The following is a 54,769-nucleotide window of genomic DNA, read 5'->3' as shown; positions in this document are numbered from 1 at the left end:
ATCGGCTTCTACTACCGCAAGCCTTCGGCCAACGCCGCCGCGATCAAGGCCTTCGTGGTCAACCGCGTCGGCGATTTCGGCTTTGCGCTGGGGATCTTCGCGCTGTTCTTCCTGGCTGACTCGGTCCGCTTCGACGACATCTTTGCCGCCGCGCCGCAGATCTCGCGCATGAATATCGAGTTCATCGGGCTCAACTGGGATGCCGCCGAGGTCGTGGCGCTGCTGCTCTTCATTGGTGCGATGGGCAAGTCGGCGCAAATCCCGCTGCACACCTGGCTGCCTGACGCGATGGAGGGGCCGACGCCCGTGTCGGCGCTGATCCATGCCGCGACGATGGTGACGGCGGGCGTCTTCCTCGTCTGCCGCATGTCGCCGATCATCGAGTTCGCCCCCGACGCCAAGACGATCATCGTCTTCATCGGCGCGACCACGGCTTTCTTCGCAGCGACGATCGGCCTGGTGCAGAACGACATCAAGCGCGTCATCGCCTATTCGACCTGTTCGCAGCTGGGCTACATGTTCGTGGCCGCGGGCGTCGGCGTCTACTCGGCGGCGATGTTCCACCTGCTGACGCACGCCTTCTTCAAGGCGATGCTGTTCCTGGGCGCCGGGTCGGTGATCCACGGGATGCATCACGAACAGGACATGCGAAACTACGGCGGTTTGCGCCACAAGATGCCGGTGACCTTCTGGGCGATGATGATCGGCACGCTGGCCATCACCGGCGTCGGCATCCCGCTGACCCATATCGGTTTTGCCGGCTTCCTGTCCAAGGACGCGATCATCGAAAGCGCCTGGGGCGCGCAGAGCGGCATGGGAACCTACGCCTTCTGGATGCTGGTCATCGCCGCGGCCTTCACCAGCTTCTACTCCTGGCGGCTGATGTTCCTGACGTTCTTCGGTACGCCGCGCGGCGACAAGCATACGCATGACCACGCGCACGAAAGCGGCAAGGTGATGACCGTGCCGCTGGGCGTTCTGGCCGTGGGCGCCGTGCTGGCCGGGATGGTCTGGTTCGGGCCCTTCTTCGGGGACCATGCCCGCGTCGCGCAGTACTTCGGCATTCCCGCCCACGCCACGGCGTCCGAGACGGGCGACCACGGTGAAGGCGCGGGCGAAGCGATCGCCGAGCTGGCCGAGGGCGATGCCGAAGGTGCGGGCGAGGCTATCGTCGAGGGCGGCGAGGAGCTTGAAGATCACGGCGGCGGCGGTCATGCCGTCGCGCTGGCGCAGCCCGGCGAGGGCGCGATCTACATGCACCCCGACAACCACGTGATGGACAACGCCCACCACGCCCCGGTCTGGGTCAAGGTGTCGCCCTTCGTCGCCATGCTCGCAGGCTTCCTTCTGGCCTTCGCGATGTACATCTTCCGTCCGGGCCTGCCCGCGCGGGTGGCGGCCAGCCAGAGGCCGCTGCACAGTTTCCTCTACAACAAGTGGTATTTCGACGAGCTTTACGACCACATCTTCGTGCGCCCGGTGCGCCGCCTCGGGTCGGTGCTGTGGCGGCGCGGCGATGGCGGCGTGATCGACGGGACGATCAACGGGATCGCCATGGGCTTCGTGCCCTGGCTCACCCGTCTCGCCGGTCGGGGTCAGTCGGGGTACCTCTTCCACTATGCCTTTGCCATGGTGCTCGGGATCGCGGTCCTGATCACGTGGATGACGCTTACGGGCGGAGCCGAGTAAATGGACAGCCTGATCTCAATCGTTACCTTTCTGCCGCTTGTCGCGGCGATCATCCTCGCCCTCTTCCTGCGGGGCGACGACGACGCGGCACGGGCCAATGCCAAGTGGCTGGCGCTGATCGCCACGACGGCCAGCTTCCTTCTGTCGCTGTTCCTGCTCGCAGGCTTTGACCCCTCCGCCCCCGGCTTCCAGTTCGTGGAAGAGCGGGACTGGATCCTGGGCATGTCCTACCGCGTCGGCGTCGACGGGATATCGATCCTCTTCGTGATGCTGACGACCTTCCTGATGCCGCTCGTCATCCTCGCCTGCTGGGACGTGACCGTGCGGGTGAAGGAATACATGATCGCCTTCCTGGTGCTGGAAAGCCTGATGCTGGGCGTCTTCGTCGCGCTCGACATGGTGCTGTTCTACCTGTTCTTCGAGGCGGGCCTGATCCCGATGTTCCTGATCATCGGCATCTGGGGCGGACAAAACCGGATCTACGCGGCGTTCAAGTTCTTCCTCTACACCTTCCTCGGCTCGGTCCTGATGCTGGTGGCGATGATCGCCATGTATGCCGAGGCCGGCACGACCTGCATCGGCGCCTGTGGGGCGGACAATGTCGCGCTGCTCAGCCATGCTTTCCCGTCGCTGCCGATCTCGGTTCTGGGCGTCGACGTGCCCGGGGGCATGCAGACGTTGCTGTGGCTGGCCTTCTTCGCCAGCTTCGCGGTCAAGATGCCGATGTGGCCGGTGCATACCTGGCTGCCCGACGCACACGTGCAGGCGCCCACCGCCGGGTCGGTGGTTCTGGCCGCGATCCTGCTGAAGATGGGCGGCTACGGGTTCCTGCGGTTCAGCCTACCGATGTTCCCCGTCGCCTCTGACCTGCTGGCGCCTCTGGTGCTATGGATGTCGGCCATCGCCATCGTCTATGCCAGCCTCGTCGCGCTGGCGCAGAGCGACATGAAGAAGCTTATCGCTTATTCCTCGGTCGCGCACATGGGCTACGTCACCGCCGGGATCTTTTCCGCCAACCAGCAGGGGCTGGACGGCGCGATCTTTCAGATGATCAGCCACGGCTTCATCTCGGGCGCGCTCTTTCTCTGCGTCGGCGTGGTCTACGACCGGATGCACACGCGCGAAATCAACGCCTACGGCGGTCTGGTGAACCGGATGCCGGCCTACGCAATGATTTTCCTGCTCTTCACCATGGCCAATGTCGGGCTGCCGGGCACCAGCGGGTTCGTGGGTGAATTCCTGACGCTCATGGGCATCTTCCAGGCCAATACCTGGGTCGCCTTCGTGGCGACGACCGGGGTGATCCTGTCCGCCGCCTATGGGCTGTGGCTGTATCGTCGGGTCGTCATGGGCGACCTGATCAAGGAAAGCCTCAAGTCGATCACGGACATGTCGCGGCGTGAGAAGTGGATCTTTGCCCCGCTCGTCGCGATGACCCTCCTGCTGGGTGTCTACCCCGCCCTTGTCACCGATATCATCGGCCCGTCGGTCGAAACGCTGGTCTCCGACTACGAGACCGCGCAGGCCGACGCCGAAGCCGCCACCCGCCTGGCCCAGAACTGAGAGGCGCCGCCACATGATGACCTCTGCCGATTTTTCGATCCTGCTGCCGGAGATCAGCCTCGCCGTCTACGCGATGCTGGCGCTTCTGGTCGGCGTCTATACCGGCAAGGACAAGCTGGCGCCGACGCTCGTCTGGCTGACGGCGGCGGTGTTCGTGATCCTCGCAGGCTGGATCGGGCTGGCGCCCGGCGGCACCCGCCCGGCATTCGATGGTCTGTTCATCTCCGACGCCTTCGCGCGCTTCGCCAAGGTGACGATCCTGCTCTCGGCGGCCTCGGTCCTAGTGATGAGCGAGGGGTACATGGCCCGCCGCGATCTGCTGCGGTTCGAATATCCCGTGCTGGTATCGCTGGGTGTCGTGGGCATGCTGGTCATGGTCTCGGCCGGCGACCTGATGACGCTGTACATGGGGCTCGAACTTCAGTCGCTCGCGCTTTACGTCGTGGCCTCGCTGCGTCGCGACAGCGTCAAGTCGACCGAGGCGGGGCTGAAGTACTTCGTGCTCGGCGCGCTGTCCTCGGGTCTGCTCCTGTACGGCGCATCGCTGACCTACGGCTTTTCGGGCACGACGCTGTTCTCGGGCATCATCGTCGCTGTCGGCAACGACGCCCCGCTGGGCCTGATTTTCGGCCTGGTCTTCATTGCCTCGGGTCTGGCGTTCAAGGTCTCTGCCGCGCCCTTCCACATGTGGACGCCTGACGTCTACGAAGGCTCGCCCACGCCGGTCACCGCCTTCTTCGCCACCGCGCCCAAGGTTGCGGCGATGGCGCTTTTCGCCCGCGTCGTCCATGACGCTTTCGGCGGTGTGGTCGGCGACTGGCAACAGATCATCGCGCTGATCTCGGTCGCGTCCATGTTCCTCGGCGCTGTGGCGGCGATTGGGCAGACCAACATCAAGCGGCTGATGGCCTATTCCTCGATCAACCACATGGGCTTTGCCCTGATGGGGCTCGCCTCGGGCACGGCGTTCGGCGTTCAGGCTATGCTGGTCTACATGGCGATCTACGTCGTGATGAACATTGGCACCTTCGCCTTCATCCTGACGATGGAGCGGGACGGCAAGCCGGTGGTCGATATCCGGTCGCTCAACATGTACTCACGCCGGGAACCGCTGCGGGCGCTGGCGATGCTGGTGCTGATGTTCTCCATGGCCGGCGTGCCGCCGCTCGTCGGCTTCTTCGGGAAGTTCTACGTGCTGTCCGCGGCCGTGCAGTCGGGTCTCGGCTGGCTGGCGATCCTGGGCGTCATCGCCTCGGTCATCGCGGCCTATTACTACCTGCGGATCGTGTTCTACATGTATTTCGGCGAAGAGGGCGAAACGCTCGATACGGCGCAATCGCCCCTTTTGTGGACGTTCCTGATGGCGTCGGCCGCGATCATGGTGCTGGGCGTCGTCAATCTCTTCGGGATCGAAGGGGCCGCAGCCGCCGCGGCGGCGACCCTTGTCAACTGAACCGCCCTGGCCTGAACGCTACGGTCGCGTCGTTCTCGACAGCGTCGACAGCACCAATGCCGAGGCGGCGCGGATGGCGCCCGAGCTCGATTATCCGACCTGGATCCTCGCGCATGAACAGGCCGCGCCGCGTGGCCGCCGGGGCAACCGCTGGTCCATGCCGCCGGGCAACTTCGCCGCGACGCTGGTGATGCGCCCGGGCGGGGTGCCCGGCTGGGCGGCCCTGCGCGGGTTCATGGCGGGCGTCGCGCTGTTCGAGGCGCTGGCGTTGTATGTCGACCGCACCCGGCTGTCGCTGAAATGGCCCAACGACGTGCTGCTGGATCAGGGCAAGGTCGCCGGCATCCTTCTGGAAAGCGCGGGGAAGGGCGGGCAGGTCGACTGGCTGGCCATCGGCATCGGCGTCAACCTGACGGCCGCGCCGACCGAGATCCGCGATGCCGCCTTTCCGCCCGTGTCGGTGGCCGAGCAGACGGATATCCGGATCGACCCCGAGCAGCTTCTGGTCCGCCTCGCGGGGTTCTATGCCACGCAGGAGGATATCCTGACCCAACTGGGGTTCGAGCCGATCCGTGAAAGCTGGCTGCGCCACGCAGCTCGGCTGGGCGAGATCATCACGGCGCGCACCTCGCAGGGCGAGGTCATCGGCCGGTTCGAAACGATCGACGATGCCGGTCAGCTGGTGCTTGAAACCGAAGACGGGCCGAAGCTGATCCCCGCAGCCGAGATCTACTTCTAGCCCGGAGCGCGCGCATGCTTCTTGCCATCGATTGCGGCAACACCAACACCGTATTCTCGATCTGGGACGGCACCCGGTTCCTGGCCGTCTGGCGCACCTCGACCGAGTGGCAGCGCACGGCGGACCAGTATTTCGTCTGGCTGACGTCGCTGATGACGTTTCGCAAGATCGACGTCGAAATCGACGAGGTCATCATCTCGTCCACCGTCCCGCGCGTGGTATTCAACCTGCGTGTTCTGGCCGACCGCTATTTCAACTGCCGCCCGCTGGTTGTGGGCAAGCCCGACTGCGCGCTTCCCGTGGCGCCGCGTGTGGATGCCGGCACGCAGGTCGGGCCCGACCGGCTGGTCAACACGGCAGGCGCCTATGACAGGCACGGCGGCGATCTGGTGGTGGTCGATTTCGGCACGGCGACGACCTTCGACGTCGTGGCCGAGGACGGGGCCTATGTCGGCGGCGTCATCGCGCCGGGCGTCAACCTCAGCCTCGAGGCGCTGCACCAGTCGGCCGCGGCCCTTCCGCACGTGGATGTGACCAAGCCGCAGGCGGTGATCGGAACCAACACCGTCGCCTGCATGCAATCGGGTGTTTTCTGGGGGTATGTCGGCCTGGTCCGCGGGATCTGTGACCGGATTCGCGCCGAATACGACCGCAAGATGACGATTATCGGGACTGGGGGGCTTGCGCCTCTCTTCGCACAGGGCGATGTGCTCTTTGACCGGATCGAGGACGACCTGACGATCCATGGCCTTACGGTCATCCACGCCCATAACAAGGACGCTCCATGACGCCCGAACGGCTGATCTATCTTCCCCTTGGCGGCGCCGGCGAGATCGGCATGAACGCCTATGTCTACGGCTACGGTGCACCCGGTGCCGAACGCTATATCCTCGTCGATATCGGCGTCACGTTTCCGGACATGGACACGACGCCCGGCGTCGACCTGATATTCCCCGACATCGCGTGGCTGGCCGAGCGGGCCGACCGCCTGGATGCCATCTTCATCACCCATGCGCACGAAGACCACGTGGGCGCCCTGGGCCACCTCTGGGACCGCCTGCGCGCGCCTGTTTATGCGCGGGCCTTCACCGCCAACATCGCCGCGCGGAAACTGACCGAGCACGGCCATTCGACCGAAATCCTGAAGGTCGCCAACGCCTGGCCCGCAACCCAGACGGTGGGGCCCTTCACCGTGGGCTTTCTGCCGATCTCGCACTCGATCCCCGAAAGCTCGGCCCTGGTCATCGACAGCCCGGCGGGCCGGGTGATCCATACCGGTGATTTCAAGATCGACGAAAGCCCGGTGGTGGGCGAGGCGTTCGACCGCGCGCTCTGGTCCGAGGTCGCGCGCGACGGCGTGCATGCGCTGGTCTGCGATTCGACCAACGTCTTCAGCCACCATGCCGGACGGTCGGAGAGCACCGTGGGACCCGAGATCGAGCGTCTGGTCGCCGCGCAGCCCGGCATGGTGGTGGCGACGACCTTCGCCAGCAACATCGCGCGGGTGAAGACGCTGGCCGAGGCCGCGACCCGCGCGGGCCGGTCTGTCTGTCTTCTGGGGCGCGCCATGCGCCGGATGGTCGAGGCGGCGCTGGAAACCGGCATCCTGTCCGATTTTCCCGGCACCGTGACGCCCGAGGATGCCCGCGACATCCCGCGCGAGAACCTGATGCTGATCGTCACCGGCAGCCAGGGCGAACGCCGCGCGGCCTCGGCCCAGCTGGCCCGGGGCAAGTACCTTGGCCTCAAGATGCAGGAGGGCGACACCTTCCTGTTCTCGTCCAAGACGATCCCGGGCAATGAACGCGAAGTCGCCCGGATCATGAACGCGTTTTCCGAGATGGGCGTCGATGTCGTCGACGACACGGGCGGGCTTTATCACGTGTCGGGCCACGCCAACCGCCCCGACCTCGAGGCGATGCACCAGATCACCCAGCCGCAGCTGGTGATTCCCATGCACGGCGAACACCGCCACCTGCGCGAACACGTTAAGCTGGCTCAGGCTGCGGACCGCAAGGGACTCCTGGCCCCCAACGGCACCTGCTGGTCGCTGTCGGGCAACCAGCCCGAGATCGTCGAATACGTCGATACGGGCCGCACCTACCTTGACGGGTCGGTGCAGATCGGCGCGCTGGACGGGATCGTCCGCGACCGGATCCGCATGGCGCTGAACGGCCACGTCATCGTGACGCTGATCATGGACGAAGACGACACGCCCCTGGGCGAACCCTGGGTCGAGCTGATGGGCCTGCCGGAAACCGGCCGGTCGGGCACCGCGCTGGCCGAGGTGCTCGAGGCCGATCTGACCCAGTTCCTGGGCCGCGCGGACGACAAGACGTTGCTGGACGATGCAAAGCTCGAGGACGGGCTGAAACGGATCGCCCGCACCGGCGCCAACGACGAGATCGGGCGCAAGCCCGAGGTCACGGTCGTGGTCTCTCGCCTGTCGTAGGGAAATCTCGCCTTCAGGGGGTGACGCCGCCCCGCGGACCGCTAGGTCGCGGGGCGAGTAACGATTTCCGATGAAGGAGAGAGAACATGATCAAGAAGAACGGATCCGCGAAGTGGACGGGCAGCCTCAAGGAAGGCAAAGGGCACGTCTCGACCGAAACCGGCGTGCTGAGCGATCAGCCCTATGGGTTCAACACCCGGTTCGAGGGTGAGCGCGGCACCAACCCCGAAGAGCTGATCGGCGCGGCCCATGCGAGCTGTTTCTCGATGGCCTTTTCGATGGTGCTGGGGCAAAGCGACCTGACGCCGGACAACATCGAGACGACCGCGACCGTGTCGCTTGAACAGCAGGGCGAAGGCTTCGCGATCACCAAGGTGCACCTGGACGTGACCGCCAGCGTGCCCGGCGCGACCGAAGAACAGGTGCGCGAAGCGGCCGAAGGCGCCAAGGCCAACTGCCCGGTGTCCAAGCTTCTTACCGCCGAGATCACGATGGACCTCAAGGTCGCCTGAGGCCTGTCCCCGGGCCGTCTGTCCACGACGGGCGGTCCCGTGACAGGGACATCGCAGACATGAAAAAGGCGGGCCCCCGGGCCCGCCTTTTTTTGTGTTGCGAAGCGCGCGCGCGGTTTAGCCGGTGCGGCGTTCGTCAAAGCTCATGGCGATGAACTGGGGCAGGTGATCGCCCAGGCCGACGACGGCGTCGTCCCGATCCTTGCCGCGGCGCGACCGGTTCGAGCTTTTGCCACGTCCGCCGCCTTCGGATTTGCCCTCGGGCTTGGCCGTGGCCGTTTCGGCGCGGGCCGGTTTTTCGGGCGCGGTCGGGGCAGTTTCTGCCGGCGTGTCCGCGGCTGCCGCGTCCTCGACAGGCGCATCCTTGGCAGGTTTGTCGGTGGCAGGTTTTTCGGCAGCAGGTTTTTCGGCGGCGGGCGTCTCGGTCGCCTGGCCCTCGGCCTGTGCCGCCGCGGGCTTTTCGGACTTGCGGCGCGACCGGCTGCGGCGGGCGGGCTTCGCCTCAGCAGCGGTATCTGCGGGCGCTTCCTCGGCGGTCGGGGCAGGGGCGGCGGCGCCCAGCGGGTTCTCCATCCGCGGCACCGGCTTGTCGATCAGCCGCTCGATATCTTCGAGGTTCTTTTCGTCCGACGGCGCGCAGATCATCATCGCCTTGCCATCACGTCCTGCCCGGCCGGTGCGACCGATCCGGTGCACGTAATCCTCGGCATGGGAGGGCACGTCGAAGTTGAACACATGGCTGACCGCCGGCACGTCCAGCCCGCGCGCCGCGACGTCGGAGGCGACGAGGAACCGCAGCCGCCCCTCGCGGAAGCCCTCAAGCGTCCGCGTCCGCTGCGACTGTTCGAGGTCGCCGTGGATCGGCGCGGCGTCGTAGCCGTATTTCGACAGGCTTTTCGCGACGATGTCGACGTCGGACTTGCGGTTGCAGAAGATGATCGCGTTCGAGCATTTGTCGCCTTCGTCGTCGATCATCCGGCGCAGCAAGGCGCGTTTCTCGGATGCGGCGCGGTCACGGCGCGACCCGCGGAACATCACCACCTTCTGCTCGATCGTCTCCGAGGCGGTGGCCTGGCGCGCGACCTCGACCCGTTCGGGCGCGGACAGGAAGGTGTTGGTGATGCGCTCGATCTCGGGCGCCATGGTGGCCGAGAAGAATAGCGTCTGCCGGGTGAAGGGCGTCAGCGAAAAGATGCGTTCGATGTCGGGAATGAACCCCATGTCGAGCATCCGGTCGGCTTCGTCCACGACCATGACCTGCACGCCGGTCAGCAGAAGCTTGCCGCGCTCGAAGTGGTCGAGCAGCCGGCCCGGCGTCGCGATCAGGACGTCGACGCCCTTGTCGATCAGCTGATCCTGCTCCTTGAAGCTGACGCCGCCGATCAGCAGCGCCTTGGTCAGCTTGGTATACTTGGCATAGGTGTCAAAGTTCTCGGCCACCTGTGCCGCCAGTTCCCGCGTCGGCGCCAGGACCAGGCTGCGCGGCATCCGCGCCCGGGCCCGGCCCTTGCCTAGAAGGGTGATCATCGGCAGCGTGAAGCTGGCGGTCTTGCCGGTGCCGGTCTGGGCGATGCCCAGCACGTCCTGCCCACGCAGGGCGGCGGGAATGGCGCCGGACTGGATCGGGGTGGGCGTGGTATAGCCCGCCTCGTCGATCGCCTTGAGCACCTTGGGGTCGAGATTGAGGTCGCTGAATTGGGTCATGTGATGTCCGTTCGTTTTACGGACCTCACCATCGGCCCGTGCGTCTGTTCGGGGCGCGGCCCGGATGGCCGCATCCGCCAGTGTTTGGCGGCCCGTGCGCGGCTTGACTACTGCAAACCGGCCCTTCGGTCAACGCGACTCGACCATGGGGTCAGTGCGCGCCGGTCCGGAGGGGGTGTCAGACCATCATTTCCTTGGTCGCGGTCAGCGTCAGCTCGGGGTGGTCGCGTTCGATCCGGTCGATGTCCCATTGCAGGCGGGTCAGGAACACGACGTCGCCGTCGTTGTCCTGCGCGATGTGACCCTTGTTGGCCTGCACGAAGCGGTCGACCTTGTCCTTCGGGCCCGACACCCAGCGGGCCGAGGTGAACTGCGACGGTTCGAACCGAACGGGCAGGCCGTATTCCATCTCGATCCGGCTGGCCAGAACCTCGAACTGCAGCTGCCCAACGACACCCACGATGAAGCCCGAGCCGAGCATCGGCTTGAACACCTTGGCCGCACCCTCTTCGGCGAATTGCATCAGCGCCTTGTCGAGGTGCTTGGCCTTCATCGGGTCGCCCGCACGGCAGTTCTGCAGCAGTTCCGGCGCGAATGAGGGGATGCCGGTGACGCGAAGCGCCTCGCCTTCGGTCAGCGTGTCGCCGATGCGCAGCTGGCCGTGGTTCGGGATGCCGATGATGTCGCCGGCCCAGGCCTCTTCCGCCAGTTCGCGGTCGGCGGCCAGGAACAGCACGGGGTTCGAGATCGCCATCGGCTTCTTCGACCGCACGTGCGTCAGCTTCATCCCGCGTTCGAAATGGCCCGAGGCCAGGCGCACGAAGGCCACGCGGTCGCGGTGCTTGGGGTCCATGTTGGCCTGCACCTTGAACACGAAGCCCGACACCTTCTTTTCGTCCGGCGAGATCTGCCGCGGCTGGGCCGACTGCACCTGCGGTTCGGGACCGAATTCGCCGATGCCGTCCATCAGTTCCTTCACCCCGAAGGAGTTGATCGCCGAGCCGAACCAGATCGGCGTCAGCGTCCCGTCCAGGAACGCCTGCCGGTCGAAGGGTGGCAACAATTCGCGCGCCATCTCAAGCTCTTCGCGCAGCTGCTCCAGAAGGTTGGCCGGCACGTGCTCGGCCAGCTTGGGGTCGTCGAGCCCGGCGATCTTGATCGATTCGGCAACGCGGTTGCGGTCGGACCGGTCCATCAGCTCGAGCCGGTCGTGCAGCATGTCGTAGCAGCCCACGAATTCACGCCCGCGGCCGATGGGCCAGGAGGCGGGGGTGACGTCGATGGCCAGGTTTTCCTGGATCTCGTCGACGATGTCGAAAGTGTCCCGGCTTTCGCGGTCCATCTTGTTGCAGAAGGTCAGGATCGGCAGGTCGCGCAGGCGGCAGACCTCGAACAGCTTGCGGGTCTGGCTTTCCACGCCCTTGGCCCCGTCGATCACCATGATCGCGGCATCGACCGCGGTCAGCGTGCGATACGTATCCTCGGAAAAATCCGAGTGGCCGGGCGTGTCGACCAGGTTGTACCGGAAGTTGCGGTAATCGAAGGACATGGCCGATGCCGAGACCGAGATGCCGCGGTCCTTTTCCATCGCCATGAAGTCCGAGCGCGTGCGCCGCGCCTCGCCCTTGGCGCGGACCTGTCCGGCCATCTGGATCGCGCCGCCGAACAGCAGGAACTTCTCGGTCAGCGTGGTCTTGCCCGCATCGGGGTGCGAGATGATCGCAAAGGTGCGACGCCGCGCGATTTCGGGCGGAAGTTCGGGGGCGTTGGAAAGACGGTCTAGCATGCACGGCATATAGCGGTGCGCCCGGCCCCGCGCAATTGGCTGAGCGCGCGGTGGGGCCGGGGTGCCGTTAATCCTTGCTTAACCACAGCAGGCAATCCTCGGGGCCGACGCCATGACCCGGAAAGGCATCCCCATGCGACGATTGCTTCTGCTCTTCGGCCTGCTCGTGTCCCTTGCGGCCTGTGGTGGTGGCGGCGGTCAGACTGACACGCCGCCCGGCCCGGACGGTCCGGGCGATGGCGGGACTGGCGGCGATGGTGACGATGGCGGTGGCGACGTGTTCGACCCCGATCTCAGCTATGATGCGCGGGCGGACCGGATCGCCGCGCTGCGCGCTGACCTGCAACGGGACACAGGGGGTGTCGCCCTGGCGCCGTCGGACCTGCCCTCGGGCGGGCAGGGGGTCTACGCGGGGTTCGCCGAAATGCAGCTGTCTGGCCCGGTCGAGGCCGAGGGCCGGTTGAACGCGGACATGCAGCTGGTGGTTGATTTCGGCGCCGGGGACGTGCGCGGCCGGATGGAAAATTTCCGCCGCAGCGACGATGTGCCGGTGGCTGGCGATCTTGAGATCCGCAACGGCGAGGTCATCGCCGGGGCAGATCCGGCCGCCGGCCCGGTCTTCGTCGCCGATGTGGAGGGCACGCTGACCGATCGGGTGGGCGCGCTGGACTTTGATCTTGATGCCGGCGGGGCGTTCTACGGGACCGGGGCGGGGTACGCGGGCGGTGCGCTCGAAGGCACGGCCGGGTCCCGCTTCGGCGATCTCGCCGTGATCGGAGAGTTCGGCGGCAGACGGTGAGGGCGGTGGCCCGGCCCTGTCCGGGCGCCACGACGGCCACCGGGCATCGGGATCACGCGGCACCTGTGATGTGCGGAGGGCGATCCGTTGCGCCCCCCACGCGTGGCGCCTCAGCGCCGGACGGCGAGGCCGTTGCGCGCGGCGGCGACGTTGATCTCGCTGACACCGGCCAGCGTCTGGTTGCTGAGGAACAGCCCGACCACGACCTCGCGCGAGGCCTGCGTCGACACCCGCGTCGGTTCGGGCGGCGGCGCGGCGCGGAAGGTGTAGGACAGCACGCCCGGTTCCGCCGTCTCGACAGGGATCAGCGCGCCTTCCCAGTACCCTTGTGTCGGCGGCACGCCGGTGGCGCGCAGGATGGCCCCACCGGGGGTGCGGTCGATCGTAAGCGACGAAATCTGGTCCATCACGGGGCGCGGATCGGCCTCGGGCGCCGCCGTGCTGGCGGGGACCGCGCTGGCCGTGCTGCTGCCGCCGAACCACGTAAAGGGGTTGAGGCGCGACTCGGCCACGCGACCGCAGCCGATCAAGAGGCCCGCGATGCTTGCCGCCAGGATCACGTTACGCATGCGCCGTTCCTTCTTTTCCACCCCTGGATCGCGCCATGGGGTTAGCCGAATCCGCGCGGCTTGAAAAGCCTGCGCAGGGGACGAGGGCGCTCTGCCGCGGTCGCCCGGTGGGTGGGGGCCATTGCAGTCGTCCGGGGCAGGCAACGCGATCCCTGCCGCTGCTCGGCTTTGCCTCTGCCCTCTCCCTTGCCCGGGTTAGGCGCCTGAGCGCGTTCGACCGGTGGGCCGTGCCTCAAGCTCCAGCCACATGTGTGCAACCGGTGGCGGGCCTTGCCCTGCGAGACCGCTCCGCCTAGGTCAGGGGCCAGACACGGATCCAAGATCCCGGACCCCGATGCGGGAGCGCGCTGCCATGGCCACCGAAGCCTTTGAAGAGATTGCCGACACCTTCGAGTTCCTCGACGACTGGGAGGACCGCTATCGCTACGTGATCGAGCTGGGCCGCGACATGCCCGGGCTCGACCCCGCGTTCCAGGTGCCCGCGACCAAGGTCGACGGCTGCGCCAGCCAGGTCTGGATCCTGCCCGAGATCGAGGGCGAGGGTCCCTCCGCCCGCTTCGGGTTCCAGGGCGACAGTGACGCGATGATCGTCAAGGGGCTGATCGCAGTGCTCAAGGCGCTTTATTCCGGCGTGCCGGTGGGCGAGGTCGGGGCGATCGACGCGCAGGCGGAACTGGCCCGCCTGGGCCTGGACGAGCACCTGTCGTCGCAAAGGTCGAACGGGGTGCGCGCGATGATCGCCCGCATCCGCGATGTCGCCGCCCGCACCGCGGCCTGAGACCGGGGCCTTTCGCCGCCGCTGCTTCGGTATCGCCCAATAATCCGGCCGGGCGCGTGTCAGACCTGCCGGGCCAAGGCAGGCGCCAAGTCTCCGTACCCGGTGAACCGCCGCTCATGCGCCAGCCCAAGCCGCGCGGCGGCATCGCGGGCGCGGGCGTCGAGCGTCGCATCCTCGGCCTGCGCCAGATGCACCAGCTTTTCGTAATGCCCGAAATAGGCGTCCCGCAGCTCGGGGTGCCGATCCAGCCCGAGGGGGCGGATCACGAAGGCGTCGAACTGGCGGACCAGAAAATCGGTCAGGTAGAAGGCGGTGAACTCTTCTTCCGCGCGGGCGGCAAAGGCGGCGTCGCCCGAAAAGAAGCTGTAGCAATGCGGGCCTGCCAGCATCTCGACCCCCATCCCCTCGCAGACCCGCGCCAGCGCGCCGCCCGTCCCGCAATCGGCATATACGACGAAGATCCGCGCATAGTGCTCGCGGTGCCGTTGCACTGCGTCTGCAACCGCGGGGGCGATGCGGTCGGGGTGATTGTGCAGGATCGCGGGCAGGCAGGCCAGATCTGCGTGATCCCAGCCGTTCAGCTCGATCAGCGCGAGGATCTCGCGCGCCAGGGCTCCGCAGGCCAGGAACAGCACCCGGCCCGGCCGGTCCGGCGCGGCCAGCCCGTTGCGCAGAAGATCGGCATCGTCCACGCCGCTACCGCTCCAGCCGGACGGCGGTGCCGTAAGCCAGAACCTCGGACGCCGCCTGTGTGATGGTCGAGGTTTCCAGCCGCACGCCGACAACGGCATCGGCACCCAGCCGCCGCGCATCCTCGGCCATGCGGTCGAGCGCCTGTTCGCGGGCGGCAGTCAGAAGCTGGGCGTATTCCCGCACCTCGCCACCGACGAGGTTGCGCAGGCTGGCGACGATATCGCTGCCCACATGCTTGGCCCGCACTGTCGATCCACGCACGAGGCCAAGCGCCTCGGCTATGTCGCGGTTCGGAATGGTCTCGGTGGTCACCAGGATCATGCGGGGCCCCTACCGGTCGATCCGGTCGTAGTGATCATCCTCCGAATTGCGCAGACGGTCCGAAAGGACACGCCATAGCAGGTAGAGGATCAGCAAAGCCGGAATCAGGGCCAGCGCCGCGACGGGCGTGGCGACGAAGGAGGCCGAGACGACGGCGCCAAGCCAGATCGTGGCACCTGCGGCCGCGATCGCGATCACGAGGATCAGCACGAACCTGTCCAATGGCATGCCAGCCGTCCTTCTCCGATTATCCCTTGCACGGGAAATATGGAGGCGCGGACCCGCGGTGGGAAGGGGCGATCATGTCGGATTGGAGCGGGTAGCGGGAATCGAACCCGCGCGTTCAGCTTGGGAAGCTGACAGGCTACCATTACATCATACCCGCGCGAGGGGCTGGGTACTCTTCTGCCGCGCCGCGGTCAAGCGTTCCGGGGCGCGTGGCCGCTCCGGGGGCCGGAGACCGGGATAGACGCCCGCGCCGCCTGCCGTTCGGGCAGGGCGCCCCCGGTCTTGCCATCGGGGCACCGGGGCGGCTATGGGACAGGCGGGGGCGATTAGCTCAGTTGGTAGAGCGTCTCGTTTACACCGAGAATGTCGGCGGTTCGAGCCCGTCATCGCCCACCATGATCCAACCGGTTCGGACCGCGATCCTTGCGCGGCCGCCTGCGGGCGGGGGATGGCTTGTCCCCAGACGCCAGGCCTGCCGGTTTCAGGGCAGGATCGTCAGCCACAGCCAGACCGACAGGATCGACGCGCCGGTGCCGACCAGCACGCCCGAGGCCGCGACGCGGCGGGCCGTCCCGTAGAGGTTGGCAAAGATGTAGGTGTTCACCCCCGGCGCCATCGCCGCGGTGATGACCGCGGCGCGCATCGGGTCCACGCCCAGCCCAAAGGCCCGGCCCAGTCCGTAGGTGACCATGGGATGGACGATCAGCGAACACAGGCAGACCCACAGGATCGCGCGCAGATCGCCCTCGGGCCGGTAGCGATAGAGCACCCCGCCAAGACCGAAGAGCGCCGCGGGGATCGCCGCGCGGACCATCAGGTCGATGGCGTCGGTGACGATTCCGGGCATGTCCAGCCCCGAGAGGTTGACCACGAACCCCAGGCCGATGCCGATCACCAGCGCGTTGTGCAGCATCGATCCGACGATCCGCCGCGCGGTGTCGCGCAGCCGCCCCCCGCGGTTGCGCACCATCTCCATCACCGTGACGCCCACGCCGTAGCAGACGGGCGAGTGGATCGCGATGATGGCATAGTTGTAGCGCAGCGCGTCAGTCCCGAAGGCGCGTTCGGCGATGGGGAGCCCCAGAAGCGCCGAGTTGGAGAACATGCCGCAAAAGCCGAAAGCGACCGCGTCCTCCCAGCTGCGGTGAAAGAGGAACCGCCCGCCGACAAGCCCCGCGACGAACCCCGCCGCCGCCCCGGCATAGAACGACGCCAGCAGGTTCGGCGCGAATTCCTGCCCCAGGTCGAGCGTCGAGATGGCACGAAACAGCAGGCAGGGGATCGCGAAGTTCTGGGTGAACCGCATCAGCCCCGCGACGGCGCTGTCGTCGAAGAGACGGCGCCACACCGCGACGTAGCCGAAGCCGATGACCAGAAAGACGGGCAGGATGACTTCGATCAGCGCCTGCATCAGAGCGGGTAGGCGATCACCATCCCGTCGAAAGCGGGGGTGACGTGGTCGGGCGTCTCGGCCGCGACCGTCGCGTAATCCATGTCGATATGCATGTTCGTCAGCACCGCACGGGCCGGCGCCACCCGGTCGATCCAGTCGAGCGTCTGGGCGAGGTGCGAATGCGTCGGGTGCGGCGTCCGGCGCAGCGCGTCCACAACCCAGCAGTCAAGCCCCTGCAGCGCGGGCCATGCCGCGTCGGGGATCTGCGCCACGTCGGGCAGGTAGGCAAGCCCCGCGACCCGGAACCCCAGCGCGTCGATCGCGCCGTGAGACACGCGGAAGGGCGTCAGCGCGATATCGCCGCCCGCCCCGGTCACGGTCACGTCGCCGTCGATCAGGTTCATGTCGAGGATCGGCGGATAGCTCGACCCTTCGGGTTGCACGAAGGCATAGCCGAAGCGGCCCAGCAGGCTGTCGCGGGTGTCGGCGTCGGCCCAGACCGACAGCCGCTGCCGGGTGTTGAAGACGACCATGCGCAGGTCGTCCAGCCCGTGGACGTGGTCGGCGTGGGAATGGGTGTAGACCACGGCATCGAGCTCGCCCACGCCGGCATCCAGAAGCTGGGCGCGCAGGTCGGGCGAGGTGTCGATCAGGACCCGCGTGGTGCCCTGCGCGGTTTCGCGTTCGACCAGCATGGAGCAGCGGCGGCGCGCGTTGCGGGGGTCCGCGGGATCGCACTCGCCCCAGTGGCCGCCCAGCCGGGGCACGCCGCCCGAGGACCCGCAGCCCAGGATGGTAAAGCGAAGCTCACCGCTCACGCCGCATGCTCCCACGCGGCGACCTTGGTGAAGAGACGGTCGAAATTGGCCTCGGTCGCGGCGGCGAACTCGGCGTAGTCCAGCCCGAAGACCTCGGCCCCCACCCGCGCGGTGTGCGCGGTGTAGGCGGGTTCGTTGCGCTTGCCGCGATGCGGCGGGGGGGCAAGGTAGGGGCTGTCGGTTTCGACCAGGATCCGGTCGAGCGGGGCTGCCGCGAAGATGTCGCGCAGCTCGCCGCTTTTGGGAAAGGCCGAGATGCCGGACATCGACAGGTAGAACCCCAGGCCCAGCGCAGCCTCGGCCAGCGCGCGCGACGACGAAAAGCAGTGCATGACGCAGGAATAGGCGCCGGCGCGGTGTTCCTCGGTCAGGATGCGGGCCATGTCGTCATCCGCCGCGCGGGCGTGGATGATCAGCGGCAGGCCGGTGCGGCGCGCGGCCTCGATATGGATGCGCAGGGACTCCTGCTGCACCGAAGCCGTCTCGGCGGTATAGTGATAGTCGAGCCCGGTTTCGCCGATGCCCACCATCTTGGGGTGCCGGGCGATCTGCGTCAATTCGTCCGCCGTAGCCATCGGCTCTTCCGCGGCGCTCATCGGGTGGGTGCCCGCGGCGTAGAAGACGGTGGGGTTGGCCTCGGCGATGGCGCGGACCTGCGGTTCGGTGCGCAGGCGGGTGCAGATCGTCACCATGCGGGCGACGCCGGCCTCGTGGGCGCGGGCGATCACCTGCGGCCGCTCATCGTCGAAATCGGGGAAATCGAGGTGGCAGTGGCTGTCGGTGATCCGGGGTTCGGGCATGTGACCTCAGCGCGGGGCGGCTCTGGCCGCCGTGTCGTTGATGCTGAGCACCATATCGAGGAGAAGGGCGGAAGGGTCAAGGTTGACCGCCCGCCCGTGCCGACCCCGCGCGCCCAGGCTTTGGCTGAGATCCGCCCAGATGCGCCCCGCCGCATGGTCGGGCGCAAGGCGGGCCAGAAGCTCGGCCTCGCCCGGCACGGCCTCGACCGGCGGTGGCAGTCCCGCGCCGGTGCGGGCGAGGCGGGCCAGCAGCGTGTCGATCAGGTGAAGCGCCAGTTCGAAGCGCGGCGCGGCATCGCGGCCCACCATGCTGTCGGCAAGCTTCAGCGCCCGGGGACGGTCCATCCGCGGCGCTTCGTGCAGGGTCGCGGCAAGGTCGGCGTAAAGGTCGGGGCCGTCCAGCTGCTGCAGCCGCAGCGCCTCGCCCACCGACCCCTGGCTGAGCGCGGCAAGGCGCGCGGCGTCACCGTCCTCGGGCGTGAAGCCCGCGGCGGCCAGAGCGGCCTCGACATCCGGGACGGGCAGGGGAGACAGCCGCAGGGTGCGGCAGCGCGAGCGGATCGTGGGCAGCAGACGGTCGGGCGCGTGCGACACCAGCAGGAAAGTCGCGCGGGCGGGCGGTTCCTCCAGCACCTTCAGAAGGGCATTGGCCGCCGAGGGGTTCATTTCGTCCGCCGGGTCGACGATCACAACGCGCCGCCCGCCATCGGCCGAGGACATGGAGAAGAAGCCGCGCAGGCGCCGCGCCTCGTCCACGGTGATGACCTGTTTCAGCCGCTTGGCCTTGTCGTCCCAGGCGCGTCGCAGGAGGAACAGACCCGGTTCGGACAGTGCCGCCACCCGCCGCGCGACCGGGTGGTCGGCTGGCACGTCCAATGTCGCGGGCGGTTCGGGCGCGACCGGAAGGCCGGGACCCGCATCGGGCTGGGCCAGGAGGAACCGCGCGATGCGCCAGGCCAGCGTCGCCTTGCCCACGCCGCGCGGGCCGGTCAGCAGCCACGCGTGATGCAGCCGTCCGCTGGCATAGGCGCGCAGGAATTCGGCTTCGGCGGCGTCCTGACCGTAAAGCGCCCGCGTCTCGCGCGGGTGCGGCGCGCCGGGAACGCGGTCGGGTTCGGGGATGTCCTCGTCGCTCATGCCCGGTCCGGGGTGCTGGGGGTGTCGGAGGGGGAGCCCGAAGCCCGGCCGAGGCGGGGCAGGACGAGGTCGCCGATCTGCTTGGCCAGGTCCCCGGGCGCGGTGTCGCCGTCGAAGACCACGAAGCGGCCGGGCGCCGTCTCGGCCAGGTCGAGGAACCCGGCGCGCATGGTGCGCTGCAGCTCGGCGCCGAAGCTTTCGAAACGCATCTCGCCGCCGTGACGCGCCACGGCGCGGGCGAGGCCGGTTTCGGGGGCGACGTCGATCAGGACGGTCAGGTCGGGTTCGACCCCGATCATCAGCGCGTGCAGCGCATCGACCTTGTCGCGCAGGTCGTCGCCGCGCGCGCCCTGGTAAAGCCGGGTGGAATCGGCGAAGCGGTCGCAGATCACCACCGCACCGCGGTCCAGCGCGGGCCGGATCGTCCGTTCCAGGTGATCGCGCCGGGCGGCGGTGAAAAGCAGGATCTCGGTCTCGGCCGACCAGCGGTCTGGATCGCCTTCAAGCAGCAGGCGCCGAACCTCCTCGGCCCCCGGCGATCCGCCGGGTTCGCGCGTCAGCACGACCTCGTGTCCGGCCGCGCGCAGGGTTTCGGCCAGCCGCCGCGCCTGCGTCGACTTGCCCGAGCCGTCGATGCCTTCGAAAGAGATGAAGCGCGGAGCGGGTGCCCCGGCCCGGCTGATCGCCTGACGCGTCACCGGATCACCAGAGGTCGGGCGTTTCGCCGACCCAATCGCGCATCAGCACGCCTGCGGCGGTCTTCAGCCGGGGGACGAACCCGCCCTTGGGCACCGCGCGGGCGGCGACCAGCGGCACCCGGGTTTCGGGCAGGCCGTCCAGCGGGATCACCAGCTCGCCCAGTTCCTGCCCCTCGGCGATCGGCGCCTCGAAGGGGGTGGTATAGGTCACCTGCGCGGTGATCGCCTCTTGCTGCAGGGCGGGCAGCAGCAGCGAAATCTGCTCGGGTACCACCAGGTCGACGGTGCGATGTTCGCCCATCCACACATCGGCGGTGGTGATCCGGGTACCCTCTTTGACCACGGTCTTCTCGACGAACTGGCGGAAGGCCCAGGATACGATGCGCTCGGCCTCTTCGGCGCGCGCGGTCTCGTTCGGCAGGCCCGAGATCACGAAGACGATGCGCCGCGTGCCCTGACTGGCCGAACCGACAAGCCCGTATCCCGCCTCCTGCGTGTGGCCGGTCTTGAGCCCGTCCGCCCCGATGCCCAGGCCCAGTAGCGGGTTGCGGTTGTTGTGGTTGGTCGGCACGCGGCCGTCGAATTCAAAGCTCTTCTGCGCGAAATAGCCGTAATATTCCGGGAACCCCTCGATCAGGCGGACGGCGAGGATGCCGAGGTCGTGCATGCTCATCCGCTGGTTCGGGTTCGGCCAGCCGCTGGCGTTGGCGAAGGTGGAATTGTCCATCCCCAGATCCTCGGCCCGCTGGTTCATCAGCCGGGCAAAGGCGTCCTCGGACCCGGCGAGGCCCTCTGCCACCACCACGCAGGCGTCGTTGCCCGATTGCACGATGATGCCCTGGACGAGCTGCTCGACCGTGGGGCGGTCGTTTTCGTTCAGGAACATCGACGAGCCGCCCATCGCCCGCGCCTTGGACGACACGGCAAAGCGCGTCTCCATCGTCACCCGACCGTCGCGCAGGGCCTCGAACAGCATGTTGAGCGTCATCAGCTTCGACATCGAGGCCGGCGGCAGCGGCACGTCTGCCTCTTTCGACATCAGCACGGTGCCGGTGGTCAGGTCGTAGACCCAGGCCGCGCCGGCGCGGGTGTCGAAGGCGGCCCGGGCGGGCAGGGCCAGCATGGCCATCACCGTGGCAAGGGAAAGAAGGCGGGCGAGCGCGATCATCTGGAGGCGTCTCCTGCTGTTGTCTGGCGGCACGCGGAGGCTCCGCGGCGGATCTGGTCACGTCGGGTCGGGCCGTGGCGAAGAGCCGTGGCCCGACCTCTTGCGGCCGGGATACGTGCTGCGGGCACCCTAGTCTGCCACGAAATAGGCATCGTTGTAGCCCAGCCCCTTCACTTTCGCGAGAAGCGCGTCACGCTCGGTCGCGGTCGTCGCCGGTCCGGCGACCACGCGCCAATAGGACTTGCCCTGAAGCTGCTGGGTGCGCACCGTCGGTGTCACGCCGATGTTGCGCAGCGAGGCCGCCGCGTTCTGTGCGTTCTGCTCGACCGAGAAGATGCCGATCTGGATGAACGGCCGCGACAGTGACGACGTTGCTCCGGCCGCGGGTGCGGCAGAGGGCGTCGGCGCGGGCATCGGGGCACTGCCCGCGCTGTCGAGCGGGGTGGTCGAGATCGTGTCGGCCGCCGCCAGCGCGGTTTCGGGCGCCGGCGCGTCGGGGTCGTCGGGATCCACCGCCTGCGGCGCGGTGCCGGGGGTGGGCACCGGGGCCTCGGTCTCTTCGCGGCGCAGGGCGGTGACGTTCAGCTTCTGCGGCTGGCCCGCGATCATTCCCAGCGCCTCGGCGGCGTCCGAGGAGACTTGCAGCACCGGCCCCGGGTTGTTGCGCTCGCGCCGGAACAGGGCCCCGATGACAAAGCTGTCGTTGGCCGGATTGCGGATGATCACGCGCTCGGGTTCGTCGACCTCCGGATGCGCGACCCAGACGCCGCCCAGCGACGGGCGCCCGTCCCAGAGCCCGCTGTCGGTCACCTGGAACACCTCGGGCGCTTCGACGTCACGCTCGACCGAGGCTCGGGTGGCGGGTGCAGTGGCCACGGCGTCGTCGTCGCCGCTGCCTCCGAGGCCCAGCTTCAGTCCGCCGCCGTCTTCGCACGCCGCGAGGGTCACGAGCCCCGCCAGCAGCACGGCCCGTCCCAGCGCGCCAGTCTTGATCATGATCCCCACTCCCCGCGCGGATCATTGCCGCGCCATGCCTCGGTCTTTTCGTTGCGGCGAAGTCTAACGGCGCGGGCGCGTCATGAAAAGCGCCCTGCTGGCGGTCGGACCGCGACGGGCGCTGGAACGCCGCCGGCTTTCGTGTCACAAGACGCCCGCGGCACCCCGGGTTCGGTCCGGCCGCCGCGGAGGAGTGGCAGAGTGGTCGATTGCAGCGGTCTTGAAAACCGCCGTGCGTGAAAGCGTACCGTGGGTTCGAATCCCACCTCCTCCGCCATTTTCCGACGAGAAAAGGTAGGACACTCGGGACTGTTTCCTGACCCCGCCGTCCTGCCCTTTGCCTGAGGCGGCCATTCTTCGTCTCGGGTGACGGTCGGGTGCGATGAAACCTCCAGCGCCGGTTGCCAGGGGGTGATACGCCCTTGCGGTACTGGTCTGCATTGGGACGGGCCCGGCACGGGAAATGCCTGGGCTCAGATCGCGGCAAACGTCAGAGAGGCATGATCTGCGCTGGCAGGCAGGACGTGCTGAGGCTGCCTTTCCGGTCGGCGCGGAACGAGGCGTCCACGAAGACCGGGTTGCACAGGAAGGGTGACCGGTGATTCCGACGCTCCGAACTTCCCGCGCTTCCTGTCCCGGCCAGAGTTGGGCCCTGCACTGGGCCCGTCGTTTTGGAGCTTGGCTTCGACGAAACGACCGATTGTGCGACTCCTATCTGTCCAACCGAACGACCAGTGCCGGTGTCTTGGTCGCAAGATTACCGCGCGGGACGAGCGGGACGACCGGAACAAGCGGCGCGCGTTCGATATCGAGGTCATAGCTGCCATCGTCTCTGCCTGAGGCTGCAGATTCCTCTGCCGTCCTCCGGTGACGCAGAGGATCATGGTCGGCGAATCGCGCTAAGTTTACCGAAGTTAACGCGCGCCCCGCCGGAACTGCCGCCCGAGGCAAGACACCGCTGGGCCGACGGGAGGGTCGCGGTGTAGGCATTTCTACACGTCCGGATCCGCCGGATGGGTGAGCCGGGAAACGTCCCGGCCTCTTCAGCGCGAATACTTTGAAATACGAGCCCTGCAGTTTTTGCATGGCCGCTATTCGTCTGATCAGCCCTGTAGCGACATAGGCGCGCATGCTGCGCAGCTCAGTCGATAGTGGAGGAGACTACATGAACACGCACGTTTCTATCCTGGCCACCTGCGGGCTCGCGCTGGGGCTGGCCGTTCCGGCCGCGGCGCAGGACGTGGATCGCACGGACTGGCCGTCCAGCTTTACCGTCGGCACCGCCAGCCAGGGTGGCACCTACTTCGCCTACGGGTCTGGCTGGGCCAACCTCGTCGCCGACGAGCTGGGAATTTCGGGCGGCGCCGAGGTGACCGGCGGCCCCATGCAGAACATGGCGCTCGTCCACACCGGGGACCTGGCATTCGGGATGACGACCCTGGGCCCCGCACGCGAAAGCATGGAGGGCTCCAACCCGATCGCGCCCGGTCTCGAGATGACCAACGCCTGCGCGATGTTCCCGATGTACCAGACGCCCTTCTCGGTCACCGCCCTCAGCTCGTCCGGCATCGAAAGCATCTCGGACATTCCCGACGGTGCGCGGATCGGCTTCGGTCCGGCAGGCTCGACCTCGGACACCTACTTCCCGCGGATGATGGACACGCTCGGCGTCAACTACGAACGCCGCAACGGCGGCTGGACCGACCTTGGCGGACAGCTTCAGGATGGGCTTCTGGACGTGATCGCCTTTGCCGCGGGCATTCCGGTGCCGGCTGTGAGCCAGCTCGAGGTGCAGACCGACGTCAACATCATCGCCTACACCGAGGAAGAGCAGCAGCAGCTGATGGACGCGTTCCCGGTCTCGGAGTTCGAGATCCCGGCCGATACGTATTCCACCCTGTCCGAGCCCGCGCGGTCGGTGTCGATGTGGAACTTCGCGATCGCAAGCTGCGACCTGCCCGAAAGCTTCGTGAAAGAGGTGGTCGGCGTGGTCATGTCCGACAACGAGCGCATGGTGAACATCCACCGTGCCGCCCAGTCGACGCTGGCCGAGAACGCCGAGAAGAACACCGTGCTGCCGTGGCACCCCGGTGCCGCGGCCTGGTTCCGCGAAAACACCGATGTCGAGATTTCCGACGACATGGTCTTCGGCGGCTGACGCCCCCGAGCATCCGGATCCGGGCCCGGGCAACCAGGCCCGGATCCATCACCATCTTGGGAGGGGGAGCGAGATGTCCCAGACGACAGCGGATGAAGAACGCAACATCGCCGAGGGCGTCGACGAAGAGGTCGTCGAGGGCAACCGGCGCATCTTCGAGGGGTGGAGGTTCGCGGCCATCGCCATCGCCGCGGGCCTTTACGCGGCGTTTCACATGGCGGCTCTGACGGGCCTGTCGATCTCGTCCATGACGGGGGTCAGGCTGCCCCTGCTGCCCACGTTCCCGATGGAGACCTGGAACTTCCGCATCGTCCACGTCGCCGGCGCGCTGATCCTGGGCTTTCTTCTCTACGCACCGAACGGCTTTCCGAAGGATAGGGCCGACGAGACCAGGCCGATCGGCGTCATCGCCCTGGTGCTGGGGATACCGGCCATCCTGTCGCTGATCGTCGCCATCTGGTTCGCCCTGCAGATCAATTCCGGCGTCCAGTGGACGGGCATGGACCCGACCATCAAGTTCCGCGAGACGTGGCTATTCGGCGCGCCTCTCTGGCTTGCCACCTTCGGGGGCATCGGGCTGAGCTGGTGGCACCGGCGCGTCCGTTCGGGCTTTGCCATCCCCGACATGGTCCTGTCGATCTGCGCGGTGTCGGTCGCGGTCTACCTGATCGCCATCTACGGCACGCTGATGCGCAACTCGACCGGCACACCCTTCGCGCCCATCGGCATCTCGATGGCGGCGGTGGCGGGCAGCGCGCTGATCCTGGAGATGACGCGCCGCGTCGCGGGGCTTGCGCTGGTCGTCATCTCGGCGATCTTCCTGCTCTACGTCTTCACCGGGCAATACCTTCCCGGGTTCCTGAATTCGCCGCGGATCGAATGGGGGCGCTTCTTCAGCCAGCTCTATACCGATGCCGGCATCCTGGGGCCGACCACGGCGGTCAGCTCGACCTACATCATCCTCTTCATCATCTTTGCCGCGTTCCTGCAGGCCTCGAAGGTCGGCGACTACTTCGTCAACTTCGCCTTCTCGCTGGCGGGCCGCGCGCGGGGCGGTCCGGCCAAGGTGGCGATCTTCGCGAGCGGCCTCATGGGGATGATCAACGGCACCTCGGCGGGGAACGTGGTCGCGACCGGGTCGCTGACGATCCCGTTGATGAAGCAGGTGGGCTACAAGAAGAAGACCGCCGGCGCGATCGAGGCCGCGGCCTCGACCGGCGGGCAGATCGTGCCGCCGATCATGGGCGCGGGCGCCTTCATCATGGCCGAGATCACCGGCATTCCCTATACTGACATCGCCATCGCTGCGATCATTCCGGCGGTTCTCTACTTCGTGTCGGTCTATTTCATGGTCGATTTCGAGGCCGCGAAGCTTGGCATGGAGGGCATGAGCGAGGACGAGATCCCCTCGACCCGGGCCCTGATGAAGAAGATCTTCCTGTTCATCCCGATCCTGATCCTGATCTTCGCACTCTTCATGGGATACTCGGTCATCCGGGCGGGCGTCTACGCCACGCTGGCCGCTGTCGCGGTCAGTTGGCTGACGGTCAATCGCATGGGCCCGCGAAAGATCGCCAAGGCGTTCGAGATGGGCGGCGTCATGTCGATCCAGATCATCGCGGTCTGCGCCTGCGCGGGCATCATCGTGGGCGTCATCAGCCTGACCGGCGTCGGCGCGCGCTTTTCCTCGGTGTTGCTCGACCTTGCATCGACATCGCAGCTTCTGGCGCTGTTCTTCGCGATGTGCATCTCGATCCTGCTGGGCATGGGCATGCCGACGACGGCCGCCTACGCGGTTGCCGCCTCGGTGGTGGCGCCCGGTCTGGTGCAGCTGGGCATCCCGGCACTGACGGCGCATTTCTTCGTGTTCTATTTCGCCGTTCTGTCGGCGATCACGCCCCCGGTGGCACTGGCCAGCTACGCCGCGGCGGGAATTTCGGGCGCCAACGCGATGGAGACGTCGGTCGCGTCCTTCAAGATCGGGATCGCCGCATTCATCGTGCCCTTCATGTTCTTCTACAACGGGGCGATCCTGATGGACGGCACGTGGTTCGAGATCATCCGGGCCGGCATCACCTCGATCATCGGGGTCTACCTGCTGTCGGCGGGCGTCCAGGGGTGGTTCGTCCTGGGCCGGGCCAGCTATGTCACGCGGGGGCTTCTGGTCCTCGCCGCGCTGTCCCTGATCGAGGGCGGGGTGCTGAGCGACCTTCTCGGCGTGGCTCTGGTGGCTGCCGCCTACGCGATTCACCGTCTCTCTGACGCGACCATCTCGGCGACCGAGCTGCTTCGCGGTCGCGACAAGACAAGCACGAGCTGATCGTGCCGCGGCGCGCGCCCGCCCTGGGTCGGGGCGCGCGCCATCGCCGTCAGGCGACGGAATGACCGTGCTCCGTCAGCGTCGCTCTACGTTGCGTGGATGGAAAATCCGCTCAAGAATGTCTCGATGGTAGAGCGACGACAGGTCATGACCGACGAAACCGCCACGGGCGCAGTCGCGCCGCACCGCAGCTCCAGGGCCGGGTTCGGCACCCCCGCGAAGCCGCGGCGGGGCCGCCGCCGGCCCGTCTGGCGGACGCTGACCCTTTACGCGGTCGTCGCCGCGGCATTCGGTCTTTTGGTTCTGACGCTACTGATCGGCTTCTTCCAGGATCGCGCGACCGAGCAGGCCCGGACCGCCACGACCGGCATGGCCGAGATGGTCGATAGCTGGTTTTCGCACTACTCGCCGCTGCCGCATCTTCTGGCCCGCGATCCGCGTGTCATCGATGCCATGGCGAACAACGTCGCCGCCGAAGACCTTGGCTGGCTGAACCGCGAGCTTGCGATCTGGAAGGACCGGACGCAGACTTCGGATATCTACCTGATCGCGCCCGACGGAACCACCGTCGCCGCGTCCAACGCGGATACCGGCGTCAGTTTCGTCGGCCAGAACTTCTCGTTCCGCCCCTATTTCCAGGACGCGATGGAGGGCGAGACGGGGCACCTCTTCGCGCTGGGCACGACCTCGGGTCTGCGGGGGTCCTACGTCTCGGCGCCGGTGCAGGACGGGGCCGATGTCGTCGGGGTCGCGGTGGTCAAGATCTCGATCGAGCCGCTCGAACTGGCCCTCTCCAATACGCCGCACGGTGCCTTCGTGACCGATGAAACCGGTGTGATCATCATCTCGAACCTCGAAGAGCTGCGGCTGTCGTCGCTAGAGCCGCTGACACCGGAAAACGTGGCCAAGATCACCCGGACCCGGCGCTTCGACCTTGCCAGCATGGCGTTGGCCCCGATTGCGTCTTCGGGCAACTGGGGCCCGGACAGGCCGCTTGTCCGCGGTCCGGCGCAAGACGGCTCGGGGACGCTGCGCACCTATCTGCACCTGACCCAGGCGCTCAGCCAGAACCCGTGGACCCTGCACCTGCTCTACGACACGTCACCGGCCCGCGGTGCGATCCTGACATGGAGCTTTCTGGCGTTCTCCCTGGGCCTTGCCGCACTGGCCATGGGCGCGCTTGCGCTGGGACGGCGCCGGCGCCTGATCGAGCGGTTGAACGAGCGCGAGCGCGCGGAGCGCGAACTGGAGCGCCGCGTCGCGGTTCGCACCATTGCCCTTGAAACCGAGGTGAAGGAGCGGCGCGCGGCCGAAACGACGCTGCGCCAGACCCAGCGCGAACTTGTCCAGGCCGGCAAGCTCGCGGCGCTGGGGCAGATGTCGGCGGCGCTCAGCCACGAGTTCAACCAGCCGCTGACGGCCATTCGCACCTATGTCGAGAATGCGGTGGCCTTTCACGAGGCCGGCAAGAACGAGCGGGCGTCCGACAACCTTGAGCGGGTTCTGAGGCTGACGGAACGCATGGCGCAACTGTCGAAGCATCTCAACCGTTTCGCCCGCAAGTCCGACAATGACATGCACGCGGTCAAGATCGACGCCGTGATCGACGAGGCGCTCGCCCTCCTGTCCGGTCGGATCGAGCGTTCCGAGGCCCTGATCGTGCGGGAGGGCACGCAGGGCCTTGTCGTCATGGGCGGCGAGACCCGGCTTCAGCACGTGGCGATGAACCTTGTCGGGAACGCGATAGACGCCGTGCCCGAGGACCGCTTGCCGCGCATCACCATCCGCACGACCTCCCGGGGCGATCACGCGCAGATGGTTGTCGAAGACAACGGAACCGGTATTCCGGACACCGTCGCGGACCGGATCTTCGACCCGTTCTTCACGACCAAGGAGGTCGGGCGCGGGCTGGGCCTGGGCCTGTCGATATGCTTCAACATCGTCCGCGACTTCGGCGGCACGATGGTCGCCGAAACACGTGCCGAGGGCGGCGCCCGCGTGACGGTCACGCTGCGTCTGGCCAAACCGCAGCGGAACAGCACATGAGCGAGCCTGACATCATCCTTGTGGACGACGACGAGGACATCCGCCTTTCGCTCAGCCAGACGCTCGAACTGGCGGGGCACGACGTTCTGGCCTTTGCCCGCGCCGACCGCGCGATCGAACGGATCGGCCCGGATTTCGGCGGCGTCGTGGTGTCCGACATCAAGATGCCCGGTATGGATGGCCTGCAGTTCCTGGACGCCATTCTCGACATAGACATGGCGATACCGGTCGTCATGATAACCGGCCACGGCGACATCCCGCTCGCCGTCGAGGCGCTTGGCAAGGGCGCCTTCGATTTCATCGAAAAGCCCTTCGCCAAGGATCGGCTGACGAGCACCATCGAGCGCGGCATCGATCACCGCCGGATGACGCTGGAGCTGCGGGACCTGCGTGAAACCACGACGGTCGACAGCCCGCTCGACAGCCTGATCCTCGGGAACTCGGCCCCGATCGCAGAGCTGCGCCGCAAGGTCGCGACGATCGCCGAAAGCACGATCGACGTCCTGATCGTCGGGGCGACGGGGACGGGCAAGGAACATGTCGCGCGGGCGATCCACCATATGAGCGGCCAGGGGAGGGAGGGCCCCTTCGTCACCGTCAACCTGACCGCCTTGCCGGAATCGCAGATCGAGATCGAGCTTTTCGGCTATGTCGCCGGTGCCTTCCCCGGGGCCGCGCGGTCCCGCATCGGCCGGCTGGAGCACGGGCGGGGGGGCACGATATTCCTAGACGAGATCGGATCGGTTCCCCTGTCCCTGCAGGCAAAGTTGCTGCGTGTCATAGAGGACCGCGCGATCGTGCCGCTGGGCGCCTCAGATCCGGTGCCGCTCGAGGCGCGCTTTGTCGCGTCCAGCCGATCCCCGCTTGAGCCGCTGGTCGCGGCGGGCGAGTTCCGGGACGATCTGCTTTACAGGATCAACCCCGTCACGATCCATCTTCCGGCGCTGGCCGACCGGCCCGAGGATCTGCCCCGACTGTTCCAGAGGTTCGTCACCGACGCGGCCCGGCGGTTCAAAAAGCCCGAACCCGCGATCACGCCCGAGCGGCTGATCGAGCTGGGTCACCGGACCTGGGCGGGGAACATGCGGGAACTTCGCAACGCCGCGGAGCTCTTCGTTCTGGGGTTGGAGAGCGAGATGCCGATCGAGACGGCGGCCGGGCAGACGCTTCCCGAACGCATGGACCGCATCGAGCGCGGTATCATCGCCGCGACGCTGGCCGCGCAGAACGGAAGCCTGAAGGCGACATACGAGGTGCTGGGCCTGTCTCGCAAGACGCTCTACGACAAGATGCAGAAACATGGTCTGCGCCGCGAGGAGTTCTCGAGCTGAGCGATCAGCTTCGTGGGCCCCGTCGCCGATCTCGCAGAAGGCTCGAAGGCTCGAAGGGTCGGGGCCTGGGGGCCGCATAATCACTGCAAAAGACATGCCCGGCGCGGGTAGACCCCGATCTCGGACCTGGCGGCGCTGGTCTGCCGTGCGGCGTGGCAGGGGCGTCAGTCTGGGCCCGCGGCCGCCAAACACCTTCGGCACGGGGGAGGGCTGGCCATACCGCCCTTGATTGACAGAATCCGCCGATCACGGAGATAAATCCGGCAGGAGGAGAAGACCCAATGACCCATCGCATCGCTCTCGCAGCGTTACCGTTCCTGACCCTGACGGCGCCCGCCATCGCCCAGACGTCCTGTGCCGACATGGCCGGGGCGGCGCCGGAGGGCGTCGAAATCACCGAGGCGACAGAGACTGCGGCCACGGACGAGATCCCCGTCGATCACTGCCTGATCCGGGGGACGATGGCCGAGCGGACCGGCGCCGACGGCCGACCTTACGCGCTTCGCTTCGAACTGCGGCTGCCGGACGACTGGTCTGGCCGCTTCATGCACCAGTTCAACGGCGGCAACGACGGCAAGGTCGTGCCGGCGCTGGGCGCGGGCGCCGGCGTCCCCACGAACGACTCGGCCTTGCAGCGCGGGTTTGCCGTCGTCTCCAGCGATGCCGGCCACGACGGCGAGGCCAACCCCGAGGCGGGACTGGCCGGATCGAATGCCTTCGGCCTGGAGTTCGAGGCGCGGCGCATGTACGGATACGGTGCCGTGGCCGCCCTGCATCCCGTGGCGCTGACCCTGACCGAGGCGCATTACGGTCGCGCGCCGGACTATGTCTACGGGTACGGGCGATCCAACGGCGGCCGGCACGGGATGGTCGCCGCCAGCCGAATGCCCGACGCGTTCGACGGGATCCTCGCCGGGTATCCCGGGTTCAACCTTCCCCGTGCCTCATTGCAGCATGCCTGGGATGTTCAGACGTTCCTGTCTGTCGGTGAAACCCTGCCCGAGGCGTTCAGCCGCGACGAGATGCGCATCGTGGCCGATGGGATCGTCGCGGCCTGCGACGATCTGGACGGACTTGAGGATGGCATCGTCTCGGCCCCCATGCAGTGCCAGACGGTCTTCGATCCCGCCGCGCTGATCTGCGACGGCAACAGCCGTGATGACAGCGTCTCCTGCCTGCCGGAAGAGAAGATCGCCGCCCTGCAGCGGATCCATGCCGGGCCGACCAACGCGGCGGGCGATGTCCTTTACAGCGACTGGCCATGGGATACAGGCCTTGCGTCCGAGGACTGGCGCTTCTGGAAGCTGGAAAGCCATATCCCGCCTTGGGACCACCAGCCCCTGATCGCGGTGATGGGCGCGGGATCGCTGTCGCAGGTCTTCACCACCCCGCCGACCGAGATGGCGGGCGATCCCGAGGCGCTGCAACAGTTCCTGGTAGAGTTCGACTTCGACACCGACGCGCCGAAGATCGATGCCACGTCCGAAGCGTTTCCCGAAAGCGCGATGGAGATCATGACGCCGCCAGGCTCGGACGACCCGAAGCTGGCCGAGTTCCAGGCCGCCGACGGGCGCATGATCATCTTCCACGGCACGTCCGATCCGGTGTTTTCGTTCAACGACACCGTCGACTGGGTCGAACGGCTGGGCGAGAATGTCCCCGAGGCCGACAGCTTCGTGCGGTTCTACCCGGTTCCGGGCATGCCGCACGGCCAGGGCGGGGCCTCGGCCGATGAATTCGACCTGCTTGCGGCGCTCACGGACTGGGTCGAGGATGACGTGGCCCCCGACCGCGTGACCGCCACGATCCGCGACGACAACGAAGCCGCGCCCGAGGCGGTGCGTGGCACGACGCGTCCGCTCTGCCCCTATCCGGCCGAGCCGAAGTACCAGGGCGGCGACACGGTGACGGCGGACAACTTCGCCTGCGAGTGAGCGGTCCGCCTCACGTCGGGCCGGAGCAAATCGGGCGGGGCAACTCGGGCCGGTGCACGTCGGGCCGGTTAAAGCTGGGCGGGCGTGGGTCCGCCTTGCCTGGGGCGGGCCGGTGCGGCGACGGATGGCGGGGCCACGCTGGGGGGCGGTACGGCGCGCTGACGTGGCCTTGCCCTTCGGGGCGTACCCCCGGTGTCGGCCGTTTGCCTGAAAGGGGCGCTCGGGGTCCCTTGGTCAGGCGGGCGGCGCTCAGCCCACCTGTTGCGCGGGCATGGCCTGCGCCACGCGGAAGTTCCAGCCGATGATCGCGTTCAGCACCATTGCCCCGATGCAGGAGTAGAGAACGCCGTCCAGCGGCAACACCAGCAGCGCCAGCGCAAAGATCACCGCGTCGAAACACATCTGGAACCAGCCGGTGCGAAAACCCGTCCGCTCTTCGACGATCAGCGCGAGTATCCCCAGGCCACCGGCCGAGGCGCCATGCCGGAACAGCGCGATCAGCCCGACGCCGCTGCAGGCCCCGGCCAGTATCGCGGCCAGGAAGGGTGGCAGCGTCTCGAACCGGATGAAGGCGCCCAGAAGGGGCGAGACCACCGAGATGCCCACAACGGCGGTGATGGTCCGCAAGGTGAAACTGGCGCTGCGGCGCACCCAGGACAGCCAGAAGAACGGCAGGCTGATCAGCACGAAGAAGACGCCGAAATCGAGCGGCAGCAGGTAGGACAGAAGCACCGCGGCCCCTGCCGTCTGCCCGGTCACCAGCGCCGCGGCCTTGAGGAACGTCACCCCGAGCGATGCCATCAGGATGCCGAAGGCAAGGCCCTGGGCGTCGTAGATCGAGATCGGCGATTTCAGGGTCATTCTCTCATCTCTCCGGTTCGGTGTCGGTCCGCGGGGCAGGCACGGGGGCCGCGCAGGCATTGGGTGCTGCGCGCAAGGCCGCACCTCTTTCCCACTCCGTCCTCGCCCACCCAACCTTGTCCGGCGGACGGGGCAGGGCGACAGGTCCCCGCGCTGCAAAACGGTGCCCCCGCTCCATCATGCGGAAATGCCGCGGGTGCAAGGGTATGTGACGGATGTCGTGGTCCCGGCCATGGGCGGAACCCGCGGTGTTCAGGGCCCCTCCCGGGCCGCCGACGCGCCCATCGGCGGCAGTGTGGGCGCCCAGTCCCCCGGGTGGACATGGCGCGGCTGGGGCGGACGGGCCGGGCGGATCCGTGAGGTGTCATCGCCCCACGCGCTGCGCGGGGGAAAGGGCCTCAAGGCCCTCCGGTGTCTGGCCGGCGACCATCTGCGCCAGTATCGCCGCCGTGGTCGGCCCGAGGGTAAAGCCCTGGTGCCCGTGGCCGAAGTTCATCCACAGGCCCGGATGCCGCGGCGCGGCCCCGACCAGGGGCAGCATGTCGGGCAGGCAGGGCCGGGTGCCGGACCACTGCGGCTCGTCCACGCGGGGGCCCAGTTCGATCAGGTCGGAGACCCCCACACGCCCCCGCTCAAGCTGGCGCGGATCGGCGGGGCTGTCCCGGGCCACCAGCGCGGCGCCGGTTGACAGGCGCAGCCCCCCGGCCATCGGTGCCGCGACGATCCCGTGCGACACGTCGAGAAAGGGGCGAAGCGGCGGGCGCGGCGCGGTGAAATGGCCGTGGTAGCCGCGCTTGCAGACCATCGGGATGCGGTAGCCGAACTTGGCCAGCAGCCGCGGCGACCAGGGGCCCAGGGCGATGACCGCATGCTCTGCAGCGACGGGCCCCTCTGCCGTGTCCACCCGCCAGCCCGCGCCCTCCTGCCGCAGGCTGGCGGCATCGCCGGTCAGCAGGCGGCCGCCGCGCCGGGCAAAGAGCGTGGCATAGCCTTGGGTCAGATCGCCGGGCGCGGCACAGCTCCAGCTGTCCAGCCAGTGGATCACCCCGGCGGGCGGCCTCAGGAAGGCGGGATCCTCCCGCGCATAGTCCTGCCCCGTCACGGCGCGGAACCGGGTGCCATAGGCGTCGCGCACGCGCTGCGCGTCGGCCACGGCGGCGGCATAGGCGGCCGGGTCGCGAAAGAGGATGCCCATCCCCTCCCGGGTAATGAGGTTGCCAAGGCCCGCCGCCGCGATCAGCGGCGCGTGATCCCGGGTGGACCGCGCGGTCAGCCGGGCATAGGTGCGCGAAATCGCGGCGTGCCGGGCCGGGGCGGAGTTGCGGAAATAGCGCCAGAGGGCGGGCAACATCCCCGCCACGCCGCCCGCCGTCCAGGTAACGTCGTTGCCCCGGCCAAGGGCAAAGCGCATCAGCGTCAGCGGATCGCGCGGCAGGGCATAGGGTTCGGCCGCCTCGGCCTGGATGATGCCGGCGTTGCCGAAGGAGGTTTCGCGTCCCGGCGCCCCGCGATCGACAAGCGTGACCGCGTGTCCCGCCGCCTGCAACGCCAGCGCGCTGGACACACCGACCATGCCGGCACCGAGAACGAGGAAATCTGCCATGCGACGGGTCCGGAGCTAGCGTTGGTGGTCAAGCGGCGCGGTGCTCTGCGACGCCCCGACCCCTAGGCGCCGCGCTTCGCGTCGTATCCAGGCCCGGCCGGTGACGGGGGACGCGACCATGGCGACGATCATCGGGCGGCCCTGCGCGGTGGGTCGCATCGGCGGCGGGTCTTGGACATCGGGTGCAGCGATGCGGTCGTCCCTGGCCGGATCCGCTGCGTCCCTTGGCGGGCAGGCGGTCGGGACAATGCCGACCCGCGCCTGTCCCGAGACGGTGGCGGCATGCCTTCGGGCCGTGTGGGGGGAAGTGCGATCTGTCCGCGGTGTCATTGGCCCCTGGTTTCCGATCGAAGACCGCGCAGCCCGCTATCCGCAGGACCGGGCAGTGAAGTGCTTTGGGAGCTATAGAACGCGGTTGCGTCCAGTGAAATGCCTGCCCGTCGCTGACGTGGTTCCGGGCGGAACGAAGGTGACCCGGGCGGGTCACGGCACCCGACGCAAGCGCGTCCCCCGTTTCCCGTGAAACCGTGTGCCAGCCTGCGGGACCGACGCCTGAGCCGCAGCAATCCGGCAGCAGGCAAGCGGGCGCGGCGCCAGTTACGCCGCGGGTGCCCGTGGCCGGTGTCGCGCAGGCCGGTTTCGGCCCAGCCAGCCCGGTCAGAGACACTCCTTCTGACGACCGGGCCTGCTGACGAACCAGAACCATGTCCGGCCAACCCGTGGGCAACGCGGTCTCTGTGCGCCGGGGTTTCCCGGCCCAGGGTCCAGGGCGCCGGGCCCGGAATGGTTTTCGGGCCCCGGATGCCGCCTGTCGTTCTGGACGGCTTGGGGCAGGCGCGGCCTCCGCCGTCAGGCGGCGTCGGCCAACGCCGGGTCGAAGATCAGCGACCGGTGCGCGGCGACCCCCGCCATCACGCCCGCCGCTGCCGAAAGGGTCGCGTTCGCCATCGGGGTGGCAAGGTCGCCCGCGGCGAAGACGCCCGGCACCGTCGTTGCCTGCTGGCCATCGACGGCAAGATAGGCGCCGGTCGGCCCCTCCTGCGTGGCGCAGCCCAGCACCGGACCTATATTGCTGGACAGCTCCGTTTGGGGGGCCACGAACAGCGCCGCGAGGGGGATCCGCCGCCCGTCGGCCAGCGCGACCGCCTGGATCCGCGGGGCAGGACCGACCAGACCGGTGACCGGCACCTCCTCGATATGCGCGCCGCGCGCGGCCAACGCCTGTCGCTGCTCCGGCGTCGGGGTGACGATCCCTTGGGTGAACAGCGTCGTCGGGCCCCAGTCGGGCAGCAACATCGCCTGATGGATCGCCATGTCGTTCCGGGCCAGCGCCCCGATCGGCTGCTGGTTCACCTCGTAGCCGTGGCAATACGGACAGTGCAGGACGCTTGCCCCCCATCGTTCCTCCAGCCCCGGGAGGTCGGGAAGCGTGTCGCGGACGCCATGGGCCAGGATCAGGCGGCGCGCCGCGATATCCGTGCCCGTGTCCAGCGTCACCCGAAAGCCCTGCGGCGCGCGCCGTGCGCTTTCGGCGTGGGCCTCGCGCACCATCACGGTGGGGTAGGCGGCCAGTTCCTGTCGCAGCGCGGCTGCGATGTCCGCCGGGCGCCGCCCGTCCTGCCCGGGAAACCCGTGCGAGGTCGCGGCAAAGCGGTTTCGGGGCGCCCCGTGGTCCAGCACCAGAACGGCCCGCCGCGCGCGGGCAAGCTGCATGGCCGCCGAAAGGCCCGCGAAGCTGCCCCCGATGATGATGACGTCGAATTCCATGCTCTCACCCGTCCTGTCAGTTGATGAAACACCGAAAGTTACTTGATTCGCGGACGCGGGGCAAGGCGCGAAACTTTAACTGTTGCGAAAGGTGTGCTAGGCGAGGGCGGCCCAGCCAGAGGACCCACCCATGCCCCGCGATCTACGTATGTCCCGCATTCTGCACGTCCTCATCCACATGGACCGGCATGTTGCACGGGCGACCTCGGACCAGATCGCGGGCATGATCTCGACGAACCCGGTGGTGGTGCGCCGGATGATGGCGGGGCTGCGGGACAGGGGGATCGTCACGTCGGAAAAGGGGCATGGCGGCGGCTGGCGGCTGGCACGCCCGCTGACCGAGGTGACGCTGCGCGATGTCTACGAGGCCGTCGGCGCGCCGGTCCTGTTCAACGTCGGCCCCACCGCCGAGCCATCGGACTGCCTGGTCGAAAAGGCGGTGGATGCCCGGCTGGACTCGGCGCTGCGCGAGGCAGAGGCGCGGTTGCTGACACAGTTCGCCGCCATCAGGGTCGAAGACGTCGTGCAGGATTTCGAGCGCGATTTCGCGGACCACGTGAAGACGCAGGGCGAGCGGCGCGTCTGCGGGGGCCATACGCCGGACGGGGACGCGGGATAGCGCAGGCGCTTCGGCCCCTGCCGGCGGACGCCGCGCGCGGTGCTGTCCCGGGGTTCAGGTCGCAGGGAGTGGCGAAACCTCCCCGCGCAAGGACCGTCGCCGGATCGCCTGTCGTGGCGACCCGGCGACTGTCCGGTGATCAGCGTCGCGTCGCCCCCGGGGGGAACACAGGCCATCGGATCCGTCCCTGCCGCTGCACATCAGGCGCCGGGCGCGCGCGGGCACCTCGTTGCTCGCCGTCTCGACCCCGGGGTTACCCCTCGCCCCGCCAATGGCCGGCGACCGGAGGCTGTCCTGAAGACGCCTTTAGAGGCTCAGCCGTGGTAATCCGCGTCGCTGACTTTCTCCATCCAGGTGACGGGGGTGCCGTCGATGCTTTCCTGGATCGCGATGTGGGACATGGCCGTGTCGGGGGCGGCGCCGTGCCAGTGCTTTTCGTCGGCCGGAAAGAAGACCACGTCGCCCGTCGTGACCTCCTCGACAGGGCCGCCGTCGCGCTGGACGCGGCCACGGCCGAAGGTGACGATCAGGGTCTGACCCGCCGGATGGGTGTGCCAGGCCGTGCGCGCGCCGGGGTCGAAGGTGACATGCGCGCTGCTGGTGCGCCCGGGCGGATCGGCCTGGAACATCGGGTCTAGCCGGACCTTGCCGGTGAAATAGGTGTCAGGCCCGGGGGAGGAGGGCGTGCTGCCCGCACGGGTGATCTTCATGGAATTCATCCCTTTCTCGATCGTATGGCTCGGGCCGGCGATAGATGGCCCGGGTGGGGTCGGGGCGGGGGCGCCAGACGAGCCGCCGACGAGCCGCCGACGAGCGGGAAACGCACCCCGGGTCGGAATGGCTCCGCCCCGGGGTACCCGGCCGGGGCCGGTTCACGTGAAACTATGCCGTTACGCGGGGCGTCGCTTTCAGCTCGGGTGAGGCCCGTCTGCACGTCGTGGCTGGCCCCGCACAACGTCGAGGGAGCGCTTCGTTCGCCTGCATCTGGACCGCCCCTGCAGGCGCTGTCTCTGGGATGAGGGCGGGTAGGGGGCCACGTCACGGCCCCTCTGCCAACCGTCCCGCTGCTTCCTGTGCTCCGGGGCTGGAGCTGGGCCCGCGGTCGGGCCCGTGAGGGGCCGCGGCGACGGTATCCCTCAGTATCAGCTGGTGTTCGAGGTGCTCGATACCGTCGGGGGTGCGCTTGCCCGCGATCAGCCGCAATTGACCCTTCATGCTGCGCTCGCCCAGTTCCGCGGCCAACTGCGACACCGTGGTCAGCGGGGGAATTGCCAGTGGGGCCTACATCGTGTCGGTCGAGCCGACGATTGCCGTGGGGCTTGTCTTGGCCACGATCAGCGCGGGAACTGCCTGCCGGGCCTCGGAGGCCTTGAAATGCGCGTTGATCATCAGGCCTTGGTCGACGGGCAGCCCCGCCTCGGCCAGCGCGTCGAGGTCGCCGTTCGCCCGGCCGCGCTTCTCGGTCAGCGGTGTCGTCGTCTTGAGCAACGCGATTCGGCGGTGGCCCATCTGGATCAGGTAACTCAACATCTCGCGCGGCGCGGCCGTCGACCTCGATCTTCGGGAACGGGTCCAGAGCGGGGTCCGAGGTTTCGCCGCAGACCACGATGGGCAGGCCGGCCCGGGGATTTTCCCGCGTGCGGGTGCCCAGCTGCCCCGCGTGCCCGATCACCACGATCCCGTCCCCCTGCCGTGAATTGGAGATGTCGACGAGACCGCCATCGCCGGGGCGGTCGCTGTTGGTGCCCTGTACCCGCATGGCATAGCCCGCCTTGGGCGCCACGCGGGTAATCCCCTCGATCACCTCGGCATAGACCGTGTCAACGACCGAGGGGGACGGCACCAGGATGATTCCGGTGTTGCACATGCGTAAATTCCGGTCGGGAAGTTCGGCGCACAGCCCGGATCGTTGATCACTCATGGATCCGCTTGCGGGTCTTCTGGCTGACGCGTTCGGGGTCGTTGAAGAACCGCGACACGGTGGCCACGGACCTGTCCCCGCGCTCTGCGACGTCCGACCATTCCAGCTCACACCCTTTCCGAAGGGTCCTTTGCATGCCCGACACTGCCCCGCTGATCGTTCTTGAAACCGGTTGGACCGTTTCCGAAGGCACCCGAACCATGCCCCTGAGCGTGCCGGGCGACGTGCATTCCGCGCTGATCGCGGCGGGCGAGATCGGAGATCCCTGCCGGCGCGACACCGAGGTGTCGCTGGACTGGGTGCGCGCGGCCACGTGGTGCGTCGCGACCAGCTTCGACTTCGATGGCGAGACCGGGGGACGACGTCGACGGCTGGCCCCTGACCTTCGACAGCATCGACTGCGTGGCCGAGGTGGTTCTGAACAGCCAGAGCCCGGGCCATATCCACACCCAGGGCCTGCGCCACGATTTCCCCATGGGCCCCTGCTGGCAGGGGGCGAAACCGGCTTGAGGTGCGCTTTGCCTCGGCTTCACGGACCGCGGCCGAGCGGGCGGCGCGCAGGGCCTTCCCCGTGCCCTACCAGGCGCAGGACTCGTGGCTGGGGCGCAACGACTTCCTGCGCAAGACCCAGTGCGACGCCGGGCGGGACTGGAAGATTGCCCTGTCGGCGCTGAGGTTCCGGGGCGGCATCCGCCTGCGCCGCACCGGCGCCTGCCGGCTGGACGACGTGATGTTCCGAAAGCACCACCATCCCGCTGGCAGGGTGACGCTGGAGGCCAACCTGCACTGGCACGCAACGACCCGGTCGAGGGCCCGGCCCGGCTGACCTAAGCCGGAGAAGGCTACGAGGCGACGCCTCGCTGCCTGCCGGGGCAAGACGCCACGCGCCTTTCGGTCGACATCGTCACGCCGACGCTCTGGTGGCCGGCGGGCAAGGGGCGCAGCACCGCTACGCCGTGACGGCGGCGTTCGGCGGCAAGACGCGGCGCTATCGGATCGGCCTGCGCCGGATCGATCTGGAGACCGGTCGTAACGACACGGGGCAGAGCTTTGCCTTCTGCCTCAACGGGCGCGACGTCTCCATGCAGCGGGCGAACTGGATCCCGGTCCACACGCTGCCCGAACGGGCCACGCCCGATGTCGGGCGCGACCTTCTGACCTCGGCCCGCGAGGCGGCATGAACATTATCCGCGTCCGGGGGCGGCCAGGATGAAGTGGACTGGTCCTCCGACATCCGCTCCGAGCTCGGTCTGCTGGTCTGGCAGGATTTCCTGTTCGCCTGTGCTCTCTCCCCCGCGCAGGATCACGGCTGACTGACCTCGGTCCGGACCGAGGCGGATCAGCAGATCAAGCGGCTGTCGGCGCCTGCCTGGCTGGCGCCCGGTGTCGCCCTCTGGTCCTCCTCGCTCTCGGTCGGGCGGATCTATGTCGGCGACGGCCGGCACGATGATCGCTAGGGCGACATGCACGTCTCGGACGTGTGGCAGGCGTCGAAGGATTTCGAGCGCGCCCGCACAGTGCGCCCGCGCTTCTGCTCAGCGTTCGGGGTCCAGTCCTATCCGTCGAACCGCGCGACCGAGACCTTCGCCGAGCCGCGCGAAAGCTACGTGTCGTCCCCGGTTATGGACGTTCACCAGCGCAATGTCGGCGGCAGCAGCCGCATCGTCGATACCATCTCGCGCTCTTTCCGGATTGCCGACAGTTTTGCCGACATGAGGTGGCTGAGCCGGGTGTCGGAGGGGCCGGCGAGGAACGCGGCGATCGAGTCCTGGCGCGCGAGCAAGCCGAGCAGGACGGGCAGGCTGCACTGGCAGCTGAACGACACGTGGCCGGCTGGGCCGGTCTCGACCATGGCGGGCCCTGGAAACGGGTGCGCTACATGGCGCCCCGGTTCTATGCGCCGGTTCCGACTACCGCGCCGCCCGATGACGCCACGGGCGAGCTCGGGCTGATCGCCGTGAACGACAGCCCCTGCCGGTCGAGCCGGGCATCGGCGCCCGGCGACTGGGCCGTCCGCGTGTCGACGGACCGCAGCAGCGAGATCGCGCTTCGCGACCGGCGATTTCAGCGGGATGCGTTCCTGCACCTCGACTGGGCCGGCCCCGAGGGGCTGCAGGTTAGGGAGAACGGCTCCCTGCCGTTGCGGCCCCGGGCCCGCGACGTTCCCGATCCCAGCCTGCGGGTCGAGATGTTGGGCGATACGGCCCGGCTGACGGCCCTGCGGCTGGCGTTCTTCGTCACCCACGACCACGGCGGCGGCACGTCTGCTCGGAAAACCGCGTCCCCCTGCTGCCGGGGTGCGAAAAGCCGATCACCGTGTCGCGGAGCCGCTGCGCAACGCCCGGCGACCCGGGTTTGCGTTGGATGGCGGGCTAAGCCGCACCTGGGGCGCCGCGCCGTCGCGATTCCGCGTCGGCCACACCCGGCCCACCCGCCGGTCACGCAGGCCCGATCACGGCAAAGCCTCAGAACCGCCATATTCAGTCCCCGCCGACATGGTCGGTAGAACCCGTAACAAGTATGGTGTTGGTGCATGCCTGCCGAACAGATGTCGCGGATCCAGGTCCGCGGAAGGAGCATGATTGCGGGCTATACCCTGTTCGGTATTGTCTTCGGACTGGTATTCCCCGTTGCGGGCCTGACGGCGGACTACCTTGTCCTGCGGCCGGACGTGGGATCGGTAGGCGACCGCATAAAGAGCAACCCGATCCACGGGATCGTTGCGCTGGCGCCCTTTGTCCTGGGAGTGGTGTTCCATGTCATCGGCCGCATCCAGTGCGCGCTGCGTGAAAAGAACGACGACCTGAAGCACGCGCTTTTGCTGGCGCTACACGCCGATACGGCCAAGGAGACGGTGCTGGCCGCCACCGCGGACGCGATCATCTGCGTCGATGAACGGGGTCTCATCGTTACCTTCAACACCTCGGCCGAAGAGATCTTCGGCTATCGCGCGGACGAGGTGATCGGCCAGCCGGTCCGCGTGCTTCTGCCCGCCGCCGGTGCGAAACTTTTCGAGGACTACGTCGCCGCCTATTCTCCCGAGCGGGAGGCGCAGATCCTGTCGCAGCGCCCGACCCTGGAAGGCAAGCGGAAGTCGGGGGCGTTCTTTCCCATGGAGCTGGGGCTCAAGCGGTCGTCGCATGACGGGCATGCCATCTACGTGGGCGTCGTGCGCGACATAACCGAGCGGCGACAGGTCGAGGCGATGAAGAACGACTTCATCGCCACGGTCAGCCACGAGTTGCGGACGCCGCTGACGTCGATCTACGGGCCACTGTCGATCCTGCGCAGCGGCAAGTTCGGCACGCTGTCCGACGTGGGTCATCGCACGGTCGAGATCGCGCTGCGGAACTGCGATCACCTGATGAAGCTGATCAACAACCTGCTGGATTTCGAAAAGATCGCCTCGGGCCGGCTGGCGCTGCAGCTCGGGGACAGCGACGTGATGCGGCTGGTTTGCGAGGCGGTGCAGGACAATGAAGGCTATGCCATGTCCTGCGGCGTGTCCGTCGGGCTGCGCGGTGCAGCCGACGTGGGCCATGTCCATGTCGACGAAGAGAGGTTCGGACAGGTGCTGCGCAACCTTCTGTCGAACGCGCTCAAGTTCTCGGACAGGGGGGGGGCGCGTCGAAGTCGCCGTCACGCAAGAGCGGGGCCGCGTGGTCGTGTCGGTGATCGATGCCGGTGTGGGGATTCCGCAGGACAAGTTCGACCGCATCTTCCAGCGGTTTTCACAGGTCGACGGCTCTTCGGCGCGCAACAGCAACGGCACCGGCCTGGGACTGGCCATCAGCAAGGAACTGACCGAACGGATGGGCGGGCGGATCGGCTTTACCTCGTCCTACGGCGCAGGGTCGACCTTCTGGGTGTCCTTCCCCGTGGTGCGGCAGCCGGCGCCGCGCGCGGCACAGGACGGACCGCTTCTGGCCTACAGCCAACCCCCCGCCGCGCGCCACACCGGACAGGTGATCGAGGATCGCGCGGGATAGCGTCGGGCCCCGCCGGCCATGACCTGACGTTCGGCTTTGCTGCCTATCAGGAGAGACGCGCCCGGCCATGTCATCCGCGGCCGCTCTTGCGCCCGAAGGGCGGGGGACGTGCGCGGGACAAAGGGTCGGCGCGGTGCGGCCGCGGCGAGAGAGGGCCCCCGCCACGGCCGATGCGGGATCAGAAATCCCAGTCTTCGTCTTCGGTCGCGACCGACTTGCCGATCACGTAGGACGACCCCGACCCCGAGAAGAAGTCGTGGTTTTCATCGGCGTTGGGCGACAGGGCCGACATGATCGCAGGGTTCACGTCGGTCACGCTGTCAGGGAACAGCGGCTCGAAGCCTAGGTTCATCAGCGCCTTGTTGGCGTTGTAGTGCAGGAACCGCTTCACGTCCTCGGTCAGGCCCACGCCGTCGTAAAGCGCGGCGGTATAGCGTTCCTCGATCTCGTAAAGCTCGAAGAGCAGCGAAAAGGCATAATCCTTGATCTCGGCGCGCCGCGCCTCGGTTTCGCGTTCCAGACCGCGCTGGAACTTGTAGCCGATATAGTAGCCGTGCACCGCCTCGTCGCGGATGATCAGGCGGATCAGGTCGGCGGTGTTGGTCAGCTTGGCCCGGCTCGACCAGTACATCGGCAGGTAGAAGCCCGAGTAGAACAGGAAGCTTTCCAGGAAGGTCGAGGCGATCTTTTTCTTCAGCGGGTCGCTGCCGGGGGCGTAGTCGTCAAGGATCTTGGCGGCCTTGGCCTGAAGATGCGGATCCTCTTCCGCCCAGCGGAAGGCGGCATCGATCTCTTCGGTAGCGCAGAGCGTCGAGAAGATCGAGGAATAGGATTTCGCGTGCACCGCCTCCATGAAGGCGATGTTGGCCAGCACCGATTCCTCGTGCGGGGTGGTTGCATCGGCCATCAGCGCGGGCGCGCCAACGCTGGCCTGGACGGTGTCGAGCAGGGTAAGCCCGGTGAAGACGCGGATCGTCAACTGCTGTTCGTCATCGGTCAGCGTCGCCCAGCTTTGCACGTCGTTCGACAGCGGCACCTTCTCGGGCAGCCAGAAGTTGGCCGTGAGCCGGTTCCAGACCTCGAGGTCCTTGTCATCGGTAACGCGGTTCCAGTTGATCGCGCGGGCGACGGGGCGGGGGGCAAAATCCTTCATCGCGGTCGTGCCTTTCCTTGTCGAAGGGGGGCGGTCCGGCGCAGAGGGCCGGTGCATTGGAACGGGATCAGGGGCCGCGCCTGCGCACGGCCCCCGTGATCACAGCGAGCAGGAGACGCAGCCCTGAACCTCGGTGCCCTCCAACGCCATCTGGCGCAGGCGGATGTAGTAGATCGTCTTGATCCCCTTGCGCCATGCGTAGATCTGCGCGCGGTTGATGTCACGCGTCGTCGCCGTGTCGCGGAAGAACAGCGTCAGGCTCAGCCCCTGGTCCACGTGTTCGGTCGCGGCGGCATAGGTGTCGATGATCGCCTCGGGCCCGATCTCGTAGGCGTCGCGATAGAACTCGAGGTTGTCGTTGGTCATGAACGGCGCGGGGTAGTAGACGCGGCCGATCTTGCCCTCCTTGCGGATCTCGATCTTGGACGCGATCGGATGGATCGAGGACGTGGCGTTGTTTATGTAGCTGATCGACCCGGTGGGCGGCACCGCCTGAAGGTTTCGGTTGTAAAGCCCGTGCGCCATCACCGCCTCTTTCAGCGCGGCCCAGTCCTGCCGGGTGGGCAGGGCGATGCCGGCCTTGTCGAACAGCGCACGTGCGCCGTCGGTCTGCGGCAGCCAGTCCCGGTCGACGTACTTGTCGAAGAACGTGCCCGAGGCATAGGCCGAGTCCGCGAAGCCACGGAAGCTTTGACCGCGTTCGCGCGCCAGGGCGTTCGACGCGGCGAGCGCGTGATAGAGCACGGCCGCGAAATAGACCGAGGTGAAATCCAGCGCCGCGGGGCTGCCGTAGTGGATGCGCTCGCGCGCAAGATAGCCGTGCAGGTTCATCTGCCCCAGGCCGATCGCGTGGCTTTCGTCGTTGCCGCGCCTGACCGACGGCACGCTGTCGATCGACGACATGTCGCTGACCGCCGTCAGCGCCCGCACCGCAACGCCGACCGAGGCCGCCAGATCGCCGCCATCCATCGCCCGGGCGATATTCATCGAGCCAAGGTTGCACGAAATGTCGGTGCCCAGGTGCTTGTATCCCAGGTCGTCCTCGAACTCGGACGCCTCGTTCACCTGCAGGATCTCGGAGCAGAGGTTCGACATGTTGATCCGCCCCGCCACCGGGTTGGCGCGGTTCACGGTGTCTTCGAACATGATGTAGGGGTAGCCCGACTCGAACTGGATCTCGGCCAGGATCTCGAAGAAGCGGCGCGCGCGGATCTTGGATTTGCGGATGCGGTCGTCGTCCACCATCTCGCGGTACTTCTCGGTCACCGAGATTTCCGAGAACGGCTTGCCATAGACCTTCTGCACGTCGTGCGGCGAGAACAGGTACATCTCTTCGTCGCGCTTGGCGAGTTCGAAGGTCACGTCGGGCACCACGACGCCGAGGCTCAGCGTCTTGATGCGGATCTTCTCGTCGGCATTCTCGCGCTTGGTGTCGAGGAACCTCAGGATGTCGGGGTGGTGGGCATTCAGGTAGACCGCCCCCGCGCCCTGCCGCGCGCCCAGCTGGTTGGCGTAGGAAAAGCTGTCTTCCAGCAATTTCATCACTGGGATCACGCCCGAGGACTGGTTGGCGATGCCTTTGATCGGCGCGCCATGCTCGCGGATGTTGGTCAGCAGCAGGGCCACGCCGCCGCCGCGCTTGCTGAGCTGCAGTGCCGAGTTGATCGAGCGGCCGATGCTTTCCATGTTGTCTTCGATGCGCAGCAGGAAGCACGAGATAAGCTCGCCCCGCGCCATCTTGCCGGCGTTGAGGAAGGTCGGCGTCGCGGGTTGGAACCGGCCCGAGATGATCTCGTCCATCAGTTCCATCGCCAGGCCTTCGTCGCCTTGCGCCAGCGTCAGCGCGACCATGCAGACGCGGTCCTCGTAGCGTTCGAGGTAGCGCTGCCCGTCGGTCGTCTTGAGCGTGTAGGACGTGTAGTACTTGAACGCGCCGAGGAAGGTGGGAAAGCGGAACTTCTTGGCAAAGGCCGCATCCCACAGCCGGTGCACGAAGCCGCTGTCGTAGGCGTTCAGTACGCCCGCGTCGTAGTAGCCCTTTTCGACGAGGTAGCCGAGCTTTTCGTCGAGCGAGTGAAAGAACACCGTGTTCTGGTTCACGTGGTCGAGGAAATAGGCCCGCGCCGCCTGCCTGTCGGCGTCGAAGCGGATGCGCCCGGCGTCGTCGTAGAGGTTCAGCATCGCGTTCAGGGCATGGTAGTCCATGCTCTGGCTGCGGGGCGCGGCGGTCACGCCGCGGTCGAGCGTATCTGCGTCCATAGTCTGTCCAGTCCCTGTCTTACGCGGGTGATGTCCCCCGCCGTTCCGGCCAGTTCGAACCGGTAGAGGCAGGGCACCCCGCACTTGGCCGCGATCACGTCGCCCGCCAAGCCGAAGGCCTCGCCGAAATTGCGGTTGCCGCCCGCGATCACGCCCATCAGGTGGCCGCGGGTGTCGGCGTCGTTCAGAAAGCGGATCACCGGTTTCGGCACCGCGCCGCGCCCCTCGCCATCCGCATAGGTTGGCGTGATCAGCACGAAGGGATCGGTCATGCGCGGCGGCGCCCCCGGCAGGATCCGCTCGGCCGGCAGGCCCAGCCGCGCGACGAAGCGCGCGGTGTTGCCCGAGGACGAGGAATAGTAGGCGAGGCGCATGGGACGACCTAGGCCAGCGCGCCGATGCGGTCGGGGCGGAAACCCGACCAATGGTCGTCGCCGGCGATGACGACCGGCGCCTGCCGGTAGCCCAGGTCGGTGACGCGGGCCATCGCCGCGGCGTCCTCGGTCAGGTCGACCACCTCGTAGTCGATCCCCTTGGCGTCCAGCGCGCGGGTGGTGGCGGTGCATTGCACGCAGGCGGGTTTGGAATAGACGGTGATGGTCATGGCAGCGGGTCCTTCCGTTCAGCCTGTTTCGCCGGGGGCATCGGATGGCCCGCACGACGCGTCCGGCCCCTGCCGTCACGGTCGTATCGACGCCTCCGGACCCTCCGTCCGTGTCGAATTTTCGCGCCCTGGCAGGTCTCCTGACTTCACGGCTCGGACATCCGCGCCCACACCTTCCCGACGCGGTACGTCAGTGGCATGTCGGGGCGCGAATTCACCGCTCACAGTTGCGGGGGCAGTGCCGGATCTTCACCGGCTTCCCTCTTCGCCGACGACGAGTCGCCGGAACCAAAGCATGGATATATTGGGTCAGGGGGTGGGCCAACGTCAATATGTAGATTGAAGCGGGGGGTGCTGACGTGGGGAAAAATTTTTGGGCGGTGGCCGAGCTGCCGGTTTCGGGGTCACTTCCACCGGCGGCCAAGGCGGGTGGCGCGGGTTCCGGTACTATAGTCCGGGGGTGTCGTTTATGCGACCCCGGATCGCCCGGGGTGCGGCAATTTCATCCGCCCCGGGCGACGAGGGTCAGCGACCGGGTGCAGTAGCGCGCGCGCAGTCCCGCGCTGTGGCTGATCAGCAGCAGACCGATGCCCCGGCGGCGGGCCAGGCCGGTCAGCCGGTCGAGTAGCGCGGCCTGTTCCAGCGCGTCCAGCTGGGCGGTGATCTCGTCGCAAATCAGCGCGCGCAGGCCGGGGTGGATCAACCGTGCCAGCGACACGCGCGCCAGCTCGCCGCCCGAAAGCTCGGAGGGGCGCCGGTCGTGCCAGCCGGGCTGGATGCCCAGCGCGCTCAGCGCGGCGCCGTCGGGCGGTCCGCCGTTCGACAGGATGCGCGCGACGCTCCAGCGCGGATCGACGGCCAGCTCGGCGGTCTGGGGGGCGTACTGCACCGGGGCGGGGCGCCCCGGGGCCGGAGCGGGCAGTGCGGCGCCGTCCAGCCGCACCCGGCCGGCCTGCGGCGTCATCCGCCCCGCCAATAGCTGGCCCAGCGTGCTCTTGCCGCTGCCCGAGGGGCCGCCGAGGCCCAGCACCTCGCCCGGGGCCAGCGCAAGGTCGATGCCGTCCAGCACCGTGCGGGTGTCGTAGGCGTGGCGCAGGCCCCGGGCGGTCAGCATGCGGGATCCTCGATCTGCGCCTGCCACAGCCGGCGGGCAAAGGCGGTGGCGAGCCCCGTGCCATCGCCCGCGAAGGCCGCGGCGGGGGCGGTCTCGACCGCGCGGCCGTCCTGCAGCACCAGCACCCGCGTGGCGATGCGGGCAAGGCGCGGCAGGTCGTGGCTGATCACCACCAGTCCGCGCCCTTCTTCGGCAAGAGCGCGCAGCAGCGCCATCACCCGGTCGGCCGCCTCCGGGTCCAGCCCCACGGTCGGTTCGTCCACCACGACCCACGCCGCGCCCCCGGCAAGCGCTGTCGCCAGCAGGGCCCGCCGCGCCATTCCGCCCGACAGGCTGTGTGGATAGGCGCGGGCGACGCGCGCCGTCAGGCCCACCCGGGCGAGGAGTGCCGCGGGGTCGGTGCGCCGCCCGCCCAGCCGCCGAATCTGCCGTCCGAGCGTCGCAAGCGGGTCGAGCGCGTCCAGCCGTTGCGGCGCCAGCGCGATGTCGCGCGGGGAAGGCGGGGTGCCGTTCAGCGTGATGCCGCCGTCGAGAAGCGCCGCTGGCGGCAGGATGCCGGCGAGGGCGGCGGCAATCAGGCTCTTGCCCGCGCCCGAGCTTCCGGCGATGCCCAAGACCTCGCCCGGGGCGACGTCGAAGCTGATGCCCTCCAGCGCCCGGGTCGGTGCGTGGTCGGGGTGGGTGCCGGGATGGGCAAAGGACAGCCCGACGTCGCGCGCGCGCAGGGTCATCCTGTCCCGCCCGGCGCGGCGGCTGCCTGCCGCAACGCCTCGCCGAAGCGTTCGAAGGCCAGCGCCACGATCACCAGTCCCAGCCCGGGGGCGAGCGCCACCCACCAGTGCCCGGCGATGATCTCGCGCAGGGACTGCGCCAGCATCACGCCGACCGAGGGCAGGTGCGGCTCGATCCCCAGCCCGATGAAGCTGAGCCCGGCCTCGTGCAGGATCGCATGCGGAAAGATCAGCACGAAGCCCGCGACGACCTGCGGTAGCAGGTGTGGCGCAAGGTGATGGCGTGCGACCCACAGCCGCGACCGCCCCAGCGCCCGCGACACGGCGACGTAGTCCGACGCGGCGACGCCCTGGGCCTCGTGCCGCAGAAGCCGGGCTAGACGGGGCCAGTGGGTCAGCGCGACGGCGACGATCACCCCCGTCGTGCCGCCGCCGGTGGCGAAGGCGACCATGATCAGCAGCACGAAATGCGGCAGGCCCAGCACCAGTTCGGTCAGCACGCCCACCACGTGGTCGGCGCCGCGCCCCATGCTCGCGGCAAGCCCGAGCGCCAGCGCGATCGCGGTCGAGGCGATGGCGGCCGTCAGGCCCACGGTGACGCTGACCGACAGGGCGGCCAGCGTGCGCGCCGCCACGTCGCGGCCCAGGCTGTCGGTGCCCGCCGGGTGCCACGGGCCCGGCGGCACCCCCACGGCGTGGATGTCGAGGTCGAGCCAGGCGGGCGGCAGCAACGCCGCGCCGGCCATGATCAGCAGGACCAGCCCCCCCGCCACCGCGCCGCGCCACGCCGGGTGGCGGCTGGTCCGCGCGCGGCCGGGCCCGCGCGACAGAAGCTCGATCGCGGTCATGGCCGGGGGTGCCTCAGCCGGGGGTCGGCGATCCGGGCAGCGATGTCGGCGGCCAGGTTGCCGCAGAAGACCAGCAGCAGCGTCGACAGGCCGATCCCCATCAGAAGCGGCGCGTCCGCCCCGGTGGCCGCCCGCGCCGTCGCCTGCCCCAGGCCGGGCCAGGCAAAGACCGTCTCGGCCAGCACCGAGCCGCCGAACAGCTCGCCCGCGCCGGCAAGGTGCAGGTTCAGCGCAGGACCCACCGCGTGGCGCAGCCCGGCGCCGAAGGCGATGCGCCGCTCGGTCAGGCCATGCGCCCGCAGGTGCTGCGCGGCGGGGCCGTCGAGAAACACCACCAGCCGCTGTCGCGTGTGCAGGATCAGCGGCGCGGTGCCGACGACAGACAGGGTGGCCACGGGCAGGACCAGATGGCGCAGGCGGTCTCCGATCCCGACCTCGGCCAGGGTCAGCCCGGGCGGGGCGGCGCAGCAGGAGGGCAGCCAGCCCAGGGCAATGGCGAAGACGGCGATCAGCAGGATGGCGATCCAGAACCCGGGGCTGGCCGACAGCACCACGGCAAGGCTGCGCAGGATCCGGTCACCGACGCCGCCGCGCGCGGTCGCCGCGGCGATGCCCAGCCCGGTTCCCACCACGAAGGAGGTCACGAAGGCGGTTCCGATCAGCGCCAGCGACGCCGGAACGCGCCGTGCGATCACCTCGGACACCGGCGCGTCATAGGTGATCGAGCGGCCCAGATCGCCCTGCGCCACACCGCCCAGCCAGGCGCCGAACCGTTCCGTCGCGGGCCGGTCCAGGCCCCAGGCCGCGGCGATGGCGGCACGCTGGTCGCTGCCCACCAGCGCCGTGCGGTCGCCCACATAGGCCTGCACCGGGTCGATGGGCGCTAGCGAGATCAGCGTGAAGAGCCCCACCGCCGCCAGCGGCAGCAGCCAGGCCAGCCGCACCAGCCGCCCGAGCACAAGCGGGCGCGCCCAGCTCATTCCTCGCAGGTCCAGCGCCAGTCGGGCAGGTCGTGGGTGATCGGGAACCCGTGCCCGTGCGGGTGGATCTGCCGCGCCCCGGTATCGAGACAGTCCGACGCCCAGTAGGCATGTTCGAGGTTCACGAGCCAGGCCCAGGCGGCGTCGCCCTTCGCGCCGAAGCCGGTGGTGCCGTCCCACTCGGCCGCCTGCCAGTCGGGCAGCGAGGCCTCGAAGTCGGGCGCACGCTCGGCGGCCTCCAGATGGGCGTCGACGGTGGGGTTGCTGTAGAAGCCCGGGTTGAAATAGCCCGCGCCCGCGCCGCTTCCGTGATAGAGGTTCATCACCTCCGAAGGGTCGTGCGCGCCCCAGCCCATGACCACCACCTGCGCATGCATGAGGGCGCGGATCTCGTCCCAGCTGCGGCCGTTGGGGGTGACATGCAGGCCGATGTCGCGCAGCTGTTGCGCGACCCCCAGCGCCAGCGCCTGACGGGTACTGTCACCCGCCGGGTAGACGACGTCGAAAGCCGCGCTGAGCCCGTCCTTTTCGCGCAAGCCGTCGCCATCGGCATCGCGCCAGCCCGCGGCCTCGAGCGTGGCGCGCGCGCCTTCGGGATCGGCGCCGGGAATGCCGCCCTGCGGGTTGTCCCAGGGCAGGCCATCTGCCGGCCCGGTGGCGGGCCGGCCATGGCCCGCCAACGCCAGCGTCACCAGCGCATCGCGGTCGACCGCCTGGTTGATCGCGACGCGGATCGCCCGGTCGGCGGTCACGTCGTTGCCGATGGGAGCGCCGGTGTCGGTGGTCTGCCCGGTGTCGGGCCGCATCGGGAACATCAGGCCGCGGTTGTCCACGGTTTCGACGTTGAGCGGCGTCATCCCCTGCGGCGCGCTGTCGGCCTGCGAGGCGGGGACCGCCACGAGATCGGCCTGCCCGGTGCGTGCCAGGGCCAGCCCGGCCTCTTCTGATCCGAAGACGAAGCTGACCCTGTCGAACCCGATCTCGCCGCCATGCCAGTAGGGGTTGGGCTCGACCACCAGCTGTGCGCCCTCCCGCCACTCGACCAGCTGGAAGGGGCCGGAGCCCACAGGCGCGCGGGCGTAGCCCGGCCCGTAGCCTTCCGCGGGCACGATTCCCAGGGTCGCCAGCCGGCTGGTGAAGGAGATCCGCGGCGCTGAAAGGTCCAGCTGCACCTCGTGGGGGCCGCTGACCCTCGCCTCTTCGAACCCGGCCATGTCAACGAGCCCGCCCGCGTCGCGGGCGGTGTTGTAGGTAAAGGCGACGTCCTCGGGCGTGACCGGCGTGCCGTCCGAGAACCGCGCATCGTCGCGCAGGGTCACAGTCCAGCGGGTGCGGTCGGGCGACAGCGTCCAGTCGGTGGCGAGATCGCCCACCAGCGACAGGTCCGGCGCACGGCGCAGCAGCGTGGACTGAAACAGGGGCGTGCCGTAGCTGCCCCAACCGGTGATCGGGTCGAACCCGCCCTCGGGCTCTCCCCCCACCGCCAGGACCAGCGGCCGGGCGGTGACCGCGGCGACCGGGGCGAACAGCATGGCCGACAACGCGGCGGCGAAAAGAAGCCTCATGGAATCATCCGGGTATGAAATCGCTTGGTGAAATTCATACGCCGACGGGAAGGGACGTAAAGGGCTTGCGTCCGGTCCCCGGGCCGGAAACCATTGCGGGCGGCGTCGCGGGGAGAGGATATGCCACGGATCACGGTCTCGATCGAAGATGAGCTTCTGGCGTCGCTCGATGCCTACATGGCGCGGTCTGGCGCGACCAACCGGTCCGAGGCGATGCGCGATCTGATCCGCCGGTCGCTGACCCGCGATGCCCCCGAAGAGGCCGAGTGCATCGGCGTCGTCAGCTACACCCTGGACCTGTCGACCCGGGACCTGGGGCGCCGCGTGCCGCAAAGCCGCCACGCCCGTCATGACCAGACCGTCGCGGCGCTGTCGGTGCCGGTGGACCACGATACGGCAGTCGAGGTCACGGTGATGCGCGGCGCGGTCGGCGCGGTCGAGGACTTCGCCAATGGCCTCTTCTCCGAGCGGGGTGTGCGCCACGGGCGGCTGGCGCTGATCCCCGTCGAAGGACGCGAGGCCGTGCATTCCCACGGTCACGGTGCCCCCCACGCCCACCGCCACTACAAGATCCGCGACGGTTTCTGACCCGGCGCCCGTCACGACGCCCGCGACTAGGCACCGGGTCACCTGATCCCGGGGCGGGTCCGTGCCCACTGCCGGTGACGGCAAAAAAAAACGCCATTGCCGGATGACCGTATTCGGGAATAAATCCCGTATATGGAATCACCTGACCCTGCCACCGCGCTTGCCGCCCACCTTCGTTCATTGCGCACGGACCGGGGGCTGACGCTTCAGGCCCTTGCCGAGGCCAGCGGGGTCAGCCGCGCGACCCTGTCGCGGATCGAGAATGCCGAGGCCAGCCCCACGGCCGAGACGCTGGGCCGCCTGGCCGCCGCGCTGTCTCTGCCGATCTCGCAGCTTCTGGCGCCGCTCGAACAGGATTTCCCGGCGCATGTGCCCCGCGCCGCGCAAAGCCTCTGGCAGGATCGCGACGCGGGGTTCGAACGGCGCACGCTGTCGCCGCCCAGCGGCCGGCTGAGACTCGAGGTGATCGAATGCACCCTCGCGCCGCATCGACGCATTGCCTACGACCAGCCCGCCGTACCGGGGCAGGAGCATCACCTGGTCCTCTTGTCCGGGTCGCTGCGCCTGTCGGTTGACGGCGCGACGCATGACCTTTGCCCGGGCGATTGCCTGCGCTACCGGCTGCGCGGTGCGTCCTGTTTCGAAACGCAGGCCGATGCGGCCCGCTACCTGATCGCCCTTGCCTGAGGAGATGCGCGCATGACCCCGACCATCCTGCAGATCGACGTGCCCGGACTGGACGACCGGGCCGATGCGCTGGCCGACATCCTGTCCGCCTGCGTGGCACAGGGGGCGGCCATCGGCTTCATGCTCCCGCTCTCGGACGCGGCGGCGCGCGGGTTCTGGACCGATGCCGTGCGCCCCGAGATCGCGGCGGGACGCCGCGTTCTCTTCGGGGTCACGCGCGGCGGGGACTTTCTGGGCGCGGTACAGCTTCTGACCGCGATGCCGGCGAACCAGCCCCACCGGGCCGAGATCGCCAAGATGGTCGTGCATCCGCGGGCACGGCGGCAGGGCCTGGGCCGGTTGCTGATGGGGGCGGCGCTGGACCACGCCCGCGCCATCGGCAAGACGCTCGTCACGCTGGACACGCGGACGGGGGATGCGGCCGAAGCGCTATATGCCGCGGTCGGGTTCCAGCGCGCCGGGGTGATCCCTGACTATGCGTGGGACCCCGACGGCGCCGCGCGCCACGGCACCACCTTCATGTTCGCCCGGCTCTAGGCGCAGGAACCCGGACTCGCATGGCATGGCTGGCGGCCTGCGGCTGGCGGCCTGCGGCTGGCGGCGCTGGGCGGCGGGCGCGGCGCCTGGCTGGGCGCGATCGGCGCCCGCACCGTGCAGGCGTCAGTGATGACCTGGTTCCACGTCTCGTCCGACGACACGAACGGCACGCTCAAGGCCTATGTCGGGGAGGGCGACTTTACCGATGACCCCTATGCCATGGATGGCGCATCGCCGCCTGCCGCCTGCTGCGGCAGCTGATGGGCTTCGTCATCCAAGCCGGGTTCGCGCATCACGGCGCCATGGTGCGCGGCCAACACGCCGCCATCCTGAACGAGGCGATGACGCGCTGCCTCGGCTGGCCCTTCTACGACCACGTCATGCCGCCCGAACCGCAAGTTTTCCATCCCCGGAGGGCCTGATGACGGACCGCTCCCACACCCTCGCCACGATCCGCGACACCGCCACATGGATGCGCCGCCGCCCGTTTTCCATTCTGCACGCCGCGCAGCTGGGCCATCCCGGCGGCGGTTTTTCCGCCACCGCCATCGTCGCCACGCTGGTCTTCGGCGTTCTGCCCCACGGTCCAGCGCAGCCCGAAAAGGCCGACCGCGACCGCTTCGTGATGTCGAAGGGCGATGCGACGGCGCTCTAAACCGCGCTGTTTCGCGCGGGCTATTACCCCCGAGGACTGGCTCGATAGCTGCATGCAGCCCGACCGGAGGCTGAACGGCCGCCCCAACAGGCAGTACCTGTCGGGGGGCGAGGCCAATACGGGCCCGATTGGCCACGGCCTGCCCACCGACACGGCCATCGCCGGACAGGTCGACGGCGCCGATTTCCGCACCTTCGTGCTGA

General features: G+C 68.3%; 56 protein-coding genes, 3 tRNA genes, 2 pseudogenes and 1 riboswitch (2 of these 62 running past the window's edge). Of the genes and pseudogenes, 30 read left to right on the top strand and 31 right to left on the bottom strand.

Annotated elements, in window-relative coordinates; translation table 11 throughout:
* The 7 genes from nuoL to EKE94_RS14580 all read left to right on the top strand — a co-directional run.
* Window positions 1–1,689 carry the 3' portion of an NADH-quinone oxidoreductase subunit L gene (gene nuoL, locus EKE94_RS14610; protein ID WP_127907369.1) on the top strand. It extends 465 nt beyond the left edge of the window, so the window shows 1,689 of its 2,154 coding nt (coding positions 466–2,154); its start codon lies beyond the left edge, outside the window; its stop codon occupies window positions 1,687–1,689.
* Window positions 1,690–3,252, top strand: a complete 1,563-nt coding sequence (locus tag EKE94_RS14605) for an NADH-quinone oxidoreductase subunit M (RefSeq protein ID WP_127907368.1) — start codon at window positions 1,690–1,692, stop codon at window positions 3,250–3,252. It begins immediately after the preceding gene.
* A gap of 16 nt (window positions 3,253–3,268) precedes the next feature.
* Entirely contained in the window at window positions 3,269–4,705 is a 1,437-nt protein-coding gene (gene nuoN, locus EKE94_RS14600; RefSeq protein ID WP_127907450.1) for an NADH-quinone oxidoreductase subunit NuoN, read from the top strand.
* A complete protein-coding gene (locus EKE94_RS14595; protein ID WP_127907367.1) occupies window positions 4,695–5,444 on the top strand; it encodes a biotin--[acetyl-CoA-carboxylase] ligase in 750 nt (249 codons plus the stop codon). Before nuoN ends, EKE94_RS14595 begins: the two co-directional genes overlap by 11 nt.
* A 14-nt stretch (window positions 5,445–5,458) precedes the next feature.
* A complete protein-coding gene (locus EKE94_RS14590) occupies window positions 5,459–6,232 on the top strand; it encodes a type III pantothenate kinase (protein WP_127907366.1) in 774 nt (257 codons plus the stop codon).
* The gene (locus tag EKE94_RS14585; protein ID WP_127907365.1) at window positions 6,229–7,896 is read left to right on the top strand and encodes a ribonuclease J; all 1,668 of its coding nucleotides are present in this window, start codon (window positions 6,229–6,231) and stop codon (window positions 7,894–7,896) included. Before EKE94_RS14590 ends, EKE94_RS14585 begins: the two co-directional genes overlap by 4 nt.
* Before the next feature lie 86 nt (window positions 7,897–7,982).
* On the top strand, window positions 7,983–8,408 hold the full coding sequence (locus EKE94_RS14580) for an OsmC family protein (protein ID WP_127907364.1): 426 nt from the start codon (window positions 7,983–7,985) through the stop codon (window positions 8,406–8,408).
* A 117-nt stretch (window positions 8,409–8,525) separates the two neighbouring features.
* On the opposite strand, the gene EKE94_RS14575 is transcribed toward EKE94_RS14580, so the two are convergent.
* Together EKE94_RS14575 and EKE94_RS14570 are read right to left on the bottom strand one after the other, a co-directional pair.
* On the bottom strand, window positions 8,526–10,112 hold the full coding sequence (locus tag EKE94_RS14575) for a DEAD/DEAH box helicase (RefSeq protein ID WP_127907363.1): 1,587 nt from the start codon (window positions 10,110–10,112) through the stop codon (window positions 8,526–8,528).
* Between the two features lie 178 nt (window positions 10,113–10,290).
* Window positions 10,291–11,898, bottom strand: a complete 1,608-nt coding sequence (locus EKE94_RS14570; RefSeq protein ID WP_127907362.1) for a peptide chain release factor 3 — start codon at window positions 11,896–11,898, stop codon at window positions 10,291–10,293.
* A 133-nt stretch (window positions 11,899–12,031) separates the two neighbouring features.
* On the opposite strand from EKE94_RS14570, the gene EKE94_RS14565 reads away from it, so the two are divergent.
* A complete protein-coding gene (locus EKE94_RS14565) occupies window positions 12,032–12,697 on the top strand; it encodes a hypothetical protein (protein ID WP_127907361.1) in 666 nt (221 codons plus the stop codon).
* 110 nt (window positions 12,698–12,807) lie between these two features.
* Here EKE94_RS14565 and EKE94_RS14560 read toward each other — a convergent pair whose 3' ends face one another.
* Window positions 12,808–13,266 (bottom strand): hypothetical protein, encoded by a 459-nt coding sequence (locus EKE94_RS14560; protein WP_235856047.1) that lies wholly within the window; start codon window positions 13,264–13,266, stop codon window positions 12,808–12,810.
* Window positions 13,267–13,618: 352 nt separating this feature from the next.
* Between EKE94_RS14560 and EKE94_RS14555 the strand changes: the two genes are divergently transcribed.
* On the top strand, window positions 13,619–14,044 hold the full coding sequence (locus EKE94_RS14555) for a SufE family protein (protein ID WP_127907360.1): 426 nt from the start codon (window positions 13,619–13,621) through the stop codon (window positions 14,042–14,044).
* A 59-nt stretch (window positions 14,045–14,103) separates the two neighbouring features.
* On the opposite strand, the gene EKE94_RS14550 is transcribed toward EKE94_RS14555, so the two are convergent.
* From EKE94_RS14550 to EKE94_RS14535, 4 genes are all read right to left on the bottom strand, one after another.
* Window positions 14,104–14,736 (bottom strand): DUF1638 domain-containing protein, encoded by a 633-nt coding sequence (locus tag EKE94_RS14550; RefSeq protein ID WP_235856046.1) that lies wholly within the window; start codon window positions 14,734–14,736, stop codon window positions 14,104–14,106.
* 4 nt (window positions 14,737–14,740) lie between these two features.
* Window positions 14,741–15,058, bottom strand: a complete 318-nt coding sequence (locus EKE94_RS14545; RefSeq protein WP_127907358.1) for a YbjQ family protein — start codon at window positions 15,056–15,058, stop codon at window positions 14,741–14,743.
* Between the two features lie 9 nt (window positions 15,059–15,067).
* Window positions 15,068–15,286, bottom strand: a complete 219-nt coding sequence (locus EKE94_RS14540) for a hypothetical protein (protein ID WP_127907357.1) — start codon at window positions 15,284–15,286, stop codon at window positions 15,068–15,070.
* A gap of 83 nt (window positions 15,287–15,369) precedes the next feature.
* A tRNA-Gly gene (locus EKE94_RS14535) sits at window positions 15,370–15,443 on the bottom strand.
* 163 nt (window positions 15,444–15,606) lie between these two features.
* On the opposite strand from EKE94_RS14535, the gene EKE94_RS14530 reads away from it, so the two are divergent.
* A tRNA-Val gene (locus tag EKE94_RS14530) sits at window positions 15,607–15,682 on the top strand.
* A gap of 85 nt (window positions 15,683–15,767) precedes the next feature.
* On the opposite strand, the gene EKE94_RS14525 is transcribed toward EKE94_RS14530, so the two are convergent.
* From EKE94_RS14525 to EKE94_RS14495, 7 genes are all read right to left on the bottom strand, one after another.
* Complete coding sequence (locus EKE94_RS14525; protein WP_127907356.1) at window positions 15,768–16,697, bottom strand: AEC family transporter; 930 nt, start codon at window positions 16,695–16,697, stop codon at window positions 15,768–15,770.
* Complete coding sequence (locus EKE94_RS14520) at window positions 16,697–17,497, bottom strand: MBL fold metallo-hydrolase (protein WP_127907355.1); 801 nt, start codon at window positions 17,495–17,497, stop codon at window positions 16,697–16,699. The genes EKE94_RS14525 and EKE94_RS14520 overlap by 1 nt, the downstream gene beginning before the upstream one ends.
* Window positions 17,494–18,297, bottom strand: a complete 804-nt coding sequence (locus EKE94_RS14515; RefSeq protein WP_127907354.1) for a TatD family hydrolase — start codon at window positions 18,295–18,297, stop codon at window positions 17,494–17,496. Before EKE94_RS14515 ends, EKE94_RS14520 begins: the two co-directional genes overlap by 4 nt.
* Window positions 18,298–18,303: 6 nt before the next feature.
* Window positions 18,304–19,434: a DNA polymerase III subunit delta' gene (locus tag EKE94_RS14510; RefSeq protein WP_127907353.1), complete on the bottom strand. Its 1,131-nt coding sequence runs from the start codon at window positions 19,432–19,434 to the stop codon at window positions 18,304–18,306.
* Entirely contained in the window at window positions 19,431–20,132 is a 702-nt protein-coding gene (gene tmk / locus EKE94_RS14505) for a dTMP kinase (RefSeq protein ID WP_235856045.1), read from the bottom strand. Before tmk ends, EKE94_RS14510 begins: the two co-directional genes overlap by 4 nt.
* Window positions 20,133–20,136: 4 nt before the next feature.
* The gene (locus tag EKE94_RS14500) at window positions 20,137–21,297 is read right to left on the bottom strand and encodes a D-alanyl-D-alanine carboxypeptidase family protein (protein ID WP_206615094.1); all 1,161 of its coding nucleotides are present in this window, start codon (window positions 21,295–21,297) and stop codon (window positions 20,137–20,139) included.
* Window positions 21,298–21,429: 132 nt separating this feature from the next.
* Window positions 21,430–22,296, bottom strand: a complete 867-nt coding sequence (locus EKE94_RS14495; protein WP_127907351.1) for an SPOR domain-containing protein — start codon at window positions 22,294–22,296, stop codon at window positions 21,430–21,432.
* 187 nt (window positions 22,297–22,483) lie between these two features.
* Between EKE94_RS14495 and EKE94_RS14490 the strand changes: the two genes are divergently transcribed.
* From EKE94_RS14490 to EKE94_RS14465, 6 genes are all read left to right on the top strand, one after another.
* Window positions 22,484–22,573, top strand: a tRNA-Ser gene (locus EKE94_RS14490).
* An 888-nt stretch (window positions 22,574–23,461) separates the two neighbouring features.
* On the top strand, window positions 23,462–24,454 hold the full coding sequence (locus EKE94_RS14485; RefSeq protein ID WP_127907350.1) for a TAXI family TRAP transporter solute-binding subunit: 993 nt from the start codon (window positions 23,462–23,464) through the stop codon (window positions 24,452–24,454).
* Window positions 24,455–24,527: 73 nt separating this feature from the next.
* Window positions 24,528–26,774 (top strand): TRAP transporter permease, encoded by a 2,247-nt coding sequence (locus EKE94_RS14480; protein WP_127907349.1) that lies wholly within the window; start codon window positions 24,528–24,530, stop codon window positions 26,772–26,774.
* Window positions 26,775–26,921: 147 nt separating this feature from the next.
* The gene (locus tag EKE94_RS14475) at window positions 26,922–28,820 is read left to right on the top strand and encodes a sensor histidine kinase (protein WP_164870968.1); all 1,899 of its coding nucleotides are present in this window, start codon (window positions 26,922–26,924) and stop codon (window positions 28,818–28,820) included.
* A complete protein-coding gene (locus EKE94_RS14470) occupies window positions 28,817–30,151 on the top strand; it encodes a sigma-54-dependent transcriptional regulator (protein WP_127907347.1) in 1,335 nt (444 codons plus the stop codon). The genes EKE94_RS14475 and EKE94_RS14470 overlap by 4 nt, the downstream gene beginning before the upstream one ends.
* A 281-nt stretch (window positions 30,152–30,432) precedes the next feature.
* Complete coding sequence (locus tag EKE94_RS14465; protein ID WP_127907346.1) at window positions 30,433–32,085, top strand: tannase/feruloyl esterase family alpha/beta hydrolase; 1,653 nt, start codon at window positions 30,433–30,435, stop codon at window positions 32,083–32,085.
* 249 nt (window positions 32,086–32,334) lie between these two features.
* Here the strand turns inward: EKE94_RS14465 and EKE94_RS14460 are convergent, their stop codons facing one another.
* From EKE94_RS14460 to EKE94_RS14450, 3 genes are all read right to left on the bottom strand, one after another.
* Window positions 32,335–32,946: a YitT family protein gene (locus EKE94_RS14460; protein ID WP_127907345.1), complete on the bottom strand. Its 612-nt coding sequence runs from the start codon at window positions 32,944–32,946 to the stop codon at window positions 32,335–32,337.
* 364 nt (window positions 32,947–33,310) lie between these two features.
* A complete protein-coding gene (locus EKE94_RS14455; RefSeq protein ID WP_127907344.1) occupies window positions 33,311–34,549 on the bottom strand; it encodes an NAD(P)/FAD-dependent oxidoreductase in 1,239 nt (412 codons plus the stop codon).
* Window positions 34,550–35,398: 849 nt separating this feature from the next.
* Complete coding sequence (locus EKE94_RS14450) at window positions 35,399–36,316, bottom strand: NAD(P)/FAD-dependent oxidoreductase (protein ID WP_127907343.1); 918 nt, start codon at window positions 36,314–36,316, stop codon at window positions 35,399–35,401.
* A gap of 130 nt (window positions 36,317–36,446) precedes the next feature.
* On the opposite strand from EKE94_RS14450, the gene EKE94_RS14445 reads away from it, so the two are divergent.
* Window positions 36,447–36,935, top strand: coding sequence for an RrF2 family transcriptional regulator (locus EKE94_RS14445; RefSeq protein ID WP_127907342.1), 489 nt, complete (start codon window positions 36,447–36,449; stop codon window positions 36,933–36,935).
* Between the two features lie 314 nt (window positions 36,936–37,249).
* Here EKE94_RS14445 and EKE94_RS14440 read toward each other — a convergent pair whose 3' ends face one another.
* The 4 genes from EKE94_RS14440 to EKE94_RS14430 form a co-directional block, all read right to left on the bottom strand.
* Complete coding sequence (locus EKE94_RS14440) at window positions 37,250–37,645, bottom strand: (R)-mandelonitrile lyase (RefSeq protein WP_127907341.1); 396 nt, start codon at window positions 37,643–37,645, stop codon at window positions 37,250–37,252.
* Between the two features lie 328 nt (window positions 37,646–37,973).
* The gene (locus tag EKE94_RS18715; protein ID WP_164870967.1) at window positions 37,974–38,150 is read right to left on the bottom strand and encodes a hypothetical protein; all 177 of its coding nucleotides are present in this window, start codon (window positions 38,148–38,150) and stop codon (window positions 37,974–37,976) included.
* A 66-nt stretch (window positions 38,151–38,216) separates the two neighbouring features.
* Window positions 38,217–38,465, bottom strand: coding sequence for a substrate-binding domain-containing protein (locus EKE94_RS14435; RefSeq protein WP_127907340.1), 249 nt, complete (start codon window positions 38,463–38,465; stop codon window positions 38,217–38,219).
* Window positions 38,466–38,848: 383 nt separating this feature from the next.
* Window positions 38,849–38,992 carry a LacI family DNA-binding transcriptional regulator gene (locus tag EKE94_RS14430; protein WP_127907339.1) on the bottom strand — a complete coding sequence of 48 codons (144 nt, stop codon included), beginning with the start codon at window positions 38,990–38,992 and terminating at the stop codon, window positions 38,849–38,851.
* Here EKE94_RS14430 and EKE94_RS19240 point away from each other — a divergent pair.
* From EKE94_RS19240 to EKE94_RS14420, 4 genes and pseudogenes are all read left to right on the top strand, one after another.
* Window positions 38,991–39,152 (top strand): annotated as a pseudogene (locus tag EKE94_RS19240) (hypothetical protein); the annotation flags it as partial. The gene EKE94_RS14430 and the pseudogene EKE94_RS19240 overlap by 2 nt on opposite strands.
* 46 nt (window positions 39,153–39,198) lie before the next feature.
* The gene (locus EKE94_RS18710) at window positions 39,199–39,366 is read left to right on the top strand and encodes a hypothetical protein (RefSeq protein ID WP_164870965.1); all 168 of its coding nucleotides are present in this window, start codon (window positions 39,199–39,201) and stop codon (window positions 39,364–39,366) included.
* A gap of 1 nt (window position 39,367) precedes the next feature.
* A complete protein-coding gene (locus EKE94_RS14425) occupies window positions 39,368–39,682 on the top strand; it encodes a hypothetical protein (RefSeq protein ID WP_407940916.1) in 315 nt (104 codons plus the stop codon).
* Between the two features lie 94 nt (window positions 39,683–39,776).
* On the top strand, window positions 39,777–40,037 hold the full coding sequence (locus tag EKE94_RS14420) for a hypothetical protein (protein WP_127907337.1): 261 nt from the start codon (window positions 39,777–39,779) through the stop codon (window positions 40,035–40,037).
* Between the two features lie 449 nt (window positions 40,038–40,486).
* On the opposite strand, the gene EKE94_RS14415 is transcribed toward EKE94_RS14420, so the two are convergent.
* Window positions 40,487–40,708 (bottom strand): hypothetical protein, encoded by a 222-nt coding sequence (locus EKE94_RS14415; protein ID WP_127907336.1) that lies wholly within the window; start codon window positions 40,706–40,708, stop codon window positions 40,487–40,489.
* 681 nt (window positions 40,709–41,389) lie between these two features.
* Between EKE94_RS14415 and EKE94_RS19235 the strand changes: the two are divergent.
* Together EKE94_RS19235 and EKE94_RS19230 are read left to right on the top strand one after the other, a co-directional pair.
* Window positions 41,390–42,256 (top strand): annotated as a pseudogene (locus EKE94_RS19235) (PAS domain S-box protein); the annotation flags it as partial.
* A 76-nt stretch (window positions 42,257–42,332) separates the two neighbouring features.
* A complete protein-coding gene (locus EKE94_RS19230) occupies window positions 42,333–42,845 on the top strand; it encodes a sensor histidine kinase (RefSeq protein WP_407940920.1) in 513 nt (170 codons plus the stop codon).
* 178 nt (window positions 42,846–43,023) lie between these two features.
* On the opposite strand, the gene nrdF is transcribed toward EKE94_RS19230, so the two are convergent.
* From nrdF to EKE94_RS14365, 9 genes are all read right to left on the bottom strand, one after another.
* Window positions 43,024–43,998 (bottom strand): class 1b ribonucleoside-diphosphate reductase subunit beta, encoded by a 975-nt coding sequence (gene nrdF, locus EKE94_RS14405; RefSeq protein WP_127907334.1) that lies wholly within the window; start codon window positions 43,996–43,998, stop codon window positions 43,024–43,026.
* A gap of 99 nt (window positions 43,999–44,097) precedes the next feature.
* On the bottom strand, window positions 44,098–46,257 hold the full coding sequence (nrdE, locus tag EKE94_RS14400) for a class 1b ribonucleoside-diphosphate reductase subunit alpha (RefSeq protein ID WP_127907333.1): 2,160 nt from the start codon (window positions 46,255–46,257) through the stop codon (window positions 44,098–44,100).
* Window positions 46,227–46,631 carry a class Ib ribonucleoside-diphosphate reductase assembly flavoprotein NrdI gene (gene nrdI / locus EKE94_RS14395; protein ID WP_127907332.1) on the bottom strand — a complete coding sequence of 135 codons (405 nt, stop codon included), beginning with the start codon at window positions 46,629–46,631 and terminating at the stop codon, window positions 46,227–46,229. The genes nrdE and nrdI overlap by 31 nt, the downstream gene beginning before the upstream one ends.
* A gap of 8 nt (window positions 46,632–46,639) precedes the next feature.
* A complete protein-coding gene (nrdH, locus tag EKE94_RS14390) occupies window positions 46,640–46,861 on the bottom strand; it encodes a glutaredoxin-like protein NrdH (RefSeq protein ID WP_127907331.1) in 222 nt (73 codons plus the stop codon).
* A gap of 113 nt (window positions 46,862–46,974) precedes the next feature.
* A riboswitch (cobalamin riboswitch) is annotated at window positions 46,975–47,169 on the bottom strand.
* Window positions 47,170–47,363: 194 nt separating this feature from the next.
* Complete coding sequence (locus tag EKE94_RS14385) at window positions 47,364–47,975, bottom strand: ATP-binding cassette domain-containing protein (RefSeq protein ID WP_127907330.1); 612 nt, start codon at window positions 47,973–47,975, stop codon at window positions 47,364–47,366.
* Window positions 47,969–48,706: an ATP-binding cassette domain-containing protein gene (locus tag EKE94_RS14380; RefSeq protein ID WP_127907329.1), complete on the bottom strand. Its 738-nt coding sequence runs from the start codon at window positions 48,704–48,706 to the stop codon at window positions 47,969–47,971. The genes EKE94_RS14385 and EKE94_RS14380 overlap by 7 nt, the downstream gene beginning before the upstream one ends.
* Window positions 48,703–49,554, bottom strand: coding sequence for an ABC transporter permease (locus tag EKE94_RS14375; protein WP_127907328.1), 852 nt, complete (start codon window positions 49,552–49,554; stop codon window positions 48,703–48,705). The genes EKE94_RS14380 and EKE94_RS14375 overlap by 4 nt, the downstream gene beginning before the upstream one ends.
* Window positions 49,551–50,534 carry an ABC transporter permease gene (locus EKE94_RS14370; protein WP_127907327.1) on the bottom strand — a complete coding sequence of 328 codons (984 nt, stop codon included), beginning with the start codon at window positions 50,532–50,534 and terminating at the stop codon, window positions 49,551–49,553. Before EKE94_RS14370 ends, EKE94_RS14375 begins: the two co-directional genes overlap by 4 nt.
* Window positions 50,531–52,099 carry an ABC transporter substrate-binding protein gene (locus tag EKE94_RS14365; RefSeq protein ID WP_127907326.1) on the bottom strand — a complete coding sequence of 523 codons (1,569 nt, stop codon included), beginning with the start codon at window positions 52,097–52,099 and terminating at the stop codon, window positions 50,531–50,533. The genes EKE94_RS14370 and EKE94_RS14365 overlap by 4 nt, the downstream gene beginning before the upstream one ends.
* Window positions 52,100–52,219: 120 nt before the next feature.
* On the opposite strand from EKE94_RS14365, the gene nikR reads away from it, so the two are divergent.
* The 7 genes from nikR to EKE94_RS18800 all read left to right on the top strand — a co-directional run.
* Window positions 52,220–52,687, top strand: coding sequence for a nickel-responsive transcriptional regulator NikR (gene nikR, locus EKE94_RS14360; protein ID WP_127907325.1), 468 nt, complete (start codon window positions 52,220–52,222; stop codon window positions 52,685–52,687).
* Between the two features lie 132 nt (window positions 52,688–52,819).
* Window positions 52,820–53,374 carry a helix-turn-helix domain-containing protein gene (locus tag EKE94_RS14355; protein ID WP_127907324.1) on the top strand — a complete coding sequence of 185 codons (555 nt, stop codon included), beginning with the start codon at window positions 52,820–52,822 and terminating at the stop codon, window positions 53,372–53,374.
* A 12-nt stretch (window positions 53,375–53,386) separates the two neighbouring features.
* Window positions 53,387–53,911: a GNAT family N-acetyltransferase gene (locus tag EKE94_RS14350; protein ID WP_127907323.1), complete on the top strand. Its 525-nt coding sequence runs from the start codon at window positions 53,387–53,389 to the stop codon at window positions 53,909–53,911.
* Window positions 53,912–54,040: 129 nt separating this feature from the next.
* Window positions 54,041–54,172, top strand: coding sequence for a hypothetical protein (locus tag EKE94_RS19100; protein ID WP_268878290.1), 132 nt, complete (start codon window positions 54,041–54,043; stop codon window positions 54,170–54,172).
* On the top strand, window positions 54,172–54,333 hold the full coding sequence (locus EKE94_RS18705; RefSeq protein ID WP_164870963.1) for a hypothetical protein: 162 nt from the start codon (window positions 54,172–54,174) through the stop codon (window positions 54,331–54,333). The genes EKE94_RS19100 and EKE94_RS18705 overlap by 1 nt, the downstream gene beginning before the upstream one ends.
* Window positions 54,333–54,566 carry a thiamine pyrophosphate-dependent enzyme gene (locus EKE94_RS19095; RefSeq protein WP_206615091.1) on the top strand — a complete coding sequence of 78 codons (234 nt, stop codon included), beginning with the start codon at window positions 54,333–54,335 and terminating at the stop codon, window positions 54,564–54,566. The genes EKE94_RS18705 and EKE94_RS19095 overlap by 1 nt, the downstream gene beginning before the upstream one ends.
* Window positions 54,550–54,769, top strand: the 5' portion of a protein-coding gene (locus EKE94_RS18800; protein ID WP_206615090.1) for a thiamine pyrophosphate-dependent enzyme. 104 nt of this gene lie beyond the right edge of the window; only the first 220 of its 324 coding nucleotides appear in the window; the start codon lies at window positions 54,550–54,552; the stop codon falls past the right edge of the window. The genes EKE94_RS19095 and EKE94_RS18800 overlap by 17 nt, the downstream gene beginning before the upstream one ends.

The sequence above is a fragment of the Mesobaculum littorinae genome, from assembly GCF_004011175.1.
Lineage (GTDB): Bacteria > Pseudomonadota > Alphaproteobacteria > Rhodobacterales > Rhodobacteraceae > Tranquillimonas > Tranquillimonas littorinae.
Note: the sequence above shows the minus strand (reverse complement) of the source record. Positions and strands in the feature narration are given on the sequence as shown.

Bases quoted from the DNA above. Each gene is read 5' to 3' on its own strand.
- EKE94_RS14605 (WP_127907368.1), top strand. From the start codon at position 1,690: ATGGACAGCCTGATCTCAATCGTTACCTTTCTGCCGCTTGTCGCGGCG.
- nuoN (WP_127907450.1), top strand. From the start codon at position 3,269: ATGACCTCTGCCGATTTTTCGATCCTGCTGCCGGAGATCAGCCTCGCC.
- EKE94_RS14590 (WP_127907366.1), top strand. From the start codon at position 5,459: ATGCTTCTTGCCATCGATTGCGGCAACACCAACACCGTATTCTCGATC.
- EKE94_RS14585 (WP_127907365.1), top strand. From the start codon at position 6,229: ATGACGCCCGAACGGCTGATCTATCTTCCCCTTGGCGGCGCCGGCGAG.
- EKE94_RS14580 (WP_127907364.1), top strand. From the start codon at position 7,983: ATGATCAAGAAGAACGGATCCGCGAAGTGGACGGGCAGCCTCAAGGAA.
- EKE94_RS14575 (WP_127907363.1), bottom strand. From the start codon at position 10,112: ATGACCCAATTCAGCGACCTCAATCTCGACCCCAAGGTGCTCAAGGCG.
- EKE94_RS14570 (WP_127907362.1), bottom strand. From the start codon at position 11,898: ATGCTAGACCGTCTTTCCAACGCCCCCGAACTTCCGCCCGAAATCGCG.
- EKE94_RS14565 (WP_127907361.1), top strand. From the start codon at position 12,032: ATGCGACGATTGCTTCTGCTCTTCGGCCTGCTCGTGTCCCTTGCGGCC.
- EKE94_RS14560 (WP_235856047.1), bottom strand. From the start codon at position 13,266: ATGCGTAACGTGATCCTGGCGGCAAGCATCGCGGGCCTCTTGATCGGC.
- EKE94_RS14555 (WP_127907360.1), top strand. From the start codon at position 13,619: ATGGCCACCGAAGCCTTTGAAGAGATTGCCGACACCTTCGAGTTCCTC.
- EKE94_RS14545 (WP_127907358.1), bottom strand. From the start codon at position 15,058: ATGATCCTGGTGACCACCGAGACCATTCCGAACCGCGACATAGCCGAG.
- EKE94_RS14540 (WP_127907357.1), bottom strand. From the start codon at position 15,286: ATGCCATTGGACAGGTTCGTGCTGATCCTCGTGATCGCGATCGCGGCC.
- EKE94_RS14525 (WP_127907356.1), bottom strand. From the start codon at position 16,697: ATGCAGGCGCTGATCGAAGTCATCCTGCCCGTCTTTCTGGTCATCGGC.
- EKE94_RS14515 (WP_127907354.1), bottom strand. From the start codon at position 18,297: ATGCCCGAACCCCGGATCACCGACAGCCACTGCCACCTCGATTTCCCC.
- EKE94_RS14510 (WP_127907353.1), bottom strand. From the start codon at position 19,434: ATGAGCGACGAGGACATCCCCGAACCCGACCGCGTTCCCGGCGCGCCG.
- EKE94_RS14495 (WP_127907351.1), bottom strand. From the start codon at position 22,296: ATGATCAAGACTGGCGCGCTGGGACGGGCCGTGCTGCTGGCGGGGCTC.
- EKE94_RS14485 (WP_127907350.1), top strand. From the start codon at position 23,462: ATGAACACGCACGTTTCTATCCTGGCCACCTGCGGGCTCGCGCTGGGG.
- EKE94_RS14480 (WP_127907349.1), top strand. From the start codon at position 24,528: ATGTCCCAGACGACAGCGGATGAAGAACGCAACATCGCCGAGGGCGTC.
- EKE94_RS14475 (WP_164870968.1), top strand. From the start codon at position 26,922: ATGACCGACGAAACCGCCACGGGCGCAGTCGCGCCGCACCGCAGCTCC.
- EKE94_RS14470 (WP_127907347.1), top strand. From the start codon at position 28,817: ATGAGCGAGCCTGACATCATCCTTGTGGACGACGACGAGGACATCCGC.
- EKE94_RS14465 (WP_127907346.1), top strand. From the start codon at position 30,433: ATGACCCATCGCATCGCTCTCGCAGCGTTACCGTTCCTGACCCTGACG.
- EKE94_RS14460 (WP_127907345.1), bottom strand. From the start codon at position 32,946: ATGACCCTGAAATCGCCGATCTCGATCTACGACGCCCAGGGCCTTGCC.
- EKE94_RS14455 (WP_127907344.1), bottom strand. From the start codon at position 34,549: ATGGCAGATTTCCTCGTTCTCGGTGCCGGCATGGTCGGTGTGTCCAGC.
- EKE94_RS14450 (WP_127907343.1), bottom strand. From the start codon at position 36,316: ATGGAATTCGACGTCATCATCATCGGGGGCAGCTTCGCGGGCCTTTCG.
- EKE94_RS14445 (WP_127907342.1), top strand. From the start codon at position 36,447: ATGCCCCGCGATCTACGTATGTCCCGCATTCTGCACGTCCTCATCCAC.
- EKE94_RS14440 (WP_127907341.1), bottom strand. From the start codon at position 37,645: ATGAAGATCACCCGTGCGGGCAGCACGCCCTCCTCCCCCGGGCCTGAC.
- EKE94_RS18715 (WP_164870967.1), bottom strand. From the start codon at position 38,150: ATGAAGGGTCAATTGCGGCTGATCGCGGGCAAGCGCACCCCCGACGGT.
- EKE94_RS14435 (WP_127907340.1), bottom strand. From the start codon at position 38,465: ATGTTGAGTTACCTGATCCAGATGGGCCACCGCCGAATCGCGTTGCTC.
- EKE94_RS14430 (WP_127907339.1), bottom strand. From the start codon at position 38,992: ATGCAAAGGACCCTTCGGAAAGGGTGTGAGCTGGAATGGTCGGACGTC.
- EKE94_RS18710 (WP_164870965.1), top strand. From the start codon at position 39,199: ATGGCGAGACCGGGGGACGACGTCGACGGCTGGCCCCTGACCTTCGAC.
- EKE94_RS14415 (WP_127907336.1), bottom strand. From the start codon at position 40,708: ATGGTCGAGACCGGCCCAGCCGGCCACGTGTCGTTCAGCTGCCAGTGC.
- EKE94_RS19230 (WP_407940920.1), top strand. From the start codon at position 42,333: ATGAAGGCTATGCCATGTCCTGCGGCGTGTCCGTCGGGCTGCGCGGTG.
- nrdF (WP_127907334.1), bottom strand. From the start codon at position 43,998: ATGAAGGATTTTGCCCCCCGCCCCGTCGCCCGCGCGATCAACTGGAAC.
- nrdE (WP_127907333.1), bottom strand. From the start codon at position 46,257: ATGGACGCAGATACGCTCGACCGCGGCGTGACCGCCGCGCCCCGCAGC.
- nrdI (WP_127907332.1), bottom strand. From the start codon at position 46,631: ATGCGCCTCGCCTACTATTCCTCGTCCTCGGGCAACACCGCGCGCTTC.
- nrdH (WP_127907331.1), bottom strand. From the start codon at position 46,861: ATGACCATCACCGTCTATTCCAAACCCGCCTGCGTGCAATGCACCGCC.
- EKE94_RS14385 (WP_127907330.1), bottom strand. From the start codon at position 47,975: ATGCTGACCGCCCGGGGCCTGCGCCACGCCTACGACACCCGCACGGTG.
- EKE94_RS14380 (WP_127907329.1), bottom strand. From the start codon at position 48,706: ATGACCCTGCGCGCGCGCGACGTCGGGCTGTCCTTTGCCCATCCCGGC.
- EKE94_RS14375 (WP_127907328.1), bottom strand. From the start codon at position 49,554: ATGACCGCGATCGAGCTTCTGTCGCGCGGGCCCGGCCGCGCGCGGACC.
- EKE94_RS14370 (WP_127907327.1), bottom strand. From the start codon at position 50,534: ATGAGCTGGGCGCGCCCGCTTGTGCTCGGGCGGCTGGTGCGGCTGGCC.
- EKE94_RS14365 (WP_127907326.1), bottom strand. From the start codon at position 52,099: ATGAGGCTTCTTTTCGCCGCCGCGTTGTCGGCCATGCTGTTCGCCCCG.
- nikR (WP_127907325.1), top strand. From the start codon at position 52,220: ATGCCACGGATCACGGTCTCGATCGAAGATGAGCTTCTGGCGTCGCTC.
- EKE94_RS14355 (WP_127907324.1), top strand. From the start codon at position 52,820: ATGGAATCACCTGACCCTGCCACCGCGCTTGCCGCCCACCTTCGTTCA.
- EKE94_RS14350 (WP_127907323.1), top strand. From the start codon at position 53,387: ATGACCCCGACCATCCTGCAGATCGACGTGCCCGGACTGGACGACCGG.
- EKE94_RS19100 (WP_268878290.1), top strand. From the start codon at position 54,041: ATGACCTGGTTCCACGTCTCGTCCGACGACACGAACGGCACGCTCAAG.
- EKE94_RS18705 (WP_164870963.1), top strand. From the start codon at position 54,172: ATGGGCTTCGTCATCCAAGCCGGGTTCGCGCATCACGGCGCCATGGTG.
- EKE94_RS19095 (WP_206615091.1), top strand. From the start codon at position 54,333: ATGACGGACCGCTCCCACACCCTCGCCACGATCCGCGACACCGCCACA.